Source organism: Lysinibacillus macroides, assembly GCF_001281525.1.
GTDB lineage: Bacteria > Bacillota > Bacilli > Bacillales_A > Planococcaceae > Lysinibacillus > Lysinibacillus macroides.
In genome coordinates this window covers 774,328-831,998 of the sequence record NZ_LGCI01000010.1, presented here as the reverse complement: position 1 = coordinate 831,998, position 57,671 = coordinate 774,328, and the positions used below count along the sequence as shown (strand labels likewise).

General features: G+C 38.4%; 63 protein-coding genes, 1 CRISPR repeat array and 1 riboswitch (2 of these 65 only partly in view). Of the genes, 52 read left to right on the top strand and 11 right to left on the bottom strand.

The window, feature by feature from the left end:
• The 5 genes from thrS to ADM90_RS18735 all read left to right on the top strand — a co-directional run.
• Positions 1-1,013, top strand: the 3' portion of a protein-coding gene (gene thrS / locus ADM90_RS18755; protein ID WP_053996430.1) for a threonine--tRNA ligase. It extends 919 nt beyond the left edge of the window; only the last 1,013 of its 1,932 coding nucleotides appear in the window; its start codon lies beyond the left edge, outside the window; it ends in the stop codon at positions 1,011-1,013.
• 399 nt (positions 1,014-1,412) lie between these two features.
• Positions 1,413-1,916 (top strand): translation initiation factor IF-3, encoded by a 504-nt coding sequence (gene infC, locus ADM90_RS18750; protein ID WP_016994853.1) that lies wholly within the window; start codon positions 1,413-1,415, stop codon positions 1,914-1,916.
• Between the two features lie 31 nt (positions 1,917-1,947).
• On the top strand, positions 1,948-2,148 hold the full coding sequence (gene rpmI, locus ADM90_RS18745) for a 50S ribosomal protein L35 (RefSeq protein WP_004226312.1): 201 nt from the start codon (positions 1,948-1,950) through the stop codon (positions 2,146-2,148).
• Between the two features lie 54 nt (positions 2,149-2,202).
• Positions 2,203-2,562, top strand: coding sequence for a 50S ribosomal protein L20 (gene rplT, locus ADM90_RS18740; protein WP_053996429.1), 360 nt, complete (start codon positions 2,203-2,205; stop codon positions 2,560-2,562).
• Between the two features lie 109 nt (positions 2,563-2,671).
• Positions 2,672-2,935, top strand: a complete 264-nt coding sequence (locus ADM90_RS18735) for a DUF1294 domain-containing protein (RefSeq protein WP_053996428.1) — start codon at positions 2,672-2,674, stop codon at positions 2,933-2,935.
• Positions 2,936-2,954: 19 nt separating this feature from the next.
• Here ADM90_RS18735 and ADM90_RS18730 read toward each other — a convergent pair whose 3' ends face one another.
• Positions 2,955-3,347 (bottom strand): hypothetical protein, encoded by a 393-nt coding sequence (locus tag ADM90_RS18730; RefSeq protein ID WP_053996427.1) that lies wholly within the window; start codon positions 3,345-3,347, stop codon positions 2,955-2,957.
• A 103-nt stretch (positions 3,348-3,450) separates the two neighbouring features.
• On the opposite strand from ADM90_RS18730, the gene ADM90_RS18725 reads away from it, so the two are divergent.
• From ADM90_RS18725 to ADM90_RS18710, 4 genes are all read left to right on the top strand, one after another.
• Positions 3,451-3,936 carry a dUTP diphosphatase gene (locus ADM90_RS18725; RefSeq protein WP_053996426.1) on the top strand — a complete coding sequence of 162 codons (486 nt, stop codon included), beginning with the start codon at positions 3,451-3,453 and terminating at the stop codon, positions 3,934-3,936.
• 94 nt (positions 3,937-4,030) lie between these two features.
• Positions 4,031-5,119, top strand: a complete 1,089-nt coding sequence (locus tag ADM90_RS18720) for a M42 family metallopeptidase (RefSeq protein ID WP_053996425.1) — start codon at positions 4,031-4,033, stop codon at positions 5,117-5,119.
• Between the two features lie 191 nt (positions 5,120-5,310).
• On the top strand, positions 5,311-5,727 hold the full coding sequence (locus tag ADM90_RS18715; RefSeq protein WP_053996424.1) for a hypothetical protein: 417 nt from the start codon (positions 5,311-5,313) through the stop codon (positions 5,725-5,727).
• A gap of 12 nt (positions 5,728-5,739) precedes the next feature.
• Entirely contained in the window at positions 5,740-6,060 is a 321-nt protein-coding gene (locus ADM90_RS18710; protein ID WP_053996423.1) for a hypothetical protein, read from the top strand.
• Between the two features lie 119 nt (positions 6,061-6,179).
• Here ADM90_RS18710 and ADM90_RS18705 read toward each other — a convergent pair whose 3' ends face one another.
• The 3 genes from ADM90_RS18705 to ADM90_RS18700 form a co-directional block, all read right to left on the bottom strand.
• Complete coding sequence (locus ADM90_RS18705) at positions 6,180-6,830, bottom strand: 4'-phosphopantetheinyl transferase family protein (protein WP_412177003.1); 651 nt, start codon at positions 6,828-6,830, stop codon at positions 6,180-6,182.
• A gap of 66 nt (positions 6,831-6,896) precedes the next feature.
• On the bottom strand, positions 6,897-7,133 hold the full coding sequence (locus ADM90_RS25615) for a helix-turn-helix transcriptional regulator (protein WP_412177002.1): 237 nt from the start codon (positions 7,131-7,133) through the stop codon (positions 6,897-6,899).
• 141 nt (positions 7,134-7,274) lie between these two features.
• Positions 7,275-7,679 carry a hypothetical protein gene (locus tag ADM90_RS18700; protein ID WP_053996421.1) on the bottom strand — a complete coding sequence of 135 codons (405 nt, stop codon included), beginning with the start codon at positions 7,677-7,679 and terminating at the stop codon, positions 7,275-7,277.
• 194 nt (positions 7,680-7,873) lie between these two features.
• Here ADM90_RS18700 and ADM90_RS18695 point away from each other — a divergent pair, with 194 nt between their 5' ends.
• Entirely contained in the window at positions 7,874-8,185 is a 312-nt protein-coding gene (locus ADM90_RS18695; protein WP_053996420.1) for an MptD family putative ECF transporter S component, read from the top strand.
• Positions 8,186-8,799: 614 nt separating this feature from the next.
• A complete protein-coding gene (gene argF, locus ADM90_RS18690; RefSeq protein WP_053996419.1) occupies positions 8,800-9,765 on the top strand; it encodes an ornithine carbamoyltransferase in 966 nt (321 codons plus the stop codon).
• A gap of 230 nt (positions 9,766-9,995) precedes the next feature.
• Here argF and ADM90_RS18685 read toward each other — a convergent pair whose 3' ends face one another.
• Both ADM90_RS18685 and sspI read right to left on the bottom strand, forming a co-directional pair.
• A complete protein-coding gene (locus ADM90_RS18685; RefSeq protein WP_053996418.1) occupies positions 9,996-11,372 on the bottom strand; it encodes an FAD-binding oxidoreductase in 1,377 nt (458 codons plus the stop codon).
• A gap of 78 nt (positions 11,373-11,450) precedes the next feature.
• A complete protein-coding gene (gene sspI / locus ADM90_RS18680; protein WP_053996417.1) occupies positions 11,451-11,660 on the bottom strand; it encodes a small acid-soluble spore protein SspI in 210 nt (69 codons plus the stop codon).
• Between the two features lie 239 nt (positions 11,661-11,899).
• On the opposite strand from sspI, the gene ADM90_RS18675 reads away from it, so the two are divergent.
• Together ADM90_RS18675 and ADM90_RS18670 are read left to right on the top strand one after the other, a co-directional pair.
• Positions 11,900-12,427, top strand: a complete 528-nt coding sequence (locus ADM90_RS18675; RefSeq protein WP_053996416.1) for a sigma-70 family RNA polymerase sigma factor — start codon at positions 11,900-11,902, stop codon at positions 12,425-12,427.
• Between the two features lie 198 nt (positions 12,428-12,625).
• The gene (locus ADM90_RS18670) at positions 12,626-14,776 is read left to right on the top strand and encodes a putative bifunctional diguanylate cyclase/phosphodiesterase (protein WP_235473676.1); all 2,151 of its coding nucleotides are present in this window, start codon (positions 12,626-12,628) and stop codon (positions 14,774-14,776) included.
• A gap of 59 nt (positions 14,777-14,835) precedes the next feature.
• On the opposite strand, the gene ADM90_RS18665 is transcribed toward ADM90_RS18670, so the two are convergent.
• Together ADM90_RS18665 and ADM90_RS24355 are read right to left on the bottom strand one after the other, a co-directional pair.
• Positions 14,836-15,027: an H-type small acid-soluble spore protein gene (locus ADM90_RS18665; RefSeq protein WP_053996415.1), complete on the bottom strand. Its 192-nt coding sequence runs from the start codon at positions 15,025-15,027 to the stop codon at positions 14,836-14,838.
• A gap of 164 nt (positions 15,028-15,191) precedes the next feature.
• Entirely contained in the window at positions 15,192-15,356 is a 165-nt protein-coding gene (locus ADM90_RS24355) for a YfhD family protein (protein WP_152928048.1), read from the bottom strand.
• A gap of 245 nt (positions 15,357-15,601) precedes the next feature.
• Here ADM90_RS24355 and ADM90_RS18660 point away from each other — a divergent pair, with 245 nt between their 5' ends.
• From ADM90_RS18660 to ADM90_RS18625, 7 genes are all read left to right on the top strand, one after another.
• Positions 15,602-16,366 carry a TrmH family RNA methyltransferase gene (locus ADM90_RS18660; RefSeq protein ID WP_053996414.1) on the top strand — a complete coding sequence of 255 codons (765 nt, stop codon included), beginning with the start codon at positions 15,602-15,604 and terminating at the stop codon, positions 16,364-16,366.
• 396 nt (positions 16,367-16,762) lie between these two features.
• Positions 16,763-17,800, top strand: a complete 1,038-nt coding sequence (gene pheS, locus ADM90_RS18655) for a phenylalanine--tRNA ligase subunit alpha (RefSeq protein ID WP_053996413.1) — start codon at positions 16,763-16,765, stop codon at positions 17,798-17,800.
• 12 nt (positions 17,801-17,812) lie between these two features.
• Positions 17,813-20,230, top strand: a complete 2,418-nt coding sequence (gene pheT / locus ADM90_RS18650; protein ID WP_053996412.1) for a phenylalanine--tRNA ligase subunit beta — start codon at positions 17,813-17,815, stop codon at positions 20,228-20,230.
• A gap of 331 nt (positions 20,231-20,561) precedes the next feature.
• Positions 20,562-22,016, top strand: coding sequence for an IS1182 family transposase (locus tag ADM90_RS18640; RefSeq protein ID WP_053993334.1), 1,455 nt, complete (start codon positions 20,562-20,564; stop codon positions 22,014-22,016).
• A 58-nt stretch (positions 22,017-22,074) separates the two neighbouring features.
• On the top strand, positions 22,075-22,251 hold the full coding sequence (locus ADM90_RS24590; protein WP_161804091.1) for a hypothetical protein: 177 nt from the start codon (positions 22,075-22,077) through the stop codon (positions 22,249-22,251).
• 150 nt (positions 22,252-22,401) lie between these two features.
• Entirely contained in the window at positions 22,402-22,824 is a 423-nt protein-coding gene (locus tag ADM90_RS18630) for a nuclease-related domain-containing protein (protein WP_053996409.1), read from the top strand.
• Between the two features lie 144 nt (positions 22,825-22,968).
• Positions 22,969-23,340: a hypothetical protein gene (locus tag ADM90_RS18625; RefSeq protein WP_053996408.1), complete on the top strand. Its 372-nt coding sequence runs from the start codon at positions 22,969-22,971 to the stop codon at positions 23,338-23,340.
• A gap of 102 nt (positions 23,341-23,442) precedes the next feature.
• On the opposite strand, the gene rnhC is transcribed toward ADM90_RS18625, so the two are convergent.
• Entirely contained in the window at positions 23,443-24,369 is a 927-nt protein-coding gene (gene rnhC / locus ADM90_RS18620) for a ribonuclease HIII (protein WP_053996407.1), read from the bottom strand.
• A 134-nt stretch (positions 24,370-24,503) separates the two neighbouring features.
• Between rnhC and zapA the strand changes: the two genes are divergently transcribed.
• The 13 genes from zapA to ADM90_RS18555 all read left to right on the top strand — a co-directional run bounded on the left by zapA (position 24,504) and on the right by ADM90_RS18555 (position 39,715).
• The gene (gene zapA, locus ADM90_RS18615) at positions 24,504-24,764 is read left to right on the top strand and encodes a cell division protein ZapA (protein ID WP_053996406.1); all 261 of its coding nucleotides are present in this window, start codon (positions 24,504-24,506) and stop codon (positions 24,762-24,764) included.
• Between the two features lie 5 nt (positions 24,765-24,769).
• Positions 24,770-25,309, top strand: a complete 540-nt coding sequence (locus ADM90_RS18610) for a CvpA family protein (protein WP_053996405.1) — start codon at positions 24,770-24,772, stop codon at positions 25,307-25,309.
• 60 nt (positions 25,310-25,369) lie between these two features.
• The gene (polX, locus tag ADM90_RS18605) at positions 25,370-27,079 is read left to right on the top strand and encodes a DNA polymerase/3'-5' exonuclease PolX (RefSeq protein ID WP_053996404.1); all 1,710 of its coding nucleotides are present in this window, start codon (positions 25,370-25,372) and stop codon (positions 27,077-27,079) included.
• An 18-nt stretch (positions 27,080-27,097) separates the two neighbouring features.
• Positions 27,098-29,464 carry an endonuclease MutS2 gene (locus ADM90_RS18600; RefSeq protein ID WP_053996403.1) on the top strand — a complete coding sequence of 789 codons (2,367 nt, stop codon included), beginning with the start codon at positions 27,098-27,100 and terminating at the stop codon, positions 29,462-29,464.
• A gap of 21 nt (positions 29,465-29,485) precedes the next feature.
• Positions 29,486-29,899, top strand: a complete 414-nt coding sequence (locus ADM90_RS18595; RefSeq protein ID WP_053996402.1) for a DUF350 domain-containing protein — start codon at positions 29,486-29,488, stop codon at positions 29,897-29,899.
• A 643-nt stretch (positions 29,900-30,542) separates the two neighbouring features.
• Positions 30,543-32,237, top strand: coding sequence for an AMP-binding protein (locus ADM90_RS18590; RefSeq protein ID WP_053996401.1), 1,695 nt, complete (start codon positions 30,543-30,545; stop codon positions 32,235-32,237).
• Between the two features lie 179 nt (positions 32,238-32,416).
• Complete coding sequence (locus tag ADM90_RS18585) at positions 32,417-32,998, top strand: TetR/AcrR family transcriptional regulator (RefSeq protein ID WP_053996400.1); 582 nt, start codon at positions 32,417-32,419, stop codon at positions 32,996-32,998.
• A gap of 14 nt (positions 32,999-33,012) precedes the next feature.
• Positions 33,013-33,786, top strand: coding sequence for an enoyl-CoA hydratase (locus ADM90_RS18580; RefSeq protein ID WP_053996399.1), 774 nt, complete (start codon positions 33,013-33,015; stop codon positions 33,784-33,786).
• A gap of 110 nt (positions 33,787-33,896) precedes the next feature.
• A complete protein-coding gene (locus ADM90_RS18575) occupies positions 33,897-34,670 on the top strand; it encodes an electron transfer flavoprotein subunit beta/FixA family protein (RefSeq protein WP_053996398.1) in 774 nt (257 codons plus the stop codon).
• 50 nt (positions 34,671-34,720) lie between these two features.
• Entirely contained in the window at positions 34,721-35,698 is a 978-nt protein-coding gene (locus ADM90_RS18570; protein WP_053996397.1) for an electron transfer flavoprotein subunit alpha/FixB family protein, read from the top strand.
• A 172-nt stretch (positions 35,699-35,870) separates the two neighbouring features.
• The gene (trxA, locus tag ADM90_RS18565; protein ID WP_053996396.1) at positions 35,871-36,182 is read left to right on the top strand and encodes a thioredoxin; all 312 of its coding nucleotides are present in this window, start codon (positions 35,871-35,873) and stop codon (positions 36,180-36,182) included.
• 187 nt (positions 36,183-36,369) lie between these two features.
• Entirely contained in the window at positions 36,370-38,160 is a 1,791-nt protein-coding gene (uvrC, locus tag ADM90_RS18560; RefSeq protein ID WP_053996395.1) for an excinuclease ABC subunit UvrC, read from the top strand.
• A 55-nt stretch (positions 38,161-38,215) separates the two neighbouring features.
• A riboswitch (Lysine riboswitch) is annotated at positions 38,216-38,394 on the top strand.
• A 94-nt stretch (positions 38,395-38,488) separates the two neighbouring features.
• Positions 38,489-39,715: an aspartate kinase gene (locus tag ADM90_RS18555; RefSeq protein WP_053996394.1), complete on the top strand. Its 1,227-nt coding sequence runs from the start codon at positions 38,489-38,491 to the stop codon at positions 39,713-39,715.
• A 100-nt stretch (positions 39,716-39,815) separates the two neighbouring features.
• Here the strand turns inward: ADM90_RS18555 and ADM90_RS18550 are convergent, their stop codons facing one another.
• On the bottom strand, positions 39,816-40,250 hold the full coding sequence (locus ADM90_RS18550) for a YslB family protein (protein WP_053996393.1): 435 nt from the start codon (positions 40,248-40,250) through the stop codon (positions 39,816-39,818).
• 271 nt (positions 40,251-40,521) lie between these two features.
• Between ADM90_RS18550 and ADM90_RS18545 the strand changes: the two genes are divergently transcribed.
• The 13 genes from ADM90_RS18545 to ADM90_RS18485 all read left to right on the top strand — a co-directional run bounded on the left by ADM90_RS18545 (position 40,522) and on the right by ADM90_RS18485 (position 50,521).
• Positions 40,522-41,136, top strand: coding sequence for a succinate dehydrogenase cytochrome b558 subunit (locus tag ADM90_RS18545; protein ID WP_053996392.1), 615 nt, complete (start codon positions 40,522-40,524; stop codon positions 41,134-41,136).
• A gap of 68 nt (positions 41,137-41,204) precedes the next feature.
• Positions 41,205-42,959 (top strand): succinate dehydrogenase flavoprotein subunit, encoded by a 1,755-nt coding sequence (gene sdhA, locus ADM90_RS18540; RefSeq protein ID WP_053996391.1) that lies wholly within the window; start codon positions 41,205-41,207, stop codon positions 42,957-42,959.
• 5 nt (positions 42,960-42,964) lie between these two features.
• The gene (gene sdhB, locus ADM90_RS18535; protein ID WP_053996390.1) at positions 42,965-43,741 is read left to right on the top strand and encodes a succinate dehydrogenase iron-sulfur subunit; all 777 of its coding nucleotides are present in this window, start codon (positions 42,965-42,967) and stop codon (positions 43,739-43,741) included.
• Positions 43,742-43,934: 193 nt separating this feature from the next.
• Positions 43,935-44,399, top strand: coding sequence for an acyl-CoA thioesterase (locus tag ADM90_RS18530; RefSeq protein WP_053996389.1), 465 nt, complete (start codon positions 43,935-43,937; stop codon positions 44,397-44,399).
• A 208-nt stretch (positions 44,400-44,607) separates the two neighbouring features.
• Positions 44,608-44,829, top strand: a complete 222-nt coding sequence (locus ADM90_RS18525; RefSeq protein WP_004226437.1) for a helix-turn-helix domain-containing protein — start codon at positions 44,608-44,610, stop codon at positions 44,827-44,829.
• 74 nt (positions 44,830-44,903) lie between these two features.
• On the top strand, positions 44,904-45,356 hold the full coding sequence (locus ADM90_RS18520; protein WP_053996388.1) for a MarR family winged helix-turn-helix transcriptional regulator: 453 nt from the start codon (positions 44,904-44,906) through the stop codon (positions 45,354-45,356).
• 10 nt (positions 45,357-45,366) lie between these two features.
• Complete coding sequence (gene racE / locus ADM90_RS18515; protein WP_053996387.1) at positions 45,367-46,164, top strand: glutamate racemase; 798 nt, start codon at positions 45,367-45,369, stop codon at positions 46,162-46,164.
• Between the two features lie 123 nt (positions 46,165-46,287).
• Positions 46,288-47,037 (top strand): ribonuclease PH, encoded by a 750-nt coding sequence (gene rph / locus ADM90_RS18510; RefSeq protein ID WP_053996386.1) that lies wholly within the window; start codon positions 46,288-46,290, stop codon positions 47,035-47,037.
• Between the two features lie 4 nt (positions 47,038-47,041).
• Entirely contained in the window at positions 47,042-47,635 is a 594-nt protein-coding gene (locus ADM90_RS18505; protein ID WP_053996385.1) for an XTP/dITP diphosphatase, read from the top strand.
• A gap of 12 nt (positions 47,636-47,647) precedes the next feature.
• Positions 47,648-48,154, top strand: coding sequence for a metallophosphoesterase (locus ADM90_RS18500; protein ID WP_053996384.1), 507 nt, complete (start codon positions 47,648-47,650; stop codon positions 48,152-48,154).
• Positions 48,155-48,376: 222 nt separating this feature from the next.
• On the top strand, positions 48,377-49,351 hold the full coding sequence (locus ADM90_RS18495) for a helix-turn-helix transcriptional regulator (protein WP_083448610.1): 975 nt from the start codon (positions 48,377-48,379) through the stop codon (positions 49,349-49,351).
• Between the two features lie 92 nt (positions 49,352-49,443).
• Positions 49,444-49,776: a hypothetical protein gene (locus tag ADM90_RS18490; protein ID WP_053996382.1), complete on the top strand. Its 333-nt coding sequence runs from the start codon at positions 49,444-49,446 to the stop codon at positions 49,774-49,776.
• A 19-nt stretch (positions 49,777-49,795) separates the two neighbouring features.
• A complete protein-coding gene (locus ADM90_RS18485) occupies positions 49,796-50,521 on the top strand; it encodes an FxLYD domain-containing protein (RefSeq protein WP_053996381.1) in 726 nt (241 codons plus the stop codon).
• A 142-nt stretch (positions 50,522-50,663) separates the two neighbouring features.
• On the opposite strand, the gene ADM90_RS18480 is transcribed toward ADM90_RS18485, so the two are convergent.
• Positions 50,664-51,805, bottom strand: a protein-coding gene (locus tag ADM90_RS18480) for an IS3 family transposase (protein ID WP_152927953.1) whose coding sequence is annotated in 2 segments (ribosomal slippage) — positions 50,664-51,532 and positions 51,532-51,805 — 1,143 coding nt in all. Because the reading frame shifts where the segments join, the coding sequence is not laid out codon by codon here.
• 423 nt (positions 51,806-52,228) lie between these two features.
• Here ADM90_RS18480 and ADM90_RS18470 point away from each other — a divergent pair.
• The 6 genes from ADM90_RS18470 to ADM90_RS18445 all read left to right on the top strand — a co-directional run bounded on the left by ADM90_RS18470 (position 52,229) and on the right by ADM90_RS18445 (position 56,575).
• Positions 52,229-53,197 carry a helix-turn-helix transcriptional regulator gene (locus tag ADM90_RS18470; RefSeq protein WP_053996380.1) on the top strand — a complete coding sequence of 323 codons (969 nt, stop codon included), beginning with the start codon at positions 52,229-52,231 and terminating at the stop codon, positions 53,195-53,197.
• A gap of 252 nt (positions 53,198-53,449) precedes the next feature.
• Positions 53,450-54,460, top strand: a complete 1,011-nt coding sequence (locus ADM90_RS18465) for a hypothetical protein (RefSeq protein ID WP_053996379.1) — start codon at positions 53,450-53,452, stop codon at positions 54,458-54,460.
• A gap of 12 nt (positions 54,461-54,472) precedes the next feature.
• The gene (locus tag ADM90_RS18460) at positions 54,473-55,831 is read left to right on the top strand and encodes a hypothetical protein (RefSeq protein ID WP_053996378.1); all 1,359 of its coding nucleotides are present in this window, start codon (positions 54,473-54,475) and stop codon (positions 55,829-55,831) included.
• A complete protein-coding gene (locus ADM90_RS18455; protein ID WP_053996377.1) occupies positions 55,828-56,112 on the top strand; it encodes a YkgJ family cysteine cluster protein in 285 nt (94 codons plus the stop codon). The genes ADM90_RS18460 and ADM90_RS18455 overlap by 4 nt, the downstream gene beginning before the upstream one ends.
• Before the next feature lie 27 nt (positions 56,113-56,139).
• Positions 56,140-56,340, top strand: coding sequence for a hypothetical protein (locus ADM90_RS18450; RefSeq protein ID WP_053996376.1), 201 nt, complete (start codon positions 56,140-56,142; stop codon positions 56,338-56,340).
• A 37-nt stretch (positions 56,341-56,377) separates the two neighbouring features.
• On the top strand, positions 56,378-56,575 hold the full coding sequence (locus tag ADM90_RS18445) for a hypothetical protein (protein ID WP_053996375.1): 198 nt from the start codon (positions 56,378-56,380) through the stop codon (positions 56,573-56,575).
• Between the two features lie 379 nt (positions 56,576-56,954).
• Positions 56,955-57,671: direct repeats of the CRISPR family, unit length 33 nt; unit sequence GTTTCTCTCTGTATGGAGAGAATGGATTGAAAT (it continues 5,070 nt past the right edge of the window).

Genomic DNA, 57,671 nt, shown 5'->3' with positions numbered 1-57,671 from the left:
ACCAAACTTCTGGTCACTGGGATCATTACCAAGATTCTATTTTCCCACCAATGGAAATGGACAATGAAACATTAATTATGCGCCCAATGAACTGTCCTCACCATATGATGGTGTATAAAAATGGCATGCATTCTTATCGTAACCTACCATTACGTATTGCAGAGCTTGGTACAATGCACCGTTATGAAATGTCAGGTGCTGTTTCAGGCTTACAACGTGTACGTGGGATGACATTAAACGATGCACATATTTTTGTTCGCCCAGACCAAATTAAAGAAGAGTTCCAAAAAGTCGTGCAGTTAATCTTAGAAGTTTATAAAGATTTCGACTTACAGGATTATTCATTCCGTCTATCTTATCGCGATCCAGCAGATACTGAAAAATACTTCGACGATGATGCTATGTGGGAAAAGGCACAAAGCATGCTAAAAGAAGCAATGGATGAGCTTGGCTTAGATTACTTTGAAGCGGAAGGTGAGGCGGCGTTCTATGGCCCTAAACTGGATGTTCAAGTAAAAACAGCGATTGGTAAAGAGGAAACATTATCAACAATTCAACTTGATTTCTTATTACCTGAACGCTTTGACCTCACTTATGTTGGTGAAGATGGTAAGCCACATCGTCCAGTTGTTATTCACCGTGGGGTTGTATCGACAATGGAACGTTTTGTAGCCTTCTTAATTGAAGAATACAAAGGCGCATTCCCAACATGGCTAGCACCTGTTCAAGTAGAAGTGATTCCCGTATCGAATGAGGCACACTTCGACTATGCAAAACAAATCGAAGAGCAATTAACAGCGGCAGGCCTACGTGTGGAGATGGATGATCGTGAAGAAAAGCTTGGCTATAAAATCCGTGAAGCACAAATGAAGAAAATCCCATATATGCTTGTCATCGGTGATAAAGAAGTAGAGGTAAATGGCGTCAACGTTCGTCGCTATGGCTCAAAGGATTCTGAAACAGTCGGCTTTGAGGCGTTTTTAGCAAATATTAAAGCGGAAAGTACAAAATAATACCTAGCATGAAAACCTTGCTTTACCAATTTGAAGTAAGGTTTTCTGTATAAATGACCAATAGTTAGACTAGACTACTTGCGATAAGCGAAATAAATATTTGACAGCTTATTTTATACATGCTAATATAGTTAAGGTTAATGAATACAAAGTTTGTGGTTGAAGTAGAGGCTGCCCGCTTCTCACCTGATACAACGCTTTCAAGGCTGTGAACAGGTATGACACGTTGAATTGTTTTGCGTAGACTTGCGCATGCACATATAGCGGGCGGACATCTTCAAAAATGTCCGTCCTTTTTTTATGGACATGACAAGAGGATGTACCGTTCAACCGGGCAAGACTTTGCCCAAACCATGTATTCGCGACAATTCTTGGAGGTGGATTACTATTAGCAAAGACATGTATGTAAACGAAGGCATTCGCGCACGTGAACTTCGATTAATCGATCACAATGGTGACCAGCTTGGTGTAAAGACACGTAATGAAGCGCTAGAAATCGCCGCTCGTGTAAACTTGGATCTTGTCCTTGTGGCCCCTCAAGCCAAGCCGCCAGTCGCTCGTATCATGGACTATGGTAAATTTAAATTCGAACAGCAAAAGAAAGACCGTGAAATTCGTAAAAATCAAAAGGTCATCGTAATGAAAGAGGTTCGTCTGAGCCCAACAATCGATGAGCATGATTTCCAAACGAAGTTACGTAATGCGATTAAATTCCTTGAAAAGGGCGATAAAGTAAAATGTAGCCTACGTTTCAAAGGTCGTGCGATTACACATAAAGAGATTGGTCAACGTGTGTTAGATCGCTTTGCTGAAGCTTGTGCTGAAGTATCAACGGTAGAACAAAAACCGAAGATGGAAGGCCGAAGCATGTTCTTAGTTCTTCAACCAAAGAACGAGAAATAATATTAGACGAACAGTTTAGGAGGAATTCGACATGCCAAAAATGAAAACTCACCGTGGAGCTGCGAAACGTTTCAAAAAAACAGGCTCAGGTAAATTAAAATACGACCGTGCTTACGGAAGCCACTTATTCGCAAACAAATCTACGAAACAAAAACGTCACCTACGTAAAGCAAACATCGTTTCATCTGGTGACTTCAAACGCATTAAATCTTTACTTGTTTACATGAAATAATTGACTATAAAATACTAACATTCATTTTTTAATGAAAAGCAGGAGGTAATTCATATGCCACGCGTAAAAGGCGGAACAGTGACGCGCAAACGTCGTAAAAAAGTATTAAAATTAGCTAAAGGTTACTTTGGTTCTAAACATACATTATATAAAGTTGCTAACCAAGCAGTAATGAAATCAGGTCAATATGCATACCGTGACCGTCGTCAGAAAAAACGTGATTTCCGTAAATTATGGATCACTCGTATCAACGCAGCTGCTCGTATGAACGGTCTTTCTTACAGCCGTTTAATGCACGGTTTAAAAGTTGCAGGTATCGAAGTAAACCGTAAAATGCTAGCTGACCTTGCTGTAACAGATGCTGCAGCATTCACTCAATTAGCAGATGCTGCTAAAAAAGCAGTCGCTAAGTAATTTTCGCACCAAAAGCAGAAGCTAGGTGTCAAAAAGGCTGATGGATTTTTCCGTCAGTCTTTTTTATGTTAGATTAGTAGTACGATGTTTTTTCATAAAGGAGTCGGGTATGGGGCAAGCATTATTAGCTTATGTAAGCATTGTATCGATTGTCCTGCTTATTTTAATGGGCATGGATAAATCAAGAGCGAAAAATAAAGAATGGCGTATTGCAGAGCGCACATTGTTTATTCTTGCGATAGCAGGAGGCGCTGTTGGCGGTGTACTTGGTATGTATTTATTTCGCCATAAAACACGCCACAACAGCTTTGCATTCGGCTTTCCATTGCTAGCAGCGATTCAAATTTTTTGTGTTGTACAATTGTGGGAATAATAAAAGCAACACATCCTCATTATGAGGATGTGTTGCGCATAAGCTGTTCAATAGGTTGCTTCCAATTAATTTTGGCATTTGGGTAGTTCATTAAAATTTCTTGCTGTAAATATTGGAAATCGCTTTTTGTAAGACCATGCAATGTTGCAGCATCACGAGCGCCAACGAAAATTGTAACAACCTCAAAGGCATCCTCTGTTGTACCTAGGTATTTTTCTCCCTCGAAAAGAGCACCCTTGTAGGAAATAAAGAAATTTTTTCGGACATTTTTTACATCATCATAAAAATAGTATTGGCCTTTTTCATAGGCTTCATCAAGTTTACGTTTAGGATCGGTTATATAACGAATCGCTTTGTAGAATACATAAATAATAAGTGCTATTACAGCAAGTCGAATAAGTAATGGCAACATTTTAAATTTCCCCCTTGAAGAAAGGTTATTCCTTCCTATACGATTGATGGGGACAAATAGTTTCATTTTATTTAATTATTTTTTAGAAATGTAGGAGAAAAAAATGAATTTACAACAATTGTTTAACATGCAAAAAGAGCTCGATCATTTTATTGAGCAAACACAAAACATTCAACATGATGTATTTCAAGAAAAGGGTTTAGCATTACTAGTAGAGCTAGCTGAGCTTGCAAATGAAACACGTTGCTTTAAATTTTGGAGTACCAAGGGGCCATCAGCACGTGCTGTCATTTTAGAAGAATATGTAGATTCCATTCATTTTATTTTGTCACTGGGTTTATTGAAGGGCTATACATCCATCGAAAAATGGCCGATAGTAGCAGAGAAAAGAAATTTAACTGAGCTATTTTTACAAACACATAAAGCTATTTTATGCTTTATGGAGCAGCCTTTGGAGGATCGATATGCAACAATTTGGCAATACTATGGATTGCTTGCATACAACCTTGATTTTACTTTTGATGATGTTGTAAGTGCGTATATGGAAAAAAATAAAGAAAATTATCAGCGCCAGCGTTCAGGCTATTGAACGGAGAAAAACGCCAATTTTCAGACGCTTAAGCTAGGAATATTTCGGTAAACGAAGTATAATAAACGAGATACAAGAAGTAGGAGGCAAAAGGATGACACAACTAGATTCAACTTTACAAATGTTTAAAGATTTAACAGATGCGAATGGTATTGCAGGAAATGAACGTGCACCGCGCGAGGTTATGAAAAAATATCTTGCCCCATATGCAGACACGATAGAAACAGATAACTTAGGTAGTGTCATTGCTAAAAAGGTTGGCGATGAAAACGGTCCTAAAATTGTTGTAGCAGGACATTTAGATGAAGTAGGTTTCATGGTTACACAAATCGATGACAAAGGCTTTATCAAATTCCAAACGGTAGGTGGCTGGTGGAGCCAAGTTATGCTTGCACAGCGTGTAACGATTACTACACGTAAGGGCGATGAAGTGATTGGGGTTATTGGTTCAAAGCCACCTCATATTTTACCTGCTGATGTACGTAATAAGGTAGTAGACATTAAAGATATGTTTATCGACATTGGTGCTGCTTCTAAAGATGAAGTACTTGAGTGGGGCGTACGTCCTGGCGATATGGTAACACCATACTTTGAGTTTAATGTTATGAAAAATGATAAGTATCTATTAGCGAAAGCTTGGGATAACCGTATTGGTTGTGCAATTGCGATTGATGTTATGAAAGCGTTACAAAATGAAAAGCACCCTAATATTCTTTATTCTGTAGGGAATGTGCAGGAAGAGGTAGGGCTTCGTGGTGCGAAAACAGCGACATATAAAATTCAACCAGATATTGGATTTGCTGTTGATGTAGGTGTAGCAGGAGATACGCCAGGTGTGACCGCAAAAGAATCAACAAGTAAGATGGGAGCAGGCCCACAAATCGTTGTATATGATGCATCTATGGTATCGCACCGTGGCTTACGTGAATTCGTCTTAGATGTAGCAGATGAGCACAATATTCCCTATCAATTCGAAGCGATGGCTGGTGGCGGTACAGATGCTGGCTCCATTCATCTAACAGCAAATGGTGTACCAGCGCTATCAATAGGTATTGCAACACGCTACATCCATTCACATGCAGGTATCCTACATCGTGATGATTATGATAATGCCGTTAAATTAATGGTAGAAGTCATTAAAAAATTAGACCGTGATGCGGTGAATAAAATTATATTTGATTAGTGTAGTGGAAAGAATCCTCATTGAAAATACCATTATCCAGCCTTCTAACTAAGTTGTTAGGAGGCTTTTTATATGATTAACCAAAGCTGTAAATTTGTTTTAATAAATGGAGAATAGTGCTAGGAAGAAGCAAGGTTTTTTGGTAATCTATATAAGAATAAACTACTTTTTTCTGGGAGGCGCTAGCCATTATGATAATTAGTAAATCAACCGCAAGAGAAGTTGGCAACAAAATAGACAAGGTGTTAGGTGAAATTAAGGATATTCAAGCAAACATTGACCGTTCTTCGGACAAAATAGACAATGAGTTGAATTCTTGTTCGCGCGAATTAATTAACGCACAAACTACATTAACTGAAATTCAACCACAAGTCGATATGTTGCTAGCACAGGTTGGTCAAGATGCGCCACCTCATGTAAAGGCAATGTTAGACAGCGTAGCTATGGGGATTACTGGAAAAGTCCAAAATGCTTTAAATAACCTAGCTGAAGTTCAGCGCAATGTAAAAGACGTTGATAAATTAACAGATGAAATTGATTCTTTTACTGACAATGTTAACAAGAAAATTACTGAGATTGACGAGTTAACAGATAGGTTACAAGGGTAGGGGGAGCGACAGATGAATTCATATATGGGTGGAGGTCGAATGAATTGGAATAGCAATCAGCGAATTGCTGATTCAGTAGACCACACGGCTTCTCAAATCACTTTAGCTTGTGATATGATTACAAATGCTGGTATTAATTACGAAGGTATTCAACAAGAATTATTGATGTTGGCAAATCAGCCAAATCCACCGGAACCTTCGCAATTGATTGGTTTAGCAAATCGCATTCAAACAACGAAGCACCAAGTTGATAATTCTGTACAAAAAATAAAAGAATTTGCGAGAAACATTGATTCTAAAACAGATGAAATTCAGAATCGTAGCAGTTGGTAATTTAATTTGAATACATGATGTTATAATTGCAAAGAGTATGTCGTTCTCACAACCATAACCCTCAAACGAAAAAGGTTTGAGGGTGGTTTTATGACCAAAAAGTGTTGCTTCTATTTCGTTCATGCTTTCCAATTGCTGAAAAAGGATACAATCGTCTGTAAAGAAACCTGTTCAATAGCATTGGCTTCAATAGGCTCATTAGCACAGCAAGCTAATGAATAGTGCTTTTGAAGATGGGTTGATAAAAAATAGAGCGTATCTTGTTGGTTTGTGTGTAATTGAATACTACCATCATGTATTGTAAAAAAGAAGGATTGTAGTGACATAGATAAGCCCATGCCTAAGTATTTTATATATGCCTCCTTTAATGTCCAAAGTTTAAAAAAGTAATCTGCTTGCTCCCTGCCAGTCAATAGGACGAGCTGTTTATACTCCTCAGGGGAAAAAATATGCTGAGCAAGATCGAGATCCATTAAATGATGCTTTTCAATATCCACACCAATTTCTGTATTACTGACCCCACAAAAAACATAATTTCCTGAATGAGAAACATTAAAAAAGACAGAGGGCAAATGTTTAACAAAAGGTTTGCCGTACGAATTATTAGCAAAACTAATAGCAGAGGGAGCTATATTAAAATGTGTAGAAATTAAATACCGAGCTAATATATCTCCTAATAGCCCTCGCTTATAATCCTCTTTAAAGTGAAATCGTTGTAGTTTATTTTTTTTATCATTGGAAATAAACGCTGTAAGTTTTGAATGGTATATGTCAAAGTGTACATCTGTAATTGAAAGAATAGCTAGTTTTATGATAATGGTTAGCCTCCTATTGGTTTAGCTTTTCAATAGTTGCTGTCTATATTCTTTAGGTGTTAGGTCTGCGTATCGTTTAAATAGTTCTGAAAATCTTCCTGCGCTCTGATAACCTACTTTTCGAGTAATTTCATTAATTGGAAGCTCTGTATGAGCGAGTAATTTCTCAGCCTGATGAATGCGCTGTTTTTGGATGTATTCAGTAATCGTACAATGATGCACTTCTTTAAATAGTTTTTTTAATTTTGTAGCTCCTATACAGGAAATTTTTGTTTAATGATCTAATGTTAGTTGAAGAGCATAGTAATTTTCGATATGAGCGGCCACATGCTATATCTTCTTTAGCAATTTGTGAACAATGGCACGTTTTATCGTAGAGGGCTCGTTGGATAATTAAAGCTAAGCTTCATACACTTTTCCCTCATACAAAAAGGCGGAAGTTAGATCAGAACCACGGTAAGCTGCTATTTGTCGAAGAAGAATGCCCATCCCTGAAAAAGTTGTTGTAGCTTTTAACGTTGTTAATGCTTGGCGTGGATTCACATGTTTTTCACCTTTTTCCCAATAGCTTCTGATATAGCTAGGCTTTAATGATTGACAAGGATTAAGCTCCTCTCCTGAAATGGATTCATAGTATGTAACTGTAAGAAGTTCAGGTATGGCTAAATCTAATTGATGATCCTCAAAAAAATAAAAATCACGAATAAGGATCGAAAACATTTCTTTAACATGATATATCCAATAATATCCTTTACACAAACCTGGATCAATTGTAAATGGAGTTATATTTGCTCTTTTGGTCATGTTGTGAAAAACCATTATTTAATAATAGAGGTTTAAAATGTTGTAAAGTCATTTACTTTCCCTTTCCTTGATTAGACGTAAACCAAGTGTTGGTATTTTTTTATGTGCTGTTATTATTATAATAGATAATGATAATCATTATCAATATAGGTATACTAATTATAGCTAAAATGACAATAGAAGGGGAAAATGATATGAATATGTATGTACAAACAATGCAACATAAAAAGCTTATGATGAAAGATTTAATAACAGTCGGTATTTTCTCAGCACTCTTTTTTATATTTATGATGATTAGCTCAGCTTTCTTTGCGCCTAATTCTGTATTGACTTTTTTAATGCCAGCTGGTGCAGCATTATTAACAGGCCCTATATATTTATTAATGCTAGCAAAAGTACCGAAATTTGGACCAATACTTATTTTAGGAATATTATTGGCAATTATTATGTTTGTTACAGGAATGTACTGGTTATGGTCGTTGGTTAGCTGTAAAAGAAGCGATTAAAAACCTTTTGAAAAAGAAAAAACAGTGGTGGTGATTGCCCATAAACTTTCTATTATTAAAAAAGCAGATCATATTCTAGCTGTGGATCAGGGTCAAATTGTTGAGGAAGAAACCCACCAAAAGCTTATTGCTAACGAAGGTAAATATGCAGTATGTAGAAACAAGAGTAACAATTAAGTATCGTCTACCAAATATATATTGTAAAAGAGAGAATGAAAGTGAAAGAATGTCACGACAAATGCCTTTCATTTAAAAGAGTTTTCGGGAAGTAACCTTTTCCCACATGAAAAGAAGCAGGATTATTATAAAGAGATAGAACAGAGCTGTCAGGAAAACACTGCTAATAAGTGTTATTAGTTATGTCACGACTAGTAAAGAGATGCCTTAAAACGGAGGTATCTCTTTTACGCTTTTCAAGAAATAATATCGTTAGTTTTTGAAATGAAGAATCATTAAAAAACAATGATAATGCATAAATATTCTGCGTGACGAATTTTTGTCACATTTCAGGCGAAATAAATAATAATTAAAATAAAATTATAAAAATTCAGTTGATTTTATATTTATGCATGCTATACTAAATTCAACAGCAACGAAAGCAAGGAGCGAAGGCGATGAAATTACTCGAAGAAGTACAGTTAAAGTTAGTATCCAGTCTAAAGGGGAAAGACTTACTAACTTTGCTAGACTACACAAGTCAAGAGGTTCAGCAATTAGTTGAACTAGCAACACAACTTAAAATTATTACAAAAGAGGGAAAATGTCCAAGATTGCTAGAGGGTAAAACATTGGGCATGATTTTTGAAAAACATTCCACTCGTACACGTATTTCCTTTGAAGTAGGTATGAATCAATTAGGTGGAAAAGGCATGTTTATGCATGCACGTGATTTACAAATTGGTCGTGGTGAATCAATTTATGATACGGCCCATGTTTTATCAGGCTATTTAGATGGCATTATGATTCGTGCCAACTCTCATGCGATGGTCAAAGAGCTTGCGGAACATGCAGCTATTCCTGTCATTAATGGCTTAACAGATATTTATCACCCCTGTCAGGCATTAGCGGATTTAGAAACCATTGCAGAAAACAAAGGGGATTTAAAAGGACTTAAAATTGCCTATGTAGGAGATGGCAATAATGTAGCACACTCATTAGTCGTTGCTTCTGCCCACGTTGGCATGCATGTAGCGGTGGCAACACCAGCAGGCTATGAATGTGATGCAGAGGTCATGGCAAAAGCACAGGCAATTGCTGCGGCAAATGGTAGCACAATTCTTGAAACACATGATCCTGTAGAGGCAGTGCTAAATGCAGATGTTATTTATGCGGATGTGTGGACATCGATGGGGCAAGAAGAGGAAACAGCAAAACGTTTACAAGACTTTGCAGGCTATCAAATTAACGATGAGCTTGTGGCACATGCTAAACCAGATTATATGTTCCTGCATTGTTTACCAGCGCATCGTGAAGAAGAAGTGGCAACATCTGTCATTGATGGACCTAATTCCTATATATTTGAGCAAGCTGAAAATCGACTACATGCACAGAAGGCTGTACTTGCTTCCATTTTAGCTTAAAATACAATCAATAAAGTTCGCTTGGGCAACAGAGGGTGTCCCTGCGAATCATTATATAAGTGGTGCACAGACAGAGGGCTGTAAACCACGCACGATGTTTGTTATCAAGAAGATGGATGGCTGCATCGTTACATAGCAAAGCAACCTGGGAGACGCTGGGTTGCTTTTTTAGGATCAATTACAGTAGAACCCGCCGAATACTTCAGCAATCAGCGGGTTGGTGTTACTTCTCATGTAAAAATTTTTCCTGGATTCATAATGTTATAGGGATCTAGCGCTGTCTTTATACTTTTCATGGCGGCCAATGCTGCACCATGCTCAGTCGATTGATATTTCATTTTACCAATCCCAACCCCATGCTCTCCTGTGCATGTGCCGCCTCGCAGTAAAGCGTATTGAACGATCTGCTCATTAAAGTGATCTGCTTTTGCTTGTTCTTGTGGATCATTTGGATTGAGCATTAAAAGCGCATGGAAATTACCATCCCCGACATGACCAACAATGCCACCTGCAAGTTCAGCTATATCAAGCTGTTCACGTGCATATGAAATGGTCTCTGCAAGCTTTGAAATAGGGACACAAACATCCGTTGACATCAGCTTTTTACCAGGATAAGCATGGATATAGGCATAGGCCAATGAATGACGTGCCTCCCAAAGCTTATTGCGTGCAGCATTATCCTGTTCAAATTCCACAGATAGGCAGTTAAAGTCCTCAAAAATTGCCTCCGTAAATGCAATATCTTCTTGCATACCTGCCTCATTGCCGTGAAATTCTAAAAATAGTGTTGGTTTTTCAGCAAAAGCTGTTTCATTGTAAATATTTGCCTGTTGAATGGAGTCCTCATCAACCAGCTCTACACGACCTATCGCAATGCCTGCCTGTAATAGTGCAGTGACAGCACTAACCGCATCAGCAACTGTGCCAAAAATAGCACGCCCTGCTGTAACAAATTCAGGTATGCCATAAACTTGTAATGTTAATTCTGTAAAACAGCCAAGTGTTCCTTCTGATCCAACAAATAAGCCGTTTAAATGATAGCCAGAGGAAGATTTCGCGGCTAAATTCCCTGTGTGAATAACAGAGCCGTCTGATAGCACAACCTCTAAATCACGCACTTGATCTCGCATTACACCATAGCGTACTGCAGTAGTTCCGCTAGCATTGGTTGCTGCCATTCCACCAAGTGTTGCATCAGCACCTGGGTCTACTGTGAATTGCAGACCATGCTTTTTTAATTCTTTATTTAATTGTGAGCGTGTGACACCAGGCTGCACCTTTACAAGAAGGTCATCTGGTCGAATTTCTAAAATGGCATTCATTTCAGAGAAATCAATGGAAATACCATGTGCAATCGGAATAGCATTTCCCTCTAAGCTTGAGCCAACGCCAAAAGGCACGACAGGTACACGTTCCACATGCGCAATTTTTAAAATGGCGCTAACATCTGCTGTGGAACGAGGAAAGACAACAATATCAGGCAAGCTTAACGCATGATGAGATTCGTCTTTCCCATGTAACTGTCGTACGGTTTCGTTTGTTGACACTTGTTCTTCTAATAAAACTTGTTTAAGTTGATTTACAATGAATTCTACTGCAACTGTCATGCCCATCCCTCCAAATTTTCTGATAACTAAAACTTTATCATGCATTTATTGGAAAGGGAATGCATTCATTATAAAAAATTAGTGTGCAAAAGCTTTTTCTAATTTTTGAACAAATGCCTCTTGTTCAGATGTACTTGATTGCTGCCACCATTTTTCAAAAAATACGCCAAGTCCTGGCAATAAATGTTCTTCTCCACGGCTAATCGCGTCCTCTACAATATCCTTAAATTCGGCTGCTGATTGACCATGTACATTCGCTGTAATTGCATCTCTTATTTGAAAATTCATTGATATTCGCCTCCTTGTTAGTAATTTGTCCAACCATCGTTAAAATATGTATGAAGCACCAAAGAAAATTGCCTGTTTTTTTATAAATAAGCTGTTATTATGCATAAATATTACAAGAAATTTATAAAGACTCCTACTATATAAAAATGAAAACGCTGATTCGACTGCCAGAACTATTCAGGTCTAAGATAAGTATACCTAGGAATAATGGACTGTGCACAGTTGGTAGGAAGATGAGCATGTCTATTCAAAACAAGCAAAAGCTGTTAGCTGCACAATCATTTGAGGAAGTATTAGAGGCGGTACAACCGATGATTACCTCTATTTTGTCACAGCTTCGCATCTACAAAGATTTTGATGACTATCGTCATATTGCCTCTATAGCCGTATGGCAGGCATGGCAAAAAACAGATCCATCCAAAGGACAATTCTCTGCTTATATTTATGCAACAGTAAAAGGGGAAATTTTAAAGGAGCTTTCAAGGGAAAAAAATTACACAGTGAGGGTAACAATCGTTGATGATGACATATTGAATTATATATATGAGGAGCAGAACGAGGGAGATAATCAAAAACATGTTATTATGTTAGAAAGTTTGTTGTCTTCTTTAAAGCAGGTAGAAAGAAGTATCCTGCTCCTTTATTATATAGAAGGATACAGCCATCGAGAGATAGCCGAAGAACTAGGCCTATCTATCAATGCTGTTACCAAAAGACGGGCAAGAATTGTAAAAAAGCTGCAAAAACAGGTTTTTATCATAGAATAACGCAATAAATGGCCAAAAGTATGCTAATATTGAAAAAAAATGAATATTAGCATACTTTGTAAAACAGCATGCAAGTTCCAATGAAAATGTTATGATTTGTAAGAAGTCAAAGATAAATACAATTCTTATGTTTTTATTCGATATAGATAGTTAAAATTTCCTAGTGAATTTTTGGGCATACTGTATGGAGGGTTTGGATTGGAAAAATTGTTTAAGCAACTAAAGAAAAAAGAAGTTTGGTATATGATACTATCAATATTACTGGTTATACCGCTATTGAGCTTTAGCAATCACATTTATGGGGTTTTTCAAATCGATATTTATCAAAATTTAAAATTAATACTTCAAGTATTAATTATCGTCTTTACTATGGCGATTGCCATACAATCCTATTTAGTATTTACACACCTATTATCAAATCAAACTTTATACATAGGGAATTTATTTTTTGTAATTGCTTTGCTGGAATTAGTCAACTTAGTTTTTAGCCAACATCATTTAACTGGATGGAGCTTTATGGATGAGCCTTTACATATTTTAACACGTTTATACGTCTCATTTGGTTTTTTATTTATTATTTTATATCCTAGAAAACGATTAGCATTGAAATTTCGGTGGCTGACATATGGTAGTTCTTTACTCTTCACGATTATCAGTATTTTTCTAGCTTATCTAGCTGCCAACACAATAACAGAGCAAGGGATAGCTGGTATTGATACAGTGGTCCATCTTCTTTCTATTATTTTTCAAGTTATCACTATTGTTATTGTGGGTAAGTACTTCAAAAAAGTACCGAAACGTTCAATGTGGCTTATCAGTGCGGCAGCCTCGCTCATTGTTAGTGATATTTTTTTTATGATTAGTCAGGATAAAAATACGATATGTGATTTTTCAGCACTTATTTATCAATTTTTAGCATTCTACTTTTTCTTAAAGGCGATTTATTATACAACTGTTGAAAAACCATTTCAGCAATTATTAAAAATTAAAAAGGACCTTGAGCAATCACAGCAGGAGCTACGATTTCAGGCCTATCATGATGATATTACATTGCTACCCAACGAACATTTATTGCTCAAAACATTAAAGGATCATTTACAGATAAACAGCTTGCAAAAGGCGGCTATTGCGATTGAAATTGATCGTTTTGCAGCGATTCGTTCTTCTATCGGCATCAGCAACTCCAATAAAATGATGAAGCTAGTAGCGGAGCGTATTCAAGCGATTGTGCCACCGCATTATTTTGCGACAAAATTACGCGAGGAACAGTTTGTGATTTATGTAAAAGAGGTCAAAAATATTGAGGAGCTATTACAATTTTGCTTAAATTTAAAAAGCATGATGAAAGACCCTGTACAAGTACAATTGTTCCCTTTAAATGGTAATCTAAACATAGGAATTGCCTTATATGAGGGTAAATGGACAGGCGAAGAGCTATTAATGCATGCCCAGTTAGCGATGCAGGAGGCAAGGCAAATACCTCAAAGACTGTTGTTTTATAAGCCTTATATGTCAAAGGGCATTGCAGATCGTATTCTGCTAGAGCAAGATTTACATAAAGCATTAGAAAATCATGAATTTCATTTAGTTTATCAGCCACAGGTTAATTTAAAAACAGGCTCAATTGAATCCGTTGAAGCATTGGTACGCTGGCATCATCCAATGCGTGGTTTTGTCTCACCTGAATTATTTATTCCCATTGCTGAAGAAAGTGGCCTTATTATTCCGCTCGGTGAATGGATATTAGAAACAGCCTGCAAGCAAGCAAAAATATGGGAGCAAGAGGGGTTACCGCCATTTAAGGTAGCCGTGAATTTATCACTTGGACAATTATTTCAACAGGATTTAGTGGAAATGGTGGAAGCTATATTAGTACGCACAAAATTACAGCCAGAATTTTTACAGCTGGAAATTACAGAAAGTATGACAATGAATATTGACCAAATGACACAGCTACTCCATGAATTAAAGGCACTCGGTATTCAAATTGCTGTGGATGATTTTGGCACAGGTTATTCTTCTCTTTCCTATTTAAAAGATTTTCCAATTGATTGTCTAAAGATTGACCGTACATTTGTCAGAAATGTTCCGCTTAATCCAAATGATGAGGCGCTTGTATCCATGATTATTTCGATGGCTAAGCATTTACGCTTAAAGGTTGTGGCAGAGGGAATTGAAGAGGTAGAACAGCTTGCCTTTCTTAGTGATGGCGGCTGTGATTATATTCAAGGTTATTTATTTAGTAAGCCTATCTCTCCCAAAGAAATTTCGGAAACGTTTTCGGATTTGCACGATCATGTAAGAGTAATTTTAACACGATTAAGGCATACAGATGATTTTACAATTTAGGACATTCAATAAACAGAACCTGCTTTTTCTATGAAAAATAAAGCAGGTTCTTTTGTTATTTAGTGGACAAGATATTCTTCTTTTAGTTCGGATATCGCCACTTCAGAGCGCTCCTCTAAAGAGCGACGAAGATGAACAGTGGCTGTTTTTTCATCATTATGGAGTTGATCGATCCATACTGAAACGCCATTATAGGTTACTTCATATTCTAATGATGAGGCGACAATTTCCTGTGCACGTTGAAAATCCAACTGTAACACCCCTTTATTTCATATTAACAGGCTGCAAGACCCCCACTTCAAAATAGTTAGTGAAAACGAAATAGTTGAGTGGGGATCAAACAGCCTGTAAAAACCCGATTGGTAAAATGTTCAATCAGTGGAGATGGAGCACCCCTACTGATTGAAGGTTTACTTTATTTTTTCTTCTTATCTTGGGGCTGTGTAACAGAATGGATAAGCTCCATAAACTCTTTGGAAAACTCTTCGCTCACCTTATTTGGTGCAATCTTTTGATTTTTTGGTGTTTGTGGTAATGAGCCTTTATTATTACTTTGACCTTGCTTATTATCTCTTCCCATATGTGTTTGCTCCTTTCTTGTTGGTATATCTTAATATGGCTTTGAAATAAATTTTTTATGTTGGGTAAAATTATCAATGAGGTTTTGAAAGAGGAAATAATGTATGTAAAAAATTCCTAGTAATTACAATGCTTAAACGGTCATCTCTTATTGATGATAGACAGTTTTTTATATAGCTATGAAATGCTTATTACCTAAGGTATAATAATGGTCAACATAGAGGAAAAAGGCGGTAAGAGACAGCGATGAAGAGAATCGAATCTACGCAAAATGCGTTAGTGAAATATTGGAAAAAGTTAGCGATGACAAAAAAAGAACGTGAACGCTCGGGTGAATTTATAGTGGAGGGCTTTCACCTTGTTGAAGAAGCCTTAAAAAATAAAGAACAGGTATTACAAGTTATTGTGCGTGAAGGTGTGGATTTACCGATGCTCTGGCCAATTGATGATATCGCTATTATTGAGGTGTCAGTGGCTGTAGCAAAGGAATTTGCAGAAACAGAAACTTCTCAAGGCGTTTTTGCGGTATGTAAGCAACCGATCCTAGAGGAAGAAGCAACGGCAACTTGGCGCAAGGTGCTACTAATTGATGCTGTTCAAGATCCAGGTAATATTGGCACAATGATTCGTACAGCCGATGCTGCAGGATTAGATGCTGTGATTTTAGGAAAAGGCTGTGCTGATGTCTATAATCCTAAAACTTTACGTGCTGCACAAGGCTCACATTTTCATATCCCTGTTGTACGAGGCGATTTAGCAGAGTGGATAGATTTGCTACAGAGTCAAGGTGTTCCTGTATTTGGGACAGCTTTAGATGAGGATGCGGTTACATATAGTGATATTCAGCATACAGGTGCATTTGCTATTATTATGGGGAATGAAGGGAGTGGCATACATCCGCAATTATTAGCAATAACGGATCAAAATATTATCATTCCTATTTTTGGACAGGCTGAATCTTTAAATGTAGCAGTAGCAACAGGTATTGTTTTATATGGTTTTGTGAAATAATTTACAGATAAAAACAGGTTTCAGGCAGTTGTCTCTTGATTTGCTACGGTTTATTCATGTATAATCTAAGCTAAAATTAACTTTAAATAATAAATGCTTTGATCAGGAAGTAGTAAAGATTGTGAATGGACGACAGGGAGCGTAGAGCCGAAGATTGAGAGCCAACGCCGTACCAATGCAGTTTTGAATTCATCCTGTGAGCAGCTACCGGGACCAGCTTGTTGCTGTAAAGGTGTGCCGGCTTTCTTAAGTCGTTATGTGAATGAAGTGATTGTAAGGAATAGTTGTCTTACAATAACTAGGGTGGTACCGCGAATATGTCCTCGTCCCTTTTTTAGGGGGGCGAGTTTTTTTATGCTTAAAAAGCAGACATGTATTTTCTAAGGAGGTTTTATCATGGAAGAGCAATTAAAACAATTAGAGCAAGAAGCACTTGTGAAAATTGAAGCAGCAGCAAACTTAAAAGAATTGAATGAAGTACGTGTTGCATACTTAGGGAAAAAAGGACCTATCACTGATTTACTAAAAGGAATGGGAAAATTATCAGCAGAAGAACGTCCCAAAATGGGTGCTTTAGTGAACACTGTTCGTGAAAATGTTACAGCTATTTTAGAAGCAAGGGCAGTTGTACTGGAAGAAGCGATGATTGCTGAAAAATTAGCAAATGAGTCGATTGATGTCACTTTACCAGGTCGTGAAATTAAAGTAGGAAATCGCCATCCCTTAACACGTGTAATTGAAGAAATTGAAGATTTATTTATTGGAATGGGCTATGAAATTGCAGAAGGTCCTGAGGTAGAGAAAGACTATTATAATTTTGAGGCACTAAATTTACCACAGGGTCACCCTGCTCGTGATATGCAAGATTCATTCTATATTTCCGAGGAAATATTATTGCGTACACATACTTCACCAGTACAGGCTCGTACAATGGAGGCAAAAAAAGGCGAAGCTATTCGTATTATTTGTCCAGGGAAAGTTTTCCGTCGTGATAATGATGATGCAACACACTCTCATCAATTTATGCAAATTGAGGGGTTAGTCATTGGTGAAAATATTCGTATGAGTGATTTAAAAGGAACTTTAGACACGTTAGCTAAAAAAATGTTCGGGGCAGATCGTGAAATTCGACTACGCCCAAGTTTCTTCCCATTTACAGAGCCATCTGTCGAAATGGATATTTCTTGTTTCAAATGCGGTGGTGCAGGCTGTAATGTATGTAAGGGCACAGGCTGGATTGAAATTCTAGGTTCAGGTATGGTTCATCCAAATGTGTTAGAAATGGCTGGCTATGATCCAAAGAAAGTTTCTGGCTTCGCATTTGGCATCGGTGCAGAACGTATTGCGATGTTGAAATATGGTGTTGACGATATTCGTCATTTTTATACAAATGACACTCGTTTCTTAGCACAATTCGAGCGAACAGAGGCGTAAGGAGGATAAAACATGTTAGTATCATTAGAATGGTTAAAAGATTATGTCAATACACAGGACTTAGCACCCGAGCTATTAGCTGAAAAAATTACACGCTCTGGGATCGAAGTAGATGCTGTTATAAAACGAGCTCATGCGATAGATAAAGTGGTTGTGGGCTATGTAGTTGCCAAGGAGAAGCATCCAGAGGCGGATAAATTAAATATTTGTCAAGTCGATGTTGGGGAAGCAGAGCAACAACAAATTATTTGCGGTGCGCCTAATGTAGATGTTGGCCAAAAAGTCATTGTTGCTCGTCCAGGTGCACATTTACCAGGTGGCATTAAAATTAAAAAAGCAAAGCTTCGTGGACAGGAATCAAATGGTATGATTTGTTCCTTACAAGAGCTTGGTATCGAAGGAAAGCTTGTTCCGAAGGCATATGCAGAAGGTATTTATGTATTACCAGCAGATGCAGAAGTAGGCACTGATGCCCTCGCTATTTTAGGCTTACGTGATACAGTGCTAGAGCTAGGTTTAACACCCAATCGTTCAGACGCTCTTTCCATGCTAGGAGTTGCCTATGAGGTAGGTGCTATTCTTAGTGAGGAAGTTAAATATCCAGAAATTTCATATCATACTGCTAATGAAAAAGCAGAGGGCTTGCTAAAGCTTCGTGTGGAGGATTTACAGGCAAATCCGATGTATGTTGCCAAAGTTGTAAAAAACGTAAAAATTGGTGAATCCCCACTGTGGCTTCAAAATCGTTTAATGGCAGCAGGTGTACGTCCACACAATAATGTGGTGGATGTGACGAACTATGTGTTAATGGAATATGGTCAACCATTACATGCCTTTGACTATGATAGCCTAGCAACAGGTGAAATCGTTGTTCGAAAAGCAACAGAAGGTGAAAAAATTACAACATTGGACGCTCAAGAACGTACATTAAAAGCTTCCGACCTAGTGATTACCAACGGCAAAGAGCCAGTAGCAATTGCTGGTGTGATGGGTGGCGCCAACTCAGAGGTAACTGATGCTACAACGACAGTCGTTATTGAGTCAGCTTATTTTGACGGTTTAACAGTACGTCAAACGTCTCGCCATATTGGCCTACGCTCAGATGCATCCGCTCGTTTTGAAAAAGGCGTGGACCCGAACCGTGTCCTAGCTGCTGCTGAACGTGCTGCTGCATTACTTGCTGAATTAGCTGGCGGAGAAGTGTTAGATGGTACATGTGTAGTAGATGAATTAGATAAATCACCCGCACGTGTTGTCGTCTCCCCAGATTTTATTAATGAGCGTCTAGGGATGAAAATTGCGTTAGAGGATATGCTATCTATTTTAGAGCGCTTAAAATTTAGTGTTGAAGCCGCAAATGGTTTGCTAATAATTGATGCGCCAACACGCCGTCAGGATATTAAAATTGAAGAGGATATTGTAGAGGAAATTGCTCGTCTTTATGGCTATGATGAAATTCCACTAACATTACCAGAGGGTGCTACGCAGGTAGGTAGTTTAACACCCTATCAAGCGAATCGTCGTGTAGTTCGTGGTTTCATGGAGGGCGCTGGCCTTTATCAAGCTGTAACCTATTCACTAACATCTGAAGCATTGTCACAACGCTTTGCCTTAAAAGCAAAGCCAGTAACGCGTTTATTAATGCCGATGAGTGAGGAGCGTTCTACATTGCGTCAAAGCTTAATTCCCCATTTAATTGAAGCGGCTGCATATAATGTAGCACGTCAGGCAGATGGTGTTGCCTTATATGAAATTGGCTCGGTATTCCTTGGTCAATCTGACGAGGGCCAACCAGATGAGGAAGAGCATGTAGCAGCAGTGCTATCAGGAAAATGGCTAGACCATGCTTGGCAAGGTGAGAAAAAGGCAGTCGATTTCTTCGTATTAAAAGGCATTGTAGAAGGCGTAATTGCTAAGCTTGGCTTAGAGGAACGCATAACATTTGAAAAAGTACAAGTAGATGGCTTACATCCAGGACGCACAGCTAGCATTTTATTGGATGGTGAGCAAATCGGTATTATTGGTGGCTTACACCCAGCAGAACAAAAAGCATGGGGTGTGAAAGATACGTATGTGATGGAAATGAATTTAGTCGCACTATTTACTGCAACGACACAAGTAGACCCATTAGCATACACACCAGTACCACGTTTCCCAGCTATGTCCCGTGATATCGCTTTAATTATGAACCGTGCAACAACGGCAGGTGAAGTCATCGGTGTTATTCGTGCAGCAGGTGTGAAATTATTGCAGGACATCCATGTATTTGATGTTTATGAAGGGGAGAAAATGGAGGCAGATAAAAAATCTGTTGCCTTCTCGCTCACATACTTTGATCCAGAACGCACTTTAACAGATGAAGAGGTAGTAGCTGCACATAATAAAGTATTAAAAGCTATTGCTACAATTGAAGGTACTGAAGTTCGTTAAATTTTATGGAAAAAGACTGTCTTACGAGGAGGGCACTGAAAAAGTCCCTCAGGCACAAGTGAGAGAGTACAGGAACGAATATTCGTTCCTGTACTCTCTTTTTCTTTCGATGCCGTTGATTTCCATTGCGGCGGACGCGTTTCGCGGGCACGGCTCCATCCTTCTCCCTCGCTTTGCTCAGTCCGGGTGCTTCCGCTCGTGCTGTTCCCGCAGAAGTCGCCGCCTCCATTCCAATCAACTGGGACCACTTTCATCACTAGAAGGGTTTTCTTCTCGTATAATCTCACAAATTTCCTGTATAATTAAAGGACTAATAAAAGGTGGTGCGACCATGATTTCTAAACAGGAAACATTCAATTTAAGCCCGTACATGGCGTTGTACGATTTAATTATTCCAAAGGACAATATGCTTCGCCAAATCAATGAACTTGTGGATTTCTCATTTATTCTAGACGAACTAAAATCGAAATACTGTTTAGTTAATGGCCGTAACGCGATTCCACCGATTCGCATGTTTAAATATTTACTGTTAAAAGCGATTCATGACCTGTCGGATGCCGACCTTATCGAACGTTCAAAATTCGATATGTCCTTTAAATATTTTTTAGATATGGCACCAGAAGAGGAAGTGATCGACCCCAGTTCCCTGACAAAATTCCGTCGACTCCGTCTTCAAGATATGAATTTATTAGATTTACTGATTCAGAAAACTGTTGAAATTGCTTTAGAGAAAGGACTACTCCTTAGTAAAATGGTGATTGTCGACGCTACCCATACAAAAGCGCGATATAACCAGAAAACGCCCAAAGAATTTTTACAGGAAAAATCCAAAAATGTACGGAAAGCCGTGTATCAACTAGACGAAAACATGGTCGGAAAATTCCCTGAGAAGCCTGCGTCAAATGAAGTCACAGAAGAATTAAATTACTGTCGTCAAGTAGTTGAAGCAGTCGAAACACAATCAAAGGTTGCACAAATCCCGGCTGTGAAAGAAAAATTAAATGTTTTAAAAGAAGTGATAGATGATTATGAGAATCATTTAAGCTATTCAAATGATGCGGATGCACGTGTTGGCCATAAGTCAGCAGATTCTTCTTTCTTTGGTTTTAAAACGCATATTGCGATGAGTGATGAACGGATTATTACAGCAGCGGTTGTGACAACGGGTGAAAAAAGTGATGGGCACTATTTACAAGAGTTGGTAGAGAAAAGTAGAACTGCCGGCATGGAAATTGACACGGTGATTGGTGATGCCGCCTATTCCTGGAAAGAGAATTTAGTGTATGCAAAATCGGAGCAGTTTCAGTTAATTTCAAAGTTAAATCCAGTAATCACAAATGGCAGCGGACAACGGAAAATTGAATTTGATTATAACAAGGATGCGGGTATGTTTGTTTGTCCAGCGGGGCACATGGCAACTCACAAAAGACGTACGGGCAGGAAAACCCTGAATCAAAGTTTAACGTTTCATTTTGATATTGAAAAATGTAAAGTTTGCCCGATGCGAGAGGGCTGTTATAAGGAAGGGGCGAAAAGTAAAACGTATAGTGTAACGATTCAATCCAATACACATCAAGAACAAGCAGCATTCCAGGAAACAGCCGAATTCAAAGCACTTGCCAGCAAACGCTATAAAATCGAAGCGAAAAATAGTGAATTAAAGAACCCACACGGCTTTAAAACAGCAAAATCGGCGGGTTTATTTGGCATGGAAATTCAAGGAGCCACGACGATCTTTGCGGTCAATCTGAAACGGATACTCAAACTACTGAGTGAAAAAGAGTAGGAAAAAAGAAAGAAATAAGGCACCTCCCATTCAAAAACGAATGGAAGGTGCCTTATTTTTGTTTGAAAAACTAATTCATCGTAAAAAATGTAAGTTTTTCAGTGCCCTCTCTTACGAGGCAGTCTTTTTTTGTGTTTCGCTCAAAAAAGAGTGGGAAGTGATCAAAAACTGGCTGAACCGCTCAAAAGGGATAGAAAGTGATCAAAAAAGAAGTCAAACCGCTCAAAAAAGGTGAAAAGTGACCAAAAAGAGTGTCAAATCGCTTAAAAGTCTATATAAATTATAAATTTGGAGTGGCATAGTTACTCAAAAAAATAGTTTAACAAGCTCTATAGTCATCTCTATATTTCCTTGCTATATTCATATGAAAAAAGGAGGTAATAGAATGATTATAAAACCATATAAAGAAGCCAGCTTAACATTGGGGCTAAGAGCCTTGGCAAAAAGGCTAGATCGAAAGCACCCTCTATTTGACCAAATTTCAAAAGAGTTATTACAGGCTGAGGCAGGGGAATACGGTGAAAAATTTATAATGAAACAACTTGAGAAATTGTCTCTTGTAATGAAAATTTATGTTTTACATAATATTACGCTTCGATATCCACTTTCTTTTCAGATAGATATTGTCGTTATAACACCATATGAGGTAATTCTGGTCGAATGTAAAAATATTCGAGGAAATGTGGAATTAAAAAATCGACCGCGTCAAATGATTCGAACGCTAGAAACAGGGGAGCGGCGTATATTTCATCATCCTGAAGTACAGCTAGAGGAATACGTCTATAATTTAAAGAAGTTTTTCAATTAACATCACATCAAAGTTCCTGTAAATGGTATTATTGTTTTTCCTTTTAATAATGCCCGGATTGATTATGAGGATGGGTATTTCCCTGTATTAACAGCAAGAGAGCTAATAAGCTTTTTACAACAACGGTGCATAAAAGAAAAAAGTATGGATGCTTATGCTATTAGTAGATTCCTTGTAGCGCACCATCAATCATATGAAGTATACCCACTTTGCCGTTATTATGATATAGAGATAGAGGCTATTCGAACTGGGGTGTTTTGCCCAAAATGTCAATGTGGGCAGATGCAATGGTTAAGGAGAAAATGGATTTGTGCTAGTTGTCTGCATTCAGATCAAAAGGCGCATTTATTAGCTTTGCAAGATTATGGAATGCTGATCGATAAAAATATTACGAATAAACAAGCCCAGCACTTCTTGCAATTGAGCAATCGTCATGTCATTAAACGGCTATTAACAACAAGTGCTTATCACAAAGCCGGGGCAACAAAACAAAGGAAATATCAAATTTTATTGTAAGCGCTCAAAAAGTTACTCGATACGCTCAATCCAGCAGGAAAACCGCTCAAAAAATGGACTAAAGCGCTCAATTCCAAAGAACAAGCGCTCAAAACCAGTCTGCTATTTTAATTTTCGTGCCTTTTCTGTATTAGCAAAATGCCACTTTGTAATAGAGCGTAGAACTTCCTCGCCTTGCTTTCGCCAAATTCGAGCTGCTTGCTGATCTACTTTGCTAGATGCTCCTTTCATTAACTCAAAACCTACCATTTCACTTAAACGATCCATCTCCTTTAAAAATGCCGCACGCGCTAAAATGGACGCTGTCGCTACAGCTACATGTAATTGCTCGGCTTTAGTAGAAAAGTATACATTTTCTTGTACAAGCTCTCGTTCATTCTTTAAATAGTTATAATACACACCACGCTCTGCAAACTGGTCAATTAAAATAAACGCAGGCTTTTCAGGAGCCATCTTCACGAGTGTATTTTGAAGAGCTTTATTGTGCATCATTGCCTTTATTTTTCCCTGTGAATAGCCTTTTGCCTGGAAGTTATTATATTTCTCATTGCGTAAGACGAGTACACTATGAACACAGGCTACACGTAAATCTGGGGCAATTTTTCGCATATAATCATCCGTCAGCATTTTGGAGTCTTTGACACCAAGCTCATTGATTAATTCAATTTTAGATGAAGGTACATAGACTGCAGCAACTGTCACAGGACCAAAATAATCACCTGTGCCTGTTTCATCTGAGCCTAATACGGACATTGTTGCGAAATGGTCTGGTAGTGTATCACCCTTTGCTCCGATAGAAGAAGCTTGCTGTGTAGTTGTTTTTTCAATAACCCCCCACCGCGCTGCTTCTCGCTCAGCGCCTCCGCCTTGAAACATTAATTTTCCTGATTTATACATTGTAATAGCTGTATCTGGTAACTTTGCAGCAAAGATCACACCTGGTGCTTTACGTTCGATAAAATAACTTGCATAGTAAGCCATTACCTCTTTTTGTAGATTTGTTGAAATGGAAAGCACAATATTTGACATTTCATCGTTCCTTTCTGTCCTCATTGTTCACAATTTTATACCTTTCATGGTATGATAATAAATAGCTTTTTTGTGTGATGGTGCTCATTTGTTAAAAAATTGTGAGTGCATCGAATTTATAGGAGGGTGGGACTATGGAAAATCAAGAAAAGAATAAAATTTCTGTGGAAATTTATGGTCATACATATAAAATGGTCGGCTCAGAATCCATTGGCCATATGCGACTGGTCGCTTCGATTGTTGATGACCGTATGCGCGAGATGAATTTACACAATCCCTCACTTGATAGCACAAAACTTGCTGTTCTGACAGCCGTAAATACCGTACACGATTATTTACTATTAAAAGAACGAATGGAGCAACTAGAAGAAGAATTGAAAAAATTAAAGGGTTGAAGAGAATGTTAGATTTAATCATATTAGTGGTGCTTTTAGCTGGTATTGGCGTCGGTGCAAAGCGCGGCTTTATTGTGCAAATGATGCATATTGTCAGCTTTATAGTAGCACTAATTGTTGCGTATATTTATTATAAGCCATTAGCACAAAAATTTGTATTTTGGGTTCCATATCCAGGTGTCACTGAATCAGGTAATCTTGGTGTTATGATTGATAGTCTGGATTTAGATGGCACGTTTTATCGTGTGATTGCCTTTGCTGTTATTTTCTTTGCAGTTAAAATCACCTTACAAATTGTGGCATCTATTTTTGATTTTATTGCCTATTTACCTGTGCTAGACACAGTGAATCGCTGGCTTGGTGCACTACTTGGTATTATTGAAAACTATTTAATTATGTTTATTTTGCTATACGTATGTGCTTTATTGCCAATTGAACTTATTCAAAATTTAATGTCGAAGTCATTGTTAAGTGGTCTTATTTTGGAGCATACGCCAATTATTACAAAAATGTTCCAAAATTGGTGGTATATTTATATGCAATAGTAAAACTATGCACTTCTCTCTGTACGGAGGGAAGTGTTTTTACGATAGGAGGACTTACTGATGAATAAAAAAACGATTATTCGCACACTTGAGAAAATTGCTTTATATATGGAATTGCAGGGAGAAAATCCTTTTAAGATATCTGCCTTTCGCAAAGCAGCCGCAGCGCTTGAGGCGGATGAGCGTTCATTAAGTGAAATGGATGATGTTACAAAGCTGAAAGGGATTGGAAAGGGCACGGCTGCTGTTATTGAGGATTTAATGAGCACGGGGGAATCTAGTTTGCTTAAAGAATTAGAGGAAATTGTGCCAAAAGGGTTACTGCCATTGTTAAAATTGCCTGGCTTAGGAGGGAAAAAAATTGCTAAGCTCCATCAAGAGCTCGGTATTGATTCTGTAGAAAGCTTAAAAGAGGCTTGCGAAGCGCATAAAGTCCGCGAATTAGCAGGTTTTGCTGCCAAAACAGAGGAAAAAATTTTAAAAGAGCTTGCCAATTTAGCCAATCGATCTGAACGTTTACCGATTTGGCAGTTAGAGCCTGTGGTTTTACAAATAGAGGCACTTCTAGGTAGTATGGAGGAAGTGGAACGTTTCTCTGTGGCTGGAAGCTTTCGTAGGGCAGCTGAAACGAGTAAAGATATTGATTTTATCGTAGTAACAGAAGCGGCTGAGGCAATACGGGAAAAGCTGCTTCACACATTAGCTATTCAAGAGGTTGTAGCGGCAGGAGATACCAAAATTTCAGTGATTTTAGATTTAGAGGAGCCTGTTAGTGTTGATTTTCGTTTAGTGAAGGATTATGAATATGCAACGGCTTTGCACCATTTTACAGGTTCAAAGGAGCATAATGTACGTATGCGCCAACTGGCAAAAGCACGAGGCGAAAAAATTAGCGAGTATGGCGTAGAGCAAGCGGATGGAACGATTCAAACATTTCAAGACGAAGCAGCGTTTTTTGCACACTTTGATTTACCTTGGATTCCACCAAGCCTACGCATAGGCACAATGGAATTTGATAAGACAGAAGCCATTCAACAGTTAGTGCGGTTGGAGGATATAAAGGCAGATTTGCATATGCATACAACATGGTCAGATGGTGCTTATTCTGTGGCCGAAATGGGCGAGGCATTGCTGGCACGTGACTATCAATATAGTGTGATTACAGACCACTCTCAGTTTTTAAAGGTAGCAAATGGTTTAACGCCAGAGCGTTTAAGAAAACAAGGAGAGGAAATCGAAGCATTTAATGCAGCACACCCAGATTTTCGCTTATTTAAAGGGACAGAGATGGATATTTTACCAGATGGCTCTCTCGATTTTTCTGATGATGTATTACAGCAATTGGATTTTGTTATTGCTTCGATTCATTCTAGCTTTACACAATCGCAGGATAAAATTATGGCACGTTTACTAACAGCGATGCAAAATCCGTATGTTCATATGATTGCCCATCCAACGGGACGAATTATTGCAGAGCGTGATGGCTATAATCCTGATATGCCACAGTTAATTGCTTGGGCAAAGGAACATGGTAAAATTTTAGAATTAAATGCAAATCCATATCGTCTCGATTTATGTGTAGCGCATTTAGAAATGGCTTTGGCAGCAGGTGTACCTGTAGCAATTAATACAGATGCTCATGATATTGAGCATTTACGCTTTATGGATATTGGTGTTCGCTATGCCAATCGAGCATGGCTGCCAAAAGATATGATTGTTAATACATGGACACGTGAGCAGTTTGAAGCGTTCATACGACGAAATAAATAGGTTGAGGAGGTGTTCTCAGTGATTGCAGAACGCGCATTGAAAACACTGGAATATGATAAAGTACGTCAGCAGGTGGCTACATACTGTACTTCCTCTATCGGTAAATCCGCTATTGAGGAGCTTGTGCCACAAACAGATTTTGATAAAGTAGTGCAATTACTGGAGGAAATGGACGAGGGACTTGCCATTTTACGCGTAAAAGGGAATGTGCCAATGGGGGGGATTTTTGATGTGCGTCCCTCGGCAAGGCGTGCACAAATTGGAGGCATGCTTGCAGCAATCGAACTGATGGAAATTTCAAGCACCATTCGAGCGAGTAGGATTCTTCGCAATTTTATTGAAGATTTAGAGGCAGATGAGACGATTGACATTCCACATTTTACGATGAAAAAGGAAGCGATGCCTGTCTTAACAGGATTACAGCATGAGATCAATCACTGCATTGATGACAATGGTATGGTCGTGGATTCAGCGAGTCAGACATTGCGCTCCATTCGTCAATCCTTGCGAGCTGAGGAAGGGAAAGTCCGCTCTAAGCTGGAAAGTCTAATTCGTGGAAGTAATGCAGCGAAAATGCTTTCTGATACACTTGTGACCATTCGTAATGATCGCTTTGTTATTCCTGTAAAGCAAGAATACCGTCACCATTATGGCGGTATTGTCCATGACCAATCTTCATCTGGGCAAACCTTATTTATCGAGCCAGATTCTGTCGTGCAAGCGAATAATGAAATTCATCGATTGAAAATGAAGGAGCAGGCAGAAATCGAGCGTATTTTATTAGCATTAAGTGCAATGGTGCAGGAAGTAGCATCAGATTTATTTAACTTAGTAAAAGTTCTAGGGGATATCGATGTTATTTTAGCAAAGGGTAAATATGGACAAGCCAATAAATGTACAATGCCTAAAATGAATCAGGATGGCTATATCCGACTAGCCCGTGCACGTCATCCACTGCTACCAATGGAGTCAGCTGTTCCAAATGATATTGAATTTGGTAAAGAGATTACAGCAGTTGTGATAACAGGGCCAAATACAGGTGGTAAAACGGTGACATTAAAAACAGTTGGCTTGTGTACATTAATGGCGCAAGCGGGATTACCCGTGCCAGCATTAGATGGCTCGAAGCTTGCTGTATTTAAGCAATTGTTTGCCGATATAGGGGATGAGCAATCAATTGAGCAATCACTTTCTACATTCTCGTCTCATATGGTTAATATTGTAGATATTTTACAAAAGTTTGATCATGAATCACTTGTTCTTTTTGATGAGCTAGGTGCAGGTACTGATCCACAGGAAGGGGCAGCCTTAGCTATCTCAATCTTAGATGAAGTACATGGGCGAGGTGCTCGTGTAATGGCTACAACTCACTACCCAGAGCTTAAGGCATATGGCTATAATCGACCAGGTGTTGCGAATGCCAGTGTCGAGTTTGATATTGAAACTTTAAGTCCGACCTACCGCCTACTTATCGGAGTACCTGGGCGCTCAAATGCATTTGAAATCTCCAGTCGTCTCGGTTTACCGGAATCCATTATCGGTCGTGCAAAAAGCTTTACAGGAACAGATCGTCATGAGGTTGAATCCATGATTGCCTCATTGGAAGAAACACGTCGCCAATCTGAAGAGGATGCCGAACGTTCACATGTATTGCTGCTAGAGTCTGAGTCTTTACGGAAAGAGCTACAAGAAAAGCTGCAAGCCTATGAGGAGCGTAAAGAGGCGCTTGATAAGAAAGCAAAGGACAAAGCGCGTAAAATTGTTGATGAAGCGAAACGAGAAGCAGAAGCGATTATTGCTGAGCTTCGTGAAATGCGTAAAAATGCCGATCAAGTTGTCAAGGAGCATGAACTGATCGAAGCACGTAAACGTTTGGAAGAAGCAACACCACTAGATAACAATAAAGTGCTAAAAAAAGCAGCACAAGTGAAGGCACGTGCACAAAACTTAGTTGTCGGGGACGAGGTAAAGGTGTTAAGCTATGGTCAGCGAGGGACGCTGTTAGAGAAAGTCTCGACCTCTGAATGGATTGTCCAAATGGGCATTCTAAAAATGAAAATTTCCGATAGTGATTTAGAGTATATTAAGCCTGAAAAAGAGCCTGTAGTACGAACAGCTGGTGTGAAAAATCGTAGTAGCCATGTAAAATTAGAATTAGATTTGCGTGGTGAGCGTTATGAGGATGCTATCTTAAGAACCGAAAAATATATTGATGATGCATTGCTCGCAAACTATGGTCGTGTGTCCATTATTCATGGTGTGGGAACAGGAGCCTTACGTCAAGGCATTCAAAGCTATTTGAAAAAGCATAAGCGTGTGAAATCCTTCCGCTTTGGTGAAGCAGGTGAGGGAGGCTTAGGCGTCACAGTGGTGGAATTGAAATAAGCGATAAAGGGGACGGAGAAAATGCTGAATTCTAGCTTTTGGCGATATCCAATTATCGAAACGGCAGGATATTTTAGTGTTGTTGTATTATGTTTAGTCGTCTCAATGGCATTGTTCGAAGTCGTTACGAAATATAAAAATTGGGAAGAAATTAAAAATGGAAATGTCGCTGTAGCACTTGCAACAGGTGGAAAAATACTTGGAATTTGCAATATTTTCCGTTTTTCCATTGCACGTCACAGCACATTAAGTGAAATGATTGGCTGGGGTCTTTTTGGCTTTACACTATTAATCGTCGCATATTTCTTATTTGAATTTATGACACCGCGTTTTAATGTAGATCAAGAAATAGCGAATGATAATCGTTCAGTTGGTTTTATTTCCTTTACCATTTCAGTTGGTCTATCGTTTGTGATTGGAGCAAGTATTGCATAGGAGTGTCATATGATATGGAAAAATTAGCAAAGGTACTAATCATTGTCTGTATTGCATTTTTAGTAGTCGGTATTTATTATATGATGACTATTTAAGTTAGAGAAGAAGATGTCTAAAAAGCCAATCCCCCTTGCGCTGGAGATAGTGGCATGATAGAAAAGCAATATTTATTGTACCGAAAGTGTAGCTACAGGTACAATGAGTTTTTTGTAACTATTTCATATAAAAATGGAGGCTGTCAGAAAAGATTTTTGTTTTCTGACAGCCCTTTTATTTTGTCATGGTAACCAATGAATGCTAAGGTCAAAACAAACGCCATGAATTTTTTTCACTAAAGTTAGCATAAAATCTTACTAGCATCTATTAAATTTCTCTTCATTCAACAAAAAGTCCCTGAGAAAAAATATTTTTTAAATATAGAAATATGAACGAAATCATTTATCTGAAAAAATGAATAATGAATCAGTATTCATGAGGCGTAGCTAACCAAATTGCGATAAATCGTAGTTCTATTAATGTTGTAAAAAGCATAATAATTAATCGAAAATGCATTTATTTTCTATTTTATGTTTGAAACTATAGTTCATTTTTATTATAATAAAAAAGAGAATTGACAAAGTTTGGGACAAAGGGGAGAGGACATATGACAGCAAAACCGTGGCTAGTAAATTATCCTGAAGAAGTACCATCGTCTTTAACATTTGAGGAAATTCCAGTACAAGAGTTGTTGACACGTGCCTATAAAAAGAATCCATCAAAAGTAGCGATTCATTTTATGGGGAGGGAGTTGACGTACACAGAGCTTTATGAATCTGCTTTAAGATTCGCTAACTATTTACAAGCACTAGGGGTAGAAAAAGGGGATCGCGTGGCGATTATGTTGCCTAACTCACCACAGGGTGTAATCGCTTACTATGGTGCTATGTATGCAGGCGCTATCGTTGTACAAACAAATCCGCTGTATACGGAGCGTGAATTACAATATCAAATGGCTGATTCAGGAGCAAAGGTTATTCTTGTGATGGATATTCTCTATCCACGCGTGATGAAAATTATAAAAGAGACGGCATTAGAAAATGTTATTGTGACAGCCATTAAGGATTATTTACCATTCCCAAAAAATTTAGTGTATCCATTTATTCAAAAAAAGCAGTATGGCTTTAGTGTAAAGGTGGAGCATAGCGGGCAAAATCACCTGTTCTCAGAAATAATGCGCTCTTCTCCAATAAAGATGATCGATCACACAGCGTTTAATTTTGAGGAGGATGTAGCTTTACTGCAATATACTGGTGGCACAACTGGCTTCCCAAAAGGGGTTATGCTGACCCATAAAAATTTAATTGCCAATACAACCATGTGTGATGCATGGATGTATAAATGTGTGCATGGCGAGGAAACAATTATGGGCATACTGCCATTCTTCCATGTTTATGGGATGACAACTGTGATGATATTATCTGTTTTTACTCAAAGTAAAATGGTGCTTTTGCCAAAGTTCGATGCTGAAACGGCATTGAAAACAATCGATAAACAAAAGCCTACACTGTTCCCTGGTGCGCCAACATTATATATCGGTCTTTTAAATCATCCAGACATTGCAAATTATGATTTATCATCGATTAAGGCATGTTTAAGTGGCTCTGCTTCACTACCAATAGAGGTACAGGAGAAATTTGAAGCCATCACAGGTGGAAAGTTAGTAGAAGGCTATGGTTTAACAGAAACCTCTCCTGTTACACATGCTACGCCAATTTGGGGGAAGCGGGTAATCGGTTCGATTGGCTTACCATGGCCTAATACGGATGCCATTATTTTACGTACAGGCGATACAGAGGAGCTGCCAGTTGGAGAAGTTGGTGAAATTGCTGTTAAAGGACCACAAGTGATGAAGGGCTATTGGAATCGACCAGAGGATACGGCCGCTTCATTTGTGGATGAGTGGTTTTTAACAGGTGATCTTGGCTATATGGATGAACAGGGCTTTTTCTATGTCGTAGATCGTAAGAAAGATCTAATTATCGCTGGTGGCTTTAATATTTATCCACGTGAAGTGGAGGAAGTGTTATATGAACGAGAAGAAATTCAAGAATGTGTGGTGGCAGGTATCCCTGATCCATATCGTGGAGAAACCGTAAAAGCCTATATTGTCTTAAAAGAAGGATATTCGATTACTGAAGACGAATTAAATAAATATTGCCGTCAACATCTAGCGGCATTTAAAGTTCCACGTTATTATGAATTTAGAGACGAGCTACCAAAAACGGCTGTAGGAAAAATTTTACGCCGTACTTTAGTGGAAGAGGAAAAAACGAAATTAGCGAATAAAGAAGCTAAATAAATACTTGATAAAGTATTGACAAGCAATGCTGTAAATTATAATATGAAAATATGAATGAATGACCATTCATATTTTCATATTTTTTTAGGTTACACGTCACATTCAATTATGTCCTTTTAAAAAATAAATTGCAACTTTGTATGGAGACGTGCGCATGTTTTTTAGGTGGTGATAGTAAAGTGAAACGAGATAAGCCAAAATATAAACAAATTATTGATGCAGCTGTCATCGTTATTGCAGAAAATGGGTATCACCAGGCGCAAGTATCGAAAATCGCCAAACAGGCAGGGGTGGCTGATGGAACAATCTATTTATATTTTAAAAATAAAGAAGATATATTAATTTCTGTCTTTAATGAAAAAATGGCTGTTTTTGTAGAGTCATTACAAGATATAATAGAAAATGGAAGTTCGTCGAAAGACAAGCTTTCTCGAATGATTGAAAATCATTTTAAGGTTCTAGCGACAGATCGATACCTAGCAACTGTCACGCAGTTAGAGCTTCGCCAATCGAATAAAGACTTACGACTAAAAATCAATGCAGTATTACGTGAATATTTACAATTACTGGATCAAATTTTAATCGAAGGTATGCTTTCAGGTGAGCTTAACCAAACGATGGATGTACGCTTGGCACGTCAAATGGTTTTTGGCACAATTGATGAAACCATTACAACGTGGGTTATGAATGACTATCGATATGATTTGATGGAACTGGTTCCAAAGGTTCAGACATTAATTTTGAACGGTATTAAAGCTTAAAAGGATGTGGAGAAATGGAATTTCTAAGTTGGAAAGTGGAAGATGGAGTAGCAATTATTACAATTGCACGCCCACCAGCAAATGCATTATCTCGCGGAATTATTACGGAAGTAAATGATGTACTAGATGCTGTAGAAAATGATGACGCTGTAAGAGTTCTTGTACTTCATGGTGAAGGCCGTTTCTTCTCTGCTGGTGCAGATATCAAAGAATTTACTGAGGTGAATTCTGGAGAAGAATTTACAAAGCTAGCAAGCAATGGTCAGCAAGTATTCGAGCGTGTTGAATCATTCTCTAAGCCTGTCATTGCCGCTATTCATGGTGCAGCACTAGGCGGTGGGCTAGAATTAGCAATGAGCTGTCATATGCGCTTTGTGACAGAATCAGCGAAACTCGGTTTACCTGAACTACAATTAGGGCTTATTCCTGGTTTTGGCGGCACACAACGCTTACCACGTTATGTTGGTGTAGCAAAGGCAGCTGAAATGATGTTTACAAGTGAACCAATTTCTGGAACTGAGGCTGTGCAGTGGGGCTTAGCGAATCGTGCTTTTGCAGATGAGGCATTACTAGATGAAACATTAAAGATTGCTAAGAAAATTGCCAAGAAAAGCCCAGTAGCACTTAAAGCAGCCATTCAAACGTTGCAATACGCAAAGCATGCATCATTTTATGAAGGAATTGAAGCAGAGGCGAAATCGTTCGGCACAGTATTTGTGACAGAGGATGCCAAAGAGGGCATTCAAGCATTTATTGAGAAGCGGGAGCCAGTGTTTACGGGTAAATAATTTTCCACATATCGATAGTTTAAGTATGTGGTCAATGTTATTAACGCTAATAATATATAATATTTATAAATTTACTTAGAATTATAAAATGTTCCAGGAGGTATGGATATATGAATATTTTTGCATTAATTAAACGTACGTTTGATACAGAAGAGAAAATCGTTGTGTCAGGTGGTCAAATCCAAGAGGATGGGGCAGAATTCATTATCAACCCTTACGATGAATATGCCATCGAAGAAGCAATCCAAGTACGCGACGCTGCGGGTGGTAAAGTAACGGTTGTGACAATTGGCGGTGAGGATGCAGAAAAGCAACTGCGTACAGCACTTGCTATGGGAGCAGATGAAGCTGTATTGATTAATACAGAAGATGATTTAGATGAATTAGATCAAAACGCAGCTGCTTATCTTCTAGCAGAATACTTAAAAGATAAAGATGCTGATTTAATTTTAACAGGAAATGTTGCAATTGATGGTGGTTCTGGTCAAGTTGGCCCACGTGTTGCCGACTTATTAGACATTAACTATGTGACAACAATCACAAATCTTGAAATTGATGGTACAACTGCGAAAATTGTACGTGATATTGAAGGAGATTCAGAGGTAATTGAAACATCTCTACCACTTTTAGTAACAGCTCAGCAAGGTTTAAATGAGCCGCGTTATCCATCTCTACCAGGCATTATGAAAGCGAAAAAGAAACCGCTTGCAGAGCTTGAGTTAGATGATTTAGATATCGATGAAGATGATGTAGAAGTGAAGATTGAAACAGTAGACATCTTCCTACCAGCGCAAAAGGCAGCAGGACGCATTCTTGAAGGTGATCTTTCTGCACAAGTGAAAGAACTAGTGAATCTACTTCATACAGAAGCAAAAGTCGTGTAATGAATTGATGATATCAATCGAATCTTAAAGGGTAACGGAGGGAATATGCTATGTCAAAAAAAGTATTAGTATTAAGTGAAGTTCGAGAAGGAAGCTTACGTAATGTTTCATTTGAAGCCATTGCAGCTGCAAAGCAAATCGCTGATGGTGGAGAAGTTATAGGAGTCCTACTAGGGGATGCTGTAGCAGGTTTAACAGGTCCTTTATTTGAATATGGTGCAGATCGTGTTGTTACAGTGGAGCACCCTCATTTAAAACAATATACATCCGATGGCTATAGTCAAGCATTGTTAGCTATCATTGAGCAAGAAAAACCTGAGGGAATTGTCTTTGGCCATACAGCAAATGGTAAAGATTTATCACCAAAAATTGCAAGTAAATTACAAGCAGGTCTTGTATCTGATGTGACAGCTATTGAAGGTGTGGGCGATGATATTGTCTTTATTCGCCCAATTTACTCTGGTAAAGCCTTTGAAAAAGTGAAAGTAAAAGATGGTGTTATTTTAGCATCCATTCGTCCAAATAATATTACAGCACTTGAAAAAGAGGAAGGTAAAACAGGTGATGTATCTGCTGTCACTGTAGATATTACAAATTTACGCACAATTATTAAAGAGGTTGTTCGTAAATCTTCAGAAGGCGTAGATTTATCAGAAGCGAAAGTAGTGGTTGCTGGCGGTCGTGGCGTGAAATCTGAGGAAGGCTTTGAACCATTAAAAGAGCTTGCAGATTTACTTGGTGGTGCAGTTGGAGCCTCACGTGGTGCATGTGATGCTGAGTATTGCGACTATTCACTACAAATCGGCCAAACAGGTAAGGTTGTAACACCTGATCTTTATATTGCAGCAGGTATTTCTGGAGCAATTCAGCATTTAGCTGGTATGTCTAACTCTAAAGTGATTGTTGCCATTAATAAAGACCCAGAGGCGAACATTTTCAAAGTAGCTGACTATGGTATTGTAGGCGATTTATTTGAAGTTGTTCCACTGTTAATCGAAGAGTTTAAAGCATTAAAAGTAAATGCATAATGTTAGAGGCTGGGGAAGTTAATTCCTCAGCTTTTTTTATGGCTATTAAAAGTTGACACATCACGACAAAAAAACTGTAAAAGGGGAAAAAATACATTCTAGGCAGATTGTTCGCTCAAGTGAATTTATCCATGCTATACTACAAACATAGTAAGTTTAAGGAGGATTTCAAATGGCAATTGTACACGCAACGGACGCTACGTTCCAAGATGATATTAAAGAAGGTTTAGTGTTAGTAGACTTTTGGGCTGCTTGGTGTGGACCATGTAAAATGATTGGGCCGGTTCTTGAAGAAATGGATGCTGAAGGAAGTGCCGCTAAAATTGTAAAAGTTGATGTAGACAACAACCAAGGAACAGCAGCACAGTATCAAATCATGTCGATCCCATCTTTACTATTATTTAAAGATGGTGAATTAGTTGATAAAACTGTAGGCTTCCAACCAAAAGAAGCTTTAGAAGCATTTATCGCAAAACATGCGTAATAAATGAAGTTCACAAAAGTCGAACCATCTATAGATGTGTTCGGCTTTTTTTCGTTATAATACAGGTAAACAACAAACAGATTGATGAAAGTAAAGTGGAGTCACTCCTAATGAAAATTGACTTCGGTATGGCGAAAATATGTCTATTTAGAAAGGACATTTTATGAATAGAGGGGGGGGCAGGCAATTGAATGATTTAATAAAACGTAAGCTTGAGATTTTACCAGATCAGCCTGGCTGCTATTTGATGAAGGATCGGCAGGGAACGATTATTTATGTTGGGAAAGCGAAAATATTAAAAAATCGTGTGCGCTCTTATTTTACAGGCACACATGAGGGAAAAACACAAAGGCTTGTTGGCGAAATTGAAGATTTTGAGTATATTGTGACATCTTCAAATATTGAAGCACTTATTTTAGAGCTGAATCTTATTAAATTACATGACCCTAAGTACAATGTGATGCTAACAGATGATAAAACCTATCCCTATTTAAAAATTACTAATGAAAAATATCCTCGTCTACTAACAACGCGTAAGGTAAAAAAAGATAAGGCAAAATATTTTGGTCCCTATCCCAATGCATATGCAGCAAATGAAACGAAAAAGCTATTGGATCGCTTGTATCCATTACGAAAATGTGTGCAATTACCTTCTAAAGTTTGCTTATATTATCATATGAACCAATGTTTAGCACCATGTGTTAAGGATATTGAGCAGCAAGTGTACCAAGAGATGATTGAGGATATAACGAAATTTTTAAATGGCGGTGTTGAGCCAGTTAAAAAGGAGCTTGAAGCGAAAATGCTTACGGCTGCTGAAAATTTAGAGTTTGAACGGGCAAAGGAGTTCCGAGATCAAATAGCACATATTGAAACGGTGATGCAAAAACAAAAAATTGTGTCAAATGATACAACAAATCGTGATATCTTTGGCTACGCGGTTGAGAAAGGCTGGATGTGTGTTCAGGTGTTCTTTGTGCGACAAGGAAAGCTTATTGAACGTGATGTTTCGATTTTCCCAATCTATCGAGAGGCAGAGGAAGAGTTTTTAACATTTGTGGGACGCTTTTATGAAAAGCCAGAGCATATTAAGCCAAAGGAAATTTTTATTCCACAGGCGATTGATGCAGCTATTTTAACAGAATTATTAGCGATCAAAGTATTATCGCCAAAGCGCGGGCAAAAAAAGGAGCTTGTTGAGCTTGCAACCAAAAATGCTGAAATTGCAGTAGCAGCAAAATTCCAACTGATTGAACGGCAGGAGGAACGAACAATTGGTGCTTGTGAGGCACTTGGGGAAGCAATGGGTATCTCTGTGCCATTGCGGATTGAAGCCTTTGATAATAGCCATATGCATGGAACCGATGCAGTTTCTGCAATGGTGGTGTTTGTCGATGGTAAGCCTGCTAAAAAGGAATATCGTAAATACAAAACACGTACAGCTGCCAAGCATGATGATTATGGTGCAATGCAGGAGGTAATACGTCGTCGCTATACACGTGTTTTAAAGGAAGGCTTGCCGCTCCCAGATTTAGTGTTAATTGATGGTGGGAAGGGGCAAATGGAAGTGGCTCGTGAAGTATTAGAGGATGAGCTTGGGCTTGTTATACCAATTGCAGGTTTAGCAAAGGATGATAAGCATAATACATCACAGCTCTTGTTTGGCGATCCACCAGAAGTGATTGCCTTAAAGCGTACAAGCGATGGCTTTTACTTGCTACAGCGTATTCAAGATGAGGTGCATCGCTTTGCCATTACTTTCCTGCGCCAACAGCATGAGAAGCATGCTATTCAATCTGTGCTTGACCATATTGAGGGTGTAGGCCCAAAACGGAAGCAACAACTGTTAAAGCATTTTGGTTCAGTGAAAAAAATACGGGAGGCCAGTGAGCTTGCCTTACAGGAGGCTGGGATGCCAGCTAATCTAGCAAGCAATATTTATGCCTATTTTCAGCAACAATCATTGTCAACGGAATAAACATATGCTAAGGTTATGGATACAAAGGCTACAAAATTAAATACTTCACTATTAAAGTGATGATAGAGGTGCAAGGTTCAAAAGTAACGCGATTGAGGATGAACAAATCCAAGGATATTGTGTGAAAGGGGAGCTTGCCGAAGTACAGCATTGTTGTTTCCATTGTTGTACTGGTTTTGCATTTAAGAGATGTAAGACTGTCGATTCTAAACGTTTCGGAGAGCTATCACACATGCACAAATTACCTTAATTGTACATGTTACTAGCAGCTTTCACGTTATGTGGAGGCTGCTTTTAGTTTGCTGGAGAACAGAGAGGAGAATAAAAAATGGCTAGAATTGTTATGAAATTTGGAGGGGCTGTTTTAGCCTCCACTGAACAAATTCAAGAAATGGCTAAAAAGGCTATTGCAGAAAAGGATAGAGGGCTAGATGTGGTAGTAGTAGTTGCTGGTATGGGACAATCTGCAAATGAGATGAAAAGAATGGTTCAGCATTTAACAGATGAAGTATCAAAGCGAGAGCTGGCTGTACTTATGTCAACATGCTCACAGCAATCAAGTGCCTTATTGGCTATTGCACTACAGGAAGCTGGATATAGAGCGGTGGCATTAACGGGATGGCAAGCAGGTATTCATACAGATAGTATGTATAGTCATGCACGTATTGACTATTTGGATGCTAGCCGCATTGAGGAACATTTTACACAGGGTGATATTGTAGTCGTGGCTGGAGAACAGGGCATTGACGATATGGATAATGTAACAACGCTTGGTAAGGGAGGCGCTGAAACAGCCGCTGTTGCGCTGGCTGTAGCATTGGATGCAGAACGTGTTGATATTTATACCAATGTTGATGGTGTTTATACAGCAGACCCTCGTTATGTGACAAAGGCTCAACAGCTGCAGGAAATTTCCTATGATGAAATGCTGGAGCTAGCCAATTTAGGGTCACATATTATTCATCCACGTGCTGTGGAGTTAGCCAAGAAATTTCAAATGCCGGTGATTATACGCGCTAGCAGAGGAGAATCAGTTGGTACTTTATTGAAGGAGGAAGTGGAGATGGAGAAAAACTTAGTTGTACGAGGTGTAGCCTTTGAATCCGATATTATTCGTTTAACAGTTGGGTATGATGCCTATTCTGACGCTTCATTGGCGGATATATTTACAGTGCTTGCAGAAAATCGTATCAATGTGGATATTATTGTACAAGCCATTATCGATGGGTTAAAACCGACTGTGTCCTTTTCCATTTTAAAAGAGGAGTTTGCGGAAGCATTACGTGTTTTAGAGGATAGCAAATTATCACTAGGCTTTAGCTTTGCAGATTTTGAAATTGGACTAGCTAAAGTGTCCATCATTGGTTCAGGCATGGCCTCTAATCCTGGCGTGGCTGCTCGGATGTTTGATCGCTTACGTCGTGAAAATATCCCTGTCAAAATGGTTAGCACATCTGAAATCAAAGTATCGGTTGTTGTACCACAGGATGATATGATTCAGGCAGCAAATGCATTGCATAATGAATTTAATTTAGAACAAGCGATTCACATATAATAATAGTAGAAACCGTATTTTTATGTGCTAGGCACGATCCAAAATAACTTGCAAGAAAAAAGAGGGTGTTCTCAAAAGCATTTGAGAGACCCTCTTTTCGTTACTCTGTCGGAATTGTTTGGATGATACGTTCCTTCACATCCCATTTTACTGTAAACATAATATACTGCTGTTTCTCACGCTTTTCATCATAGCATTCTGTTAGATAGCCATTTGCCAATTGGATTTGCTCAGCTATAAATCCTGCCTCTAGTCTAAAGCTACGCTGCTTAATTTGCAGTAATTCAGGATCATTTGTCAAGTGGAAAATGCGCCCGTCCTTTGATTCCTTGATTAGCTCTAATGTACCCCAACAGGCATCTGCGAAAAATGCGATTAGCTCGCCTTGCGTTTTACAGGGAAACTTACGTGCAAGATCCTTACCAGCCCAATAAAGGACCTCATCTTCATGTTTCCCAAGTACAGAAGATAAAACGTGATCGCGAATAATTTCATAGCCAAATGATGAGATTGTAGGAGATGGAGTATTTAACATGAATATCCTTCTTTCTTAGAATTTTCTTAAAACTTAATGTGATAAAGTAAAAATAGATTTTTCGAGAAAAAACAACGCATTATGTACTAGATTAATTCCTTAATAAGCGCTATGAAAAACGCCAAGCAACCTTGACGCTTGTAGCTCTTGAGAGTACAATAAACATGTCATAATATTGTACCATGATGAAATACACAGTCAATGAAGTATCATTTACAAAATGATGACTTCTTTTGTTGTGCTATTTTAAGTACTAAGGGGGGTAATAGTCTTGTCGAAAGATCGAGAGTTTTTATGGCGCCGCTTACATTCTTTACTTGGAGTCATTCCAGTAGGTTTGTTCTTGGTGTTCCACTTGTCATTGAACTTCACTGCTGTTGGCGGTGAACAGGCTTACAATGATGCAACGGGAGTTATGGAGTTAGTTCCTCATTCACTACTGTTGCTAATTGAATGGGTTGTAATTTATATTCCATTGTTATTCCATGCATTCTACGGTGTGTATATTGCATTCACAGCTACACCAAACACAGGGCGTTTTAGTACATACCGTAACTGGATGTTCTCTTTACAACGTTTCACTGGTGTATTCCTAGTGATTTTCATTGCATGGCATATCTTCCAAACGCGTATTCAAAAAGCGCTTGGTACGGATGTTAACTTTAACATGATGGAAGAAATTGTTGCTAATCCATTTATGCTTGGCTTCTATATTGTTGGTATTTTATCAGCAACGTTCCACTTAACAAACGGTTTATGGGCATTCCTAGTAAGCTGGGGTATTACACAATCTCCTCAGTCTCAAAAGATTGCTACTTACGTAACAAACATTCTTTTCGTAATTCTAAGTGTAGTTGGTGTGGCTGCTATTCTAGCATTCGTATAATTGAATAGAAGCTTAGAGTAGAAGAGCACACAATCATTGCAATTTTTTAAGAGGAGTGAGAAATAATCATGGCGAAAAGCAAAATAATTGTTGTCGGCGGTGGTCTTGCCGGTCTGATGGCAACGATTAAAGCAGCTGAAGTTGGTACTGAAGTTGATTTATTCTCATTAGTTCCTGTAAAACGCTCACACTCTGTTTGTGCGCAAGGTGGAATTAATGGTGCGGTAAATACAAAGGGTGAAGGGGATTCTCCGTGGATTCACTTTGATGATACAATTTATGGTGGGGACTTCTTAGCAAACCAACCACCAGTTAAGGGGATGTGTGATGCAGCTCCTGGCATTATTCACTTAATGGACCGTATGGGGGTTATGTTTAACCGTACACCAGAGGGTCTTCTTGACTTCCGTCGTTTCGGTGGGACATTAATGCACCGTACAGCCTTTTCAGGTGCAACGACTGGTCAACAATTGTTATATGCATTAGATGAGCAAGTTCGTTCCCACGAAGTAGCTGGTTTAGTGAATAAATATGAGCACTGGGAATTCCTTGGTGTTATTATTGACGAGGACGGCGTTTGTCGTGGTATCGTAGCGCAAGATATGCGTACAGAAGAAATTAAATCATTCCGTGCAGACGCTGTTATTATGGCGACTGGTGGTCCTGGTATTATTTTTGGTAAAACAACAAACTCTGTTATTAATACAGGTTCGGCTGCTTCTATTGTTTATCAACAAGGAGCGTCTTATTCAAATGGGGAGTTTATCCAGATTCACCCTACAGCGATTCCTGGTGACGATAAAAACCGTTTAATGTCAGAATCTGCTCGTGGTGAGGGTGGACGCGTTTGGACATATAAAGATGGTAAACCTTGGTATTTCTTAGAAGAGAAATATCCAGCTTATGGTAACTTAGTACCGCGTGATATTGCAACACGTGAAATTTTTGACGTTTGTGTTAACCAAAAACTTGGTATCAATGGCGAAAACATGGTATACCTAGATCTTTCTCATAAAGATCCGCATGAGTTAGATGTTAAACTTGGTGGTATCATCGAGATTTATGAAAAATTTGTTGGGGATGACCCACGTAAATTACCAATGAAAATTTTCCCAGCGGTTCACTACTCAATGGGTGGCTTATGGGTTGACTACAATCAAATGACTGAAATTCCTGGTCTATTTGCAGCAGGTGAGTGTGATTACTCTCAACACGGTGCGAACCGTCTTGGTGCAAACTCATTATTATCAGCTATCTATGGCGGTATGGTTGCAGGACCAAACGCTGTAGAGTATGTAAAAGGTCTTAAAAAGCATGCGGAAGATCTTCCACAAGAGCTTTATGATGCTCGTGTCAAAGAAGAACAAGGCAAATGGGATGCTATCATGAAAATGGATGGCACAGAAAACGCTTACTTACTGCATAAAGAGCTTGGTGAAATGATGACTGCTACAATGACAGTAGTACGCTACAATGATCAGCTTGAAGAAACATTGCAAAAACTTGATGAGATGTTGCAACGTTGGGAAAACATCAACATCAATGATACGCAAAAATGGAGTAACCAAGGCGCACACTTTACACGCCAGCTAAAAAATATGTTATACCTTGCGAAAGTAATGACAAAAGGTGCGTTACTACGTGATGAATCTCGCGGTGCACACTATAAACCTGATTTCCCTAACCGTGATGATGAGAAATTCTTAAAAACAACAATGGCGAAGTTTGACCCTACAACAGGTGATCCAATCATCACATACCAAGAAGTCGACGTTTCTTTAATCCCACCACGTAAACGTGACTACTCTGCGAAAGGAGACTAAAAGTTATGATCGCAGCTAATACTGGAAGAATGGTTAAAGTGGAAATCTTACGTCAAGATACTACAAGCGGTAATGGATACTGGCAAAAATTCGAAGTACCTTACCGTCATGGTATGAACGTAATTTCGATTTTAATGGAAATTCAAAAAAATCCTGTTACTGAAAATGGTGAAAAAACAACACCAGTAGCATGGGATATGAACTGTTTAGAAGAAGTTTGTGGTGCATGTTCAATGGTCATCAACGGCCGTCCACGTCAATCATGTTCAACACTTGTTGACCAATTGACTGAACCGATTAAACTTGAGCCAATGAAAACATTCCCTGTTATTCGTGACTTACAAGTTGACCGTGAACGTATGTTCAACGCCCTGAAAAAAGTGAAAGCATGGGTACCAATTGATGGTACGTATGATTTAGGTGAAGGCCCTCGTATGCCAGAAGGTAAACGTCAATGGGCTTATGAATTATCAAAATGTATGACTTGTGGTGTTTGTATGGAAGCATGTCCAAACGTGTCTGAAAAAGCTTCATTCATCGGACCAGCTCCATTATCACAAGTACGTCTTTTCAACACTCACCCAACCGGTGCGATGATTAAGGATGAACGCTTAAATGCGATTATGGGTGATGGTGGTCTTGCGAACTGTGGTAACTCTCAAAACTGTGTAGCTGCATGTCCAAAAGGTATTCCTTTAACAACATCCATCGCTTCATTAAACCGTGCAACAACAGTGCAAATGTTCCGTAACTTCTTTGGTTCAGATCACTTTGTTGACTAATAATGGACAACCTAAACTCTCTTATACTTTGTGTATAAGGGAGTTTTTTATATGGATAGTTTTCACCGAATGTTTTTATCTAGGATAATATAGTATTTTCTTTTATAATGAATCTATATTCATTTAATATTTGTCATGATATATTCATCAAATATAGTAAATCTGGCAAATAAACAAGAGGGATGGTGTTCACATGAAAGCAAATTATATTAAAAACTTTCAAGAATGGGTAAAGGATTTTTCTTTTTATACCGAAGTGCGTGTACGCTTTTCAGAGACAGATATGTTTGGGCATATGAATAACACAGTGAGCTTTATTTATTTTGAACAAGCAAGAATTGAATACCTTCGCCATTTAGGTGTTTTAATGCCGTTAGCAGCAGAGCATGAGGCGAAAAGTATTCCAATAGTCGCCGATTTACAATGTGACTATATAAATCAGGTCTTCTTTAATGATGTGCTCCGCATCTACACAAAAATCGCAAAAGTCGGCAATTCATCATTAGATATTCATTATTTAGCAAAAAATCAAAAAGATGAGGTTTGCTTCACAGGTCGTGGCACACTTGTACAAATGGACATAAGAACAGGAAAAAGTGTGCCTCTTTCTGAAGAAGAAAAAGCACAATTAGTCAGCCTGTCCACAATTTCTCACTAACTAGTAGCACTTTGGTAAGAAAATCTATTAAAATAGTAGGAATTATTTTAATGGTTATTCATCGTGAATTTTATCTTCAAATTTTGAAGAGAGAGATACAGTTTTTGAAATTTTTAAGGAAACATGTAATATTCATGCAAATAGCCGTCACCGCTCTTCGCCCCTTAACATAAGTTACAATACGTGCGGGGGAGGAGGGTGTAACTGAATGAATGGCTCTCATCATCGTTCTCTTTTAACAAACCGAGAACGTGAAATATTTGCGCTTTTATTAGCTGAAAAAACAACGAGAGATATTGCAGAGCAGCTTGGTATTAGTGAAAAAACAGTGCGTAATCACATTTCCAATACAATTCAAAAGCTAGGTGTAACAAATCGATCTCAGGCGTTGATTGAGCTGTTACGCTTAGAAGAATTTAAATTAGATTAATGGACACTTGCTATTTCGTGAAAAAAACGACAAAATAGAACTATTCAACGTATTTTTAGGAGTGAAATAGTTATATGTCGGATGAAGTAACAAAGCACTCACCTGAAACCGTTGCAACGGTTGAGAAGGAATTACGCTATATAGCGGCCATCGTGAAGCAAAAAGGACGAGAAATCGTTTCTGATTATGCGATTACACCGCCACAATTTGTTGCATTGCAGTGGTTAGAAGAGCTTGGTGATATGACAATTGGCGAATTATCGAACCGTCTCTATTTAGCTTTTAGCACAACAACAGATTTAGTGGACCGAATGGAGAAAAACGAATTAGTAAAGCGTGTGCGTGATGAAAATGATCGCCGTGTTGTTGTTGTTCATCTTCTTGCAAAAGGCGAACGCATTATCCAAGAGGTTATTGAGAAAAGACAGCACTATTTACAGGAGAAGCTGGTCGGCTTTACGGAACAAGAAGTTGCGCAATTATCGAGCTATTTAGAAAAACTACATGTACACATGAAACAGGATTGAGGCGGAAAGTATGAATGCCCCGATAGGCGTTATTGACTCAGGAGTAGGCGGTTTAACCGTAGCAAAGGAAATTATGAAACGATTGCCAAACGAAACAATCTATTACATTGGCGATACAGCAAGATGTCCATATGGTCCTAGAAGTCGTCAGGAAGTACGAAACTTCACTTGGCAAATGGCGAAAGCACTTGAAAAAAAGAATATTAAGATGCTTGTTATTGCTTGTAATACAGCGACTGCAGTAGCACTCGAAAGTTTACAAAGAAATATGCCTTTTCCAGTACTAGGTGTTATTAATGCTGGCGCACGTGCAGCTGTAAAGAAAACGAAGCGACATGAAGTCGTTGTGCTTGCAACAGAAGGAACGATCAAAAGTGGGGCGTATGAAGAAGCCTTATTATCATTAAATACGTCTACACATATTATTCCACTAGCTTGTCCCACATTTGTCCCACTTGTAGAGAGTGGAGAATATAAAGGTGACTTTGCTACTAAATTAATTGCAGAAGGCTTAAAGCCACTAAAAAAACAACATTTTGATACAGTGATTTTAGGGTGTACACATTACCCAATCTTACAAAAACAAATTGAAGCTGTCGTTGGAAAAGATGTCCATGTTTTATCTTCTGCGGAGGAAACAGCAAAGGATGTTCAAGAAATGCTAGCGTATAATGGCACTTTAGCACATGCTGAGGCAGTGCCTGCTCATAAATTTTTTGCAACGGGCTCTGTCCCAATTTTCCGTTCAATCGCTGAAAATTGGTTAGAGCAAGGTACGCTCGATATTAAACGTATTACATTAAAATAAAAAATCAGCTTAGCAATTGGGCTAGGCTGATTTTTGCCGTTTTCAGCACGCTCTACCACCTTTTCTAAGTCCAACAAATTATGATAAGATGAGTGCGCGAAAGTTTTTAGGAGGAACGATGAGATGACAAGATTTGATGGAAGAAATGCAGATGTACTGCGACCTGTAACAATAACTAGTGAATACCTATTACACCCAGAAGGCTCCGTATTAATTCAAGTAGGACATACGAAAGTAATTTGTACAGCAACACTAGAGGAGAAGGTTCCTGGCTTTTTACGTGGGCAAGGCAAAGGATGGATCACAGCCGAATATTCAATGCTGCCACGTGCAACCGCTCAGCGTACACCGCGGGAATCCTCTCGTGGGAAAGTCAATGGGCGTACGATGGAAATTCAACGTTTAATTGGTCGTGCCTTACGTGCTGTCGTCGATTTAGAAGCTCTTGGTGAGCGTACAGTATGGATTGACTGTGATGTGATTCAAGCAGATGGTGGTACTCGTACAGCCTCTATTACAGGAGCATTTGTAGCCATGACACAGGCGATTGCGAAAGTGGCAGAAGAAAAGAAGCCATTCAGAAAATTTCCAGTTACAGACTTTTTAGCAGCTACAAGTGTTGGCATTGTCGAAGAGCAGGGAGCTATTTTAGATCTGAACTATGTAGAAGATGTTGACGCTGCTGTGGATATGAATATTGTTATGACAGGTAGAGGACAATTTGTAGAATTACAAGGCACAGGCGAAGAAGCAACATTTTCTCGTGAAGAATTAAATGAACTGCTAGCATTAGGTGAAACAGGTATTCAGCAATTAATCGAATATCAAAAAGCAGCACTTGGTGAGCTAGCAACTATGGTGGGAGGCAATTAGTAAAATGAAGCAAGTAGTAATCGCAACAAAAAATAAAGGAAAAGCACAAGATTTCGAAGCGTTATTTGACCCACTTGGTTATAAAGTAGTCACAATGTTTGAAGCCGCACCAGATATGGAAATAGAAGAAACAGGTACAACCTTTGAAGAAAATGCTATTTTAAAGGCAGAAGCCTTAGCAAAGGAGCTTGGCACAATTGTCATTGCTGATGATAGCGGCTTAGCAGTGGATGCCTTAAATGGGGAGCCAGGCGTGTACTCTGCACGCTATGCTGGTGATCATGACGATGAAGCAAATATGAAGAAGTTGTTAGAGAACTTACAGGGCATTGAAAATACTAACCGGACAGCACGTTTTTGCTGCTGTATTGCGATGGCAGGCCCAAACTTGAACACAACAACAGTTTTTGGCACATGTGAAGGCGTAATTGCGCATGAAAAGCGTGGGACAAATGGCTTTGGCTATGACCCTATCTTTTTTGTACCAAGCTTAAACCGTATGATGGCTGAGCTGACACCAGCAGAAAAAGGAGCTATTTCGCATCGTGGCAATGCCATTCGCAAGCTCAAGGAGCAATTGCCGAATCTTATCAAGTAAGAGGTGATATGTATGAAAATACTGGTTATGAGTGATACACATGGTGATAGCCATGTGATTGATAAAGTGAGAAGCTTTTATCCGGAGATCGATATGCTAATACACTGTGGAGATAGTGAACTCCCTTTCTCACATCTAGCATTAGCAGGTATGAAAAAAGTGCGAGGAAACTGTGACCATGACCAAGCCTTTCCAGAAGAAGAAATTTTCACGGTTGACAACGTAACTATTTTTGCTGCACATGGTCATTTATTAAATGTCAAAAGCTCAATGTTGTCATTATCTTATCGCGCAAAAGAAGTAGGCGCACAGCTCGTATGCTACGGCCACTCTCATATTCTGGATGCAGAAGTAATTGATAATATTTTATTTTTAAATCCTGGTAGCCTATTAAAACCACGTGGTCGCAAGGAAAAAAGCTTTGCGGTTGTAGAAATTGATGACACCTCTTTTAAAATAGATTTTTGGACAGATCAACATGAATGTATAGGGACCCAAACATTTCCACGATATCAATAGCATAAAAAATACACCTGAATGGTTAGAGGATAATTCTCTCCATTCAGGTGTTTTTTATGCTATTAAATAGAAGCGTCGAGTAGATAAGAAAAATATACTTCTTTTAGAAGGTAGCTATTATTTTGGATAAATAGTAAAAAATATATACCAAATGACATCGTACGTCTAGGTGATTTGTTAATGTAATGAGTGAGTTAGTTGTGCTAGGAAGGGGGTGTCATTTTGGAGAAATGGGAGCAGATACACCGTGTTCTACAGTTATATGACCAGCTGCGTAATGGAGAAACGATCAATAAATCAGAGGCAGCTACGAGGCTTGCAGTTAGTATGCGTACAATACAACGGGATATTAGTAATATTCAAGAGCATTTAGCTAACTCATTTTCTGGGCAAACCGTAGAATATGATGCAATTAAAAAGGGCTACGTATTAACAGAAAGTACCATAAAAGGAATGCCTGCTAAAGTAGTATTGATTATTGCCAAAATCCTCTTAGAGAGCCGTGCTTTAAATGCAAAAGAGATGAAATGGGTGATTGATTCACTACTGACATATAGCAAAAGGGGTGATGAAAAATCTATTTATACTGCCATTGTAGGAAATGAATTGCTGCATTATCGCCCTTTACAGCATAACCAGCCCTTAATAGAGCTTGTGTGGAATATTGCTGAAAGTATTCAGAAAAAGAGATTCATTGACATTATTTATGAGCGAATGGATCATCAGCAGAAACAACATATTGCGAAGCCAGTTGCTATTTTGTTTTCAGAATACTATTTCTACCTTATTGCATTTATAAAAGATAGCGAGCATCCTTCACCAATTATTTTTCGATTAGATCGTATACGGTCATTTAAGCAATTGGATGAGAAATTTTCATTTGCTGAAAAGGATCGTCTTGAGGAAGGTATCCTGCGTCAGCGTATTCAGTTTATGTATACGGGCACTTTAGTACGGCTGCAATTTAAGTTTCGGGGTGTTACCGTTACACCTGTTCTTGATCGCTTCCCAAATGGAAAAATCATTAAGACAATAGATGACGGCTGGCTTGTAGAAGTAGAAGTATATGGTACAGCAGGCTGTATGATGTGGTTGCTAAGTCAGGGCGATAAAGTGGAGGTGATTTATCCAGTGGATTTACGAGAGCATATGAAACAGCTGATTGAAAACATGCTATACCGTTATAAAGAAGCTTAAGAATACATAATTGAGCTAGGGATAGGATGTAAAAAATAGTATTTTTAAAATAATTATGGATAAAAATTTAGCTCTAAGTAGGAGGTTAAATAATGAAAATTTGGGTGGCTGTATTAGCAATTATCGGTGGTTTAGCAGGATTAGCAAGTGGCTTTGTTGTAACGGCTTTTGGGACAGGCTTTGGTGAAAATGATATGGCAAATGACGGGGCAACAGTATTTTGGCTATCTGCTCTTGCGATTTTTATGGGCTTTCTTTCTTGGAAGTTTCATAAAATTGGCGGAATAGCTTTAATGTTAATTGCTATCTATGGTTTTTTTGCAAATGGCTTATTTTTCATAGTAGCTTTTATCTTTTTATTATTAGCAGGTATATTGGCATTTCGAATTAAACAAACACCTAAACCAGATATGACAAGCGTATGAATGAAACGGAGGATGACGAATGAAAAGAGTAGTATTTGCTAGCACGATTCTATCGCTGGGGTTAATGTTAAGCGGTTGTGGAGAAGAGAAGATTGCTAGTTCACAATCCGATAAAGAAACGAGCGATAAAGCAGAAAAGGAGCAAACAACGGCTTTAGCTGAAATCCAAAAACATATAAGCACAGCATGGAAACCATATGATACAACTTATGTTCATTCAGCAGCAATTTATGAAAACAAAGGAAATGTTCCTGTTGAAATGAAGGAAACACAAATGAATTATAAAGGGACAGATGGCTCGATCCTAGGAACAGAAACGATGATTTACTCTGTGCCAGCCGTTATTTTGCCTGGCGAAACCGCGATTATCGTAGAAACAGGATACCTAGATGGCGTGAATCCAGAGGCATTTGCTGAAACAACTTATAATTTTAGCTTTAAGGAAACAAAAGAAGATCCAACACTAATGGAGATAAGTGGTGTAAAGGGGATTGCTGGAGAATACGGCTATAAAGTAACAGGAGTTCTTAAAAATATAACAGAGGATCAGCAAGATGATATTCGCATTGCAGCAGCTTTATTGGATGCTGAAGGAAATCTATTAGGAGCTTTAAAGGGCTCTGTCGATATAGGACTTGCCCCTAATGGAGAAACAGGCTTCGAATTAAGCTATCCCGACTTACCACCAAATATACAGGATAAAATTGCTACAATTGAAGTAAAATCCTATGGATGGAATTGGTGATTCCAAAATAGCTATATGACCAAATAAAATCTAAAAAATTTGGCTAAACATAAACGAGAACTGGAACAAAAACACCGAACTATTCTATTGAAGCTTTCACAGGCACTGAATACTATTTTTGAGACAGTATGAAAACACCTTATTATACAGCCAGTTGACGGTATTGAACCGGCGACTGGTTGTTTAATTTCGTTTTAATCCGAATATTGTTATAATAGTAAATGTATTCTTCGACAATATTTATGACACACGCATTTGTTGTGCGATAAATATCATCGAGGTAGAACGTTTCAGACTTTAGCGAGGAGTGAAACGTTTCAATTGGGGAATTATCAGCGGGCGTGCCTTTACGAGACATGCTCATGGTCATTCCTTTTTCTTTGACTGCCTTCTGATATGCATAAGATGTGTAAACAGAACCCTGGTCGCTATGCAGGATACAGCCTTCTGGTAGATCGGGTAATTGATTTAGCGTATCTAAGACAAAGTCGGTATCTTGTGTAAAACCAATTGTAAACGCAATAACCTCGCCATTAAATAGGTCTAAGATACTTGAAAGGTACATCATAGATTGTCCAAAAGGCAAGTAAGTAATATCTGTTACGAGCCTTTCTAGCGGTTTTAATGCCGTAAAATCACGTGCTAATAAGTTAGGAACAATGTGAGCTGGTTGTCCCGTACGTTTACGTTTCTTTACCTTTACACGACATTGCCAGCCGTATTTTTGCATCACACGTTGCACCGTTTTCTCACTAATGTCAGTAAGTAATTCTGTGATTTTTCGATAGCCGTATCTGAATTTGTGTAACTTGCACAAGTCGCCAATTTGTTGGTCTCGAAGATCCTTTTGAGTGAATTTATTTTCATTGACCTTCCAGCGATAATACGACGAACGAGCTACACCTAAATGACGGCAGATTTCACCAATCGGCATCCTTTCTTTTAACTCCTCTACTAGCTCTACTACAACTTTTGGGACCACTTCCTCTCCAACTCTGCGTACTTTTTTAACACTTCAATTTGTTGCTTTAAATAACGATTCTCTGCTTGTAACTTAGCGGTTTCACTTTCATATTCAGGCCCTTTGCCAAATGTATATTGTTTTCCTACTGGCTGTTCAAGACGATGTAATTCGCCGTTCTTGTACCATTTCATCCATGTTTTTAACTGAGAATGGTTACGAATATTTAGCTCCTCTAGTACTTGTTTTACAGGAATGCCTGCTAATCTCATTTCAATTGCTTTCATTTTCACTTCCACTGGGTAACTCACTCTTGTCCCCATAGAAAAACACCTCCACATTGATTTGATAAGGTACAATACCCGTTTTTCAACGAAAGGTGTTTTTATTTGTCTCATTTTTTTAGGTCAGTGCCCACATGAAGTGCTTTGGAATCGTTCGGTTTTTTTATTGTTCTTGCGTCTGCAACAAGAACTGCAGGATAAGGTAAATATTTGTGGAACAAAAAAAGCTTTGTAGTTGTCACGAATGAGCTCGAAAAAATAAGCCAAAGCACAGCATGGATGAAAGAACTCATTCATTTTGTCCTAGCTTGCTATTATTTTTTCATAAAATCTACTGCTATTAGAAATGATATGATATATTTTCATTATTAGTAAATTAAATAAGTGGGATGACATATTATGTCTAGGTACTTTGCTACAATACATAACAAATCCACTTATAAATGTGAAGGGGATGTTTTTATGGAAAAGGAGGAGCAAGTCTATCGCATACTACAATTGTATGATCGCTTTCGTAAAGGTGAAACGATTAATAAGCTAGAAACAGCTAAAAGTTTAGATGTCAATGAACGTACCGTGCAGCGGGATATTCAAAGTATACGAATGCATTTAGAAAAGTCAACTGTAGCCCAATCGATTCATTATAGTCGGGCGGAGAATGGCTATCGCTTGGTCGGTGATAGAGAGGGGCTCTCACCAAAAGAGTTGCTAACCGTAACAAAGATATTACTGGAAAGTCGTGCACTGAATGCAGAGGAAATGAAAAATTTGATTGCATCACTGCTAGCACAAGGCACAAAGGATGATAAAAAATTTATCCAAGCTATTGTAGGCAATGAGCTGCTCCATTATCGACCATTGCAACACAATCAGCCGCTACTCGATATGCTCTGGGCTATTGCGGCAAGCATTCGCAGTAAGACCGTAATAGAGATTGAATATCAGCGAATGGATTATCAAAAAAAACATCATATTGTAAAGCCAGTTGCTGTTTTATTTTCAGAATATTATTTTTATTTAATCGCCTTTATTCATGAGAGTGAGTACCAATCGCCCATTATTTTCCGCATGGATCGCATCTGTCAATTCAAATCATTAAACAGGAAGTTTTCCTTTGCAGAAAAAGACCGCTTTGAAGAAGGCATGCTACGCCAGCGCATTCAGTTTATGTATGCGGGACAGCTTGATCGTCTACAATTTATTTTCCGAGGCGTAACGATAGACCCCGTGTTGGATCGCTTTCCAAATGGGCGCATTATCAAAACATTAGAGGACGGTTGGCTCATTGAAGCGGAAATATACGGCACAACAGGCTGTATGATGTGGCTGCTTAGTCAAGGTAAAAAGGTGGAGGTCGTGAAACCACAAGACTTACGTACACAAATGAAAGAGATGATTGATGCAATGGCAGACTTGTATCGGGAGGAGTAAGGGGTGATACATATGATAGTACACACCATTACAGCAACCGCTAAAATCAGTGTCATGTGTCAACATTCATCCCAACTTGATAGACAGGTAACGAGTGAATTCCTTTCAATAACCGCCCATTTTTGAATGAAAATCAAAAGAAATTCAAGCATAGTGAGGTGGCGAAAGAGGTATTTATAAAAGCTATAATGTTAATAAATGCAATCATACTAAACAAATTTTTACTAAAAATAACAATAGGAGTTGGTCATTATGCCATTACCATTAATTCCACTAATCGTAGCAGGAGCAGCTGCGGCTTCTACAGCAGTTGCAGGAAAAAAAGGATATGACTCATATAAAAATATGAAGGAAACAAAGGAATTAGCTGAACAACTGGAGAGAAAATACAAAAAAGCGCACACGGCTTTTGAAAAATCAAAAGATAATACTAATGCGACTTTCGAAGAATACGGTAAGCTGAAACTAAAGATTTTAGATGGAGTAATGAAAGAATTTATTCATGAATTTAAGAAAATTAAAAATATTAATTTCACAGATCAAACTGTGATAGACAGTCTTGTGACAACGCAAGAGGTGGAGCAGTTTGTGTTAAATGTTGAAAAACAAGTAGTGAAGGCGGGACAAGTCATGGCAGCAGGTTTGGCTTCTTTAGCGGGAGGAGGCTTAGCTGCAATGGGGGCAGTAGGTGCGACAACAACATTTGCAGCGGCTTCTACGGGTACTGCTATTGCAACGCTAAGTGGTATTGCTGCGCAAAATGCAACATTAGCATTTTTAGGAGGAGGCTCATTGGCTGCAGGTGGTTTAGGTGTTGCAGGAGGTACGATGGTTTTAGGCGGGATTGCCTTAGCGCCAGCACTAGCAATTGGTAGCTTTATTTTTGCAGCCTCTACCGAGAAAAAGCTAGAGGACATGTATGCTAAAAAAGCAGAGGTGAATACAGAGGTTGAAAAGTTACATGCAGCATCAGAAGTAATGGATAGCATCCGTATAGCAACAGAAAGTATGCAAGAACTAGCTGAGAGTACGGAGCGATTATTTGAAGTGAATATTGACAAGATGGCAGCAATTATTAGTCGACAAGGGGTAGACTTTAGAAGCTATTCTAACGAAGAGCAAAAAACAATTCATAATAATTATAAATTAGCAGTGATTATGCGTGATATTTTGAATACAACAATTTTAAATGAAGACGGAAATTTAGCACCAAATCTCCAAGATGTTATGACTGCTGAACGTCAAAAGCTATCAGCATTTTAAGGAGGAGTTGTTGTGGTAGCGCTACGTCAAACAGAGACTGACCATATTACAGCACAAGTGGTTAGTGAAACCATTGAAAAGCAAGGAAGTGCACTAATTGAAACAGTGGCTGGAACCAAGCGTTTAGTTGCCGTTGCTAAGCAATATATTAATTGTGCTAGTGATCAGACACAGGGGCGTATGTTTGAAATTATTGAAACGACCAAATTTAATGTGAATGCTGCTAAAGCAGGTAGTCTATTAAGAGTTGTGACAACGGATGAACTAGGACAACCGCATGCCGCAGCCGATCTATTAATTCGCAATCCAAACGGTGAGGTTTTAAAGGAAATTCAAGCAAAATCCTATCGTACAGCCCCTACTGCAGCAAGAGCTATAGCCAATCCAAAATATAATGGGATGGACCGTTTAGTAAATGTCGAGAAAGCAGAACGAGTTAGTGAGTTGGTAGAGAAACGCATGAATTCACAAGGCATTTATGCTCAAGACTATAAAGATGCATATGGCGATATTACAGGTGAAACTTATTATGAGAGTATAAGTAGTGGCGGTACTACTTATCAAGAGGCCATGGATGCAGCCGAAAACGCAGAAACATTTGCAGCTAAAATGAATCGTACTGAATTGATCACAGGGATTCAAAGTGCAATGCTTAGTGGAGCGTTAGCAGGTGCTTTTATAGGGGGGACAGTTTCAGCAACCCAAGGTTATTTTAAAGATAATTTTTGTGTAAAGGAAACAGGCAAGGCAGCAGCTAACAGTGCGGCTCGTGGCTCAGTAGTGGCAGGTATTTCTTATGGCATTAAATATTTAGGTAAAAATAATCCAATTGTTAATGGCAATGTAGCAGGTGCATTAGCAAGCTCCGCAGTAAATATGACAGAACTAACATATAAATTTTTAACGAATAAAATAACGGTGGATGAGTATGTCACAGGGCTTGGTTCTAATGCTGTAAGCTGTTTTTCAGGTGTTATTTTAACTGCAGCAGGTGCAGCGTTATTTGGTCCAATCGGTGCTGCTGTAGCTGGTACAGTGGGATTAATCGCCATGAAGCAATTATATAAAGTATTTGAAGCGGTAAGAGGAGATGTAGAGTTAGCGCGAGAGGCTAGATTACAGGCAGAAGCATTATCTGAGCTATTAATTGCAGAAATTAAGGCCGAAGAAGCTAGACTAATTGCGTACTATAAGGAATACAGCCAAACATTGCAAGATTTAAAAACATTAGTTGATTTAGCTGTTGCAGATAGTTCATTTACTGAAAAAGCAATCGTTGCATTAGCAGATGGTCTCGCTATTGAATTCCAATATAACACATTAGAGGAATTTCAAGACTTTATGTTAAGTGATGATAGATTAGAGCTATGATCAAGCAATTTCCTTGTACAAAATGTGGTGCTTGCTGTAGCTCGATCGAAGGTATTGATTTTTTAGAGCCCTATAATCAAGACGGCGTCTGTGTAAATTTGATTGAAGGGGAATGTAGTATTTACACAGACCGTCCTTTACTCTGTCGGATTGATGAATCCTATGAAGCGATCTTTTCAGCTTACATGTCCAAGGAGGAGTTTTACGCGCTCAATGCCAAAGCATGTAATGAGTTGCAGGAGAGGTTGGGAGTTGATGAAAGCTATAGGGTTTTACTATAAAGAAACAAAAGTAGGGAGGAAGAAAAGATGGGATTTGGTAATTTTCTAAAAGGAGCAGCTAAGGCTGCAGGGAATGCGATTGTTGAAAAAACGGAGGCGATTCAACAAGAAAAAGATAGAATTGCCCATTTTTCTGATGAGAAGCTTTATGAACTTGGTACACGAGGGCAGGGAAACCGACGAATTGCAGCTAGAATGCTTTTAAAAGAACGTGGTTACGAACTTTAGAAGAGTTATAAGTTGACTTATATAGGGAGCCGGATTTGTGATAATTGTAGTATATTTTGGTATCGTTATTTTGATAGCATTTGCCACATGGCTACTACCTTTGCCAGGAAAGTTAATTGCTTTAGCAATTAATTTGGTTATTCCAGAAGGAGTGCCTTTTATGGACGAAATCATTCAATTTTTAGGTATCATAAAAAACCTTTTTAGAATTGTAACACGTTTTTTTAGAAATTGATCTGTGTTAAAGTGAATGGAGCCGTAAGTGAACAAATATGGTAAAGATTAAGGGAATGTTACTTTTCATTGGCTCCAGCCACTTCTTAAATCCACCTTTGTATGTTATTTTCAGAGAAATAGCAACAGAAAAGTAGAATTACCAAGCATCTAATTTTGGTTGTTATATATAATGAAAGTTTATAAATGCCAGAAGAGAACTCATCTCTTTTAAACAGCAAGTGCGGATGTCAAGCAAACATAATTTTCTAGGGAGATTCGCACCGATAATTCAATCAATTTTCCATTGAAATGGAAAAAGTTTTAAGCTAATCTAACCATAAAGATTTATATTTTAGTGAAAATCGATTGTAATTATTACTTTTATATCGATTTTCACAGTTTCTCTCTGTATGGAGAGAATGGATTGAAATACTATATATAATAAGGTAAATGTCGCAAAAATGCGTTTCTCTCTGTATGGAGAGAATGGATTGAAATATAGAAAGCTAGTTTTAGACATTATTAGCCATAGTTTCTCTCTGTATGGAGAGAATGGATTGAAATCCTTAAATTTGTGTCATTGCTCTACTTATGGACAGTTTCTCTCTGTATGGAGAGAATGGATTGAAATACCGTGCTGTAGCATCGTTAAAGCATGATGAACGACGTTTCTCTCTGTATGGAGAGAATGGATTGAAATTCACCTCTTTACATATATAAAAATTTAAAATTAAAGTTTCTCTCTGTATGGAGAGAATGGATTGAAATTAGCACTAGAAAAAGATAAATATTGACCGTCTTGTTTCTCTCTGTATGGAGAGAATGGATTGAAATCACTTATTGTGGATTAATTAATTTAATAATAACTGTTTCTCTCTGTATGGAGAGAATGGATTGAAATTAAAAAACCCATGCTTAAAGATTAAGCGTCCAAGTTTCTCTCTGTATGGAGAGAATGGATTGAAATTGAATACATGTACAAAAAAGAGCAAGAGCGTAATTGTTTCTCTCTGTATGGAGAGAATGGATTGAAATTATGCTTCCTGAATCTCGTAGATCAGACATCATTGTTTCTCTCTGTATGGAGAGAATGGATTGAAATCACCAGTGAAAAG

What these genes read in the sequence shown, in the direction of transcription:
- infC (WP_016994853.1), top strand. Translation starts at nt 1,413, where the DNA reads ATGTATGTAAACGAAGGCATTCGCGCACGTGAACTTCGATTAATCGAT.
- rpmI (WP_004226312.1), top strand. Translation starts at nt 1,948, where the DNA reads ATGCCAAAAATGAAAACTCACCGTGGAGCTGCGAAACGTTTCAAAAAA.
- rplT (WP_053996429.1), top strand. Translation starts at nt 2,203, where the DNA reads ATGCCACGCGTAAAAGGCGGAACAGTGACGCGCAAACGTCGTAAAAAA.
- ADM90_RS18735 (WP_053996428.1), top strand. Translation starts at nt 2,672, where the DNA reads ATGGGGCAAGCATTATTAGCTTATGTAAGCATTGTATCGATTGTCCTG.
- ADM90_RS18730 (WP_053996427.1), bottom strand. Translation starts at nt 3,347, where the DNA reads ATGTTGCCATTACTTATTCGACTTGCTGTAATAGCACTTATTATTTAT.
- ADM90_RS18725 (WP_053996426.1), top strand. Translation starts at nt 3,451, where the DNA reads ATGAATTTACAACAATTGTTTAACATGCAAAAAGAGCTCGATCATTTT.
- ADM90_RS18720 (WP_053996425.1), top strand. Translation starts at nt 4,031, where the DNA reads ATGACACAACTAGATTCAACTTTACAAATGTTTAAAGATTTAACAGAT.
- ADM90_RS18715 (WP_053996424.1), top strand. Translation starts at nt 5,311, where the DNA reads ATGATAATTAGTAAATCAACCGCAAGAGAAGTTGGCAACAAAATAGAC.
- ADM90_RS18710 (WP_053996423.1), top strand. Translation starts at nt 5,740, where the DNA reads ATGAATTCATATATGGGTGGAGGTCGAATGAATTGGAATAGCAATCAG.
- ADM90_RS18700 (WP_053996421.1), bottom strand. Translation starts at nt 7,679, where the DNA reads ATGACCAAAAGAGCAAATATAACTCCATTTACAATTGATCCAGGTTTG.
- ADM90_RS18695 (WP_053996420.1), top strand. Translation starts at nt 7,874, where the DNA reads ATGAATATGTATGTACAAACAATGCAACATAAAAAGCTTATGATGAAA.
- argF (WP_053996419.1), top strand. Translation starts at nt 8,800, where the DNA reads ATGAAATTACTCGAAGAAGTACAGTTAAAGTTAGTATCCAGTCTAAAG.
- ADM90_RS18685 (WP_053996418.1), bottom strand. Translation starts at nt 11,372, where the DNA reads ATGACAGTTGCAGTAGAATTCATTGTAAATCAACTTAAACAAGTTTTA.
- sspI (WP_053996417.1), bottom strand. Translation starts at nt 11,660, where the DNA reads ATGAATTTTCAAATAAGAGATGCAATTACAGCGAATGTACATGGTCAA.
- ADM90_RS18675 (WP_053996416.1), top strand. Translation starts at nt 11,900, where the DNA reads ATGTCTATTCAAAACAAGCAAAAGCTGTTAGCTGCACAATCATTTGAG.
- ADM90_RS24355 (WP_152928048.1), bottom strand. Translation starts at nt 15,356, where the DNA reads ATGGGAAGAGATAATAAGCAAGGTCAAAGTAATAATAAAGGCTCATTA.
- ADM90_RS18660 (WP_053996414.1), top strand. Translation starts at nt 15,602, where the DNA reads ATGAAGAGAATCGAATCTACGCAAAATGCGTTAGTGAAATATTGGAAA.
- pheS (WP_053996413.1), top strand. Translation starts at nt 16,763, where the DNA reads ATGGAAGAGCAATTAAAACAATTAGAGCAAGAAGCACTTGTGAAAATT.
- pheT (WP_053996412.1), top strand. Translation starts at nt 17,813, where the DNA reads ATGTTAGTATCATTAGAATGGTTAAAAGATTATGTCAATACACAGGAC.
- ADM90_RS18640 (WP_053993334.1), top strand. Translation starts at nt 20,562, where the DNA reads ATGATTTCTAAACAGGAAACATTCAATTTAAGCCCGTACATGGCGTTG.
- ADM90_RS18630 (WP_053996409.1), top strand. Translation starts at nt 22,402, where the DNA reads ATGATTATAAAACCATATAAAGAAGCCAGCTTAACATTGGGGCTAAGA.
- ADM90_RS18625 (WP_053996408.1), top strand. Translation starts at nt 22,969, where the DNA reads ATGGATGCTTATGCTATTAGTAGATTCCTTGTAGCGCACCATCAATCA.
- rnhC (WP_053996407.1), bottom strand. Translation starts at nt 24,369, where the DNA reads ATGTCAAATATTGTGCTTTCCATTTCAACAAATCTACAAAAAGAGGTA.
- zapA (WP_053996406.1), top strand. Translation starts at nt 24,504, where the DNA reads ATGGAAAATCAAGAAAAGAATAAAATTTCTGTGGAAATTTATGGTCAT.
- ADM90_RS18610 (WP_053996405.1), top strand. Translation starts at nt 24,770, where the DNA reads ATGTTAGATTTAATCATATTAGTGGTGCTTTTAGCTGGTATTGGCGTC.
- polX (WP_053996404.1), top strand. Translation starts at nt 25,370, where the DNA reads ATGAATAAAAAAACGATTATTCGCACACTTGAGAAAATTGCTTTATAT.
- ADM90_RS18595 (WP_053996402.1), top strand. Translation starts at nt 29,486, where the DNA reads ATGCTGAATTCTAGCTTTTGGCGATATCCAATTATCGAAACGGCAGGA.
- ADM90_RS18590 (WP_053996401.1), top strand. Translation starts at nt 30,543, where the DNA reads ATGACAGCAAAACCGTGGCTAGTAAATTATCCTGAAGAAGTACCATCG.
- ADM90_RS18580 (WP_053996399.1), top strand. Translation starts at nt 33,013, where the DNA reads ATGGAATTTCTAAGTTGGAAAGTGGAAGATGGAGTAGCAATTATTACA.
- ADM90_RS18575 (WP_053996398.1), top strand. Translation starts at nt 33,897, where the DNA reads ATGAATATTTTTGCATTAATTAAACGTACGTTTGATACAGAAGAGAAA.
- ADM90_RS18570 (WP_053996397.1), top strand. Translation starts at nt 34,721, where the DNA reads ATGTCAAAAAAAGTATTAGTATTAAGTGAAGTTCGAGAAGGAAGCTTA.
- trxA (WP_053996396.1), top strand. Translation starts at nt 35,871, where the DNA reads ATGGCAATTGTACACGCAACGGACGCTACGTTCCAAGATGATATTAAA.
- ADM90_RS18555 (WP_053996394.1), top strand. Translation starts at nt 38,489, where the DNA reads ATGGCTAGAATTGTTATGAAATTTGGAGGGGCTGTTTTAGCCTCCACT.
- ADM90_RS18550 (WP_053996393.1), bottom strand. Translation starts at nt 40,250, where the DNA reads ATGTTAAATACTCCATCTCCTACAATCTCATCATTTGGCTATGAAATT.
- sdhA (WP_053996391.1), top strand. Translation starts at nt 41,205, where the DNA reads ATGGCGAAAAGCAAAATAATTGTTGTCGGCGGTGGTCTTGCCGGTCTG.
- sdhB (WP_053996390.1), top strand. Translation starts at nt 42,965, where the DNA reads ATGATCGCAGCTAATACTGGAAGAATGGTTAAAGTGGAAATCTTACGT.
- ADM90_RS18530 (WP_053996389.1), top strand. Translation starts at nt 43,935, where the DNA reads ATGAAAGCAAATTATATTAAAAACTTTCAAGAATGGGTAAAGGATTTT.
- ADM90_RS18525 (WP_004226437.1), top strand. Translation starts at nt 44,608, where the DNA reads ATGAATGGCTCTCATCATCGTTCTCTTTTAACAAACCGAGAACGTGAA.
- ADM90_RS18520 (WP_053996388.1), top strand. Translation starts at nt 44,904, where the DNA reads ATGTCGGATGAAGTAACAAAGCACTCACCTGAAACCGTTGCAACGGTT.
- racE (WP_053996387.1), top strand. Translation starts at nt 45,367, where the DNA reads ATGAATGCCCCGATAGGCGTTATTGACTCAGGAGTAGGCGGTTTAACC.
- rph (WP_053996386.1), top strand. Translation starts at nt 46,288, where the DNA reads ATGACAAGATTTGATGGAAGAAATGCAGATGTACTGCGACCTGTAACA.
- ADM90_RS18505 (WP_053996385.1), top strand. Translation starts at nt 47,042, where the DNA reads ATGAAGCAAGTAGTAATCGCAACAAAAAATAAAGGAAAAGCACAAGAT.
- ADM90_RS18500 (WP_053996384.1), top strand. Translation starts at nt 47,648, where the DNA reads ATGAAAATACTGGTTATGAGTGATACACATGGTGATAGCCATGTGATT.
- ADM90_RS18490 (WP_053996382.1), top strand. Translation starts at nt 49,444, where the DNA reads ATGAAAATTTGGGTGGCTGTATTAGCAATTATCGGTGGTTTAGCAGGA.
- ADM90_RS18485 (WP_053996381.1), top strand. Translation starts at nt 49,796, where the DNA reads ATGAAAAGAGTAGTATTTGCTAGCACGATTCTATCGCTGGGGTTAATG.
- ADM90_RS18470 (WP_053996380.1), top strand. Translation starts at nt 52,229, where the DNA reads ATGGAAAAGGAGGAGCAAGTCTATCGCATACTACAATTGTATGATCGC.
- ADM90_RS18465 (WP_053996379.1), top strand. Translation starts at nt 53,450, where the DNA reads ATGCCATTACCATTAATTCCACTAATCGTAGCAGGAGCAGCTGCGGCT.
- ADM90_RS18455 (WP_053996377.1), top strand. Translation starts at nt 55,828, where the DNA reads ATGATCAAGCAATTTCCTTGTACAAAATGTGGTGCTTGCTGTAGCTCG.
- ADM90_RS18450 (WP_053996376.1), top strand. Translation starts at nt 56,140, where the DNA reads ATGGGATTTGGTAATTTTCTAAAAGGAGCAGCTAAGGCTGCAGGGAAT.